This is a genomic window from Candidatus Mycalebacterium zealandia (genome assembly GCA_014075295.1).
Classification (GTDB): Bacteria; Desulfobacterota_D; UBA1144; order Nemesobacterales; family Mycalebacteriaceae; genus Mycalebacterium; species Mycalebacterium zealandia.
Map to the genome: position 1 here is coordinate 1 of CP046180.1, position 57,489 is coordinate 57,489.

Annotated in this window: 50 protein-coding genes, 2 tRNA genes and 8 pseudogenes (1 of these 60 only partly in view); 22 read left to right on the forward strand and 38 right to left on the reverse strand. The window is 50.9% G+C overall.

Annotated elements, in window-relative coordinates; genetic code table 11:
* The 7 genes and pseudogenes from GKS04_00005 to GKS04_00035 all read right to left on the reverse strand — a co-directional run.
* Nucleotides 1-230 (reverse strand): hypothetical protein (locus tag GKS04_00005; protein ID QMU56722.1); only part of this gene is annotated, 230 nt, incomplete at its 3' end.
* A 78-nt stretch (nucleotides 231-308) separates the two neighbouring features.
* Nucleotides 309-488, reverse strand: a pseudogene (locus GKS04_00010) (hypothetical protein).
* A gap of 69 nt (nucleotides 489-557) precedes the next feature.
* Nucleotides 558-734: pseudogene (locus GKS04_00015) on the reverse strand (hemagglutinin).
* A 78-nt stretch (nucleotides 735-812) separates the two neighbouring features.
* Nucleotides 813-1,490, reverse strand: a pseudogene (locus GKS04_00020) (hypothetical protein).
* A gap of 78 nt (nucleotides 1,491-1,568) precedes the next feature.
* A pseudogene (locus GKS04_00025) lies at nucleotides 1,569-2,003 on the reverse strand (hypothetical protein).
* 24 nt (nucleotides 2,004-2,027) lie between these two features.
* A pseudogene (locus GKS04_00030) lies at nucleotides 2,028-2,087 on the reverse strand (hypothetical protein).
* A gap of 24 nt (nucleotides 2,088-2,111) precedes the next feature.
* A pseudogene (locus GKS04_00035) lies at nucleotides 2,112-2,297 on the reverse strand (hemagglutinin).
* 332 nt (nucleotides 2,298-2,629) lie between these two features.
* On the opposite strand from GKS04_00035, the gene GKS04_00040 reads away from it, so the two are divergent.
* The 3 genes from GKS04_00040 to GKS04_00050 all read left to right on the forward strand — a co-directional run bounded on the left by GKS04_00040 (nucleotide 2,630) and on the right by GKS04_00050 (nucleotide 7,036).
* Nucleotides 2,630-4,333, forward strand: coding sequence for an AMP-binding protein (locus GKS04_00040; GenBank protein QMU55593.1), 1,704 nt, complete (start codon nucleotides 2,630-2,632; stop codon nucleotides 4,331-4,333).
* A 115-nt stretch (nucleotides 4,334-4,448) separates the two neighbouring features.
* Nucleotides 4,449-5,594, forward strand: a complete 1,146-nt coding sequence (locus GKS04_00045; protein ID QMU55594.1) for a hypothetical protein — start codon at nucleotides 4,449-4,451, stop codon at nucleotides 5,592-5,594.
* On the forward strand, nucleotides 5,591-7,036 hold the full coding sequence (locus GKS04_00050) for a hypothetical protein (protein ID QMU55595.1): 1,446 nt from the start codon (nucleotides 5,591-5,593) through the stop codon (nucleotides 7,034-7,036). Before GKS04_00045 ends, GKS04_00050 begins: the two co-directional genes overlap by 4 nt.
* A gap of 22 nt (nucleotides 7,037-7,058) precedes the next feature.
* On the opposite strand, the gene GKS04_00055 is transcribed toward GKS04_00050, so the two are convergent.
* A complete protein-coding gene (locus tag GKS04_00055) occupies nucleotides 7,059-7,823 on the reverse strand; it encodes a hypothetical protein (GenBank protein ID QMU55596.1) in 765 nt (254 codons plus the stop codon).
* Between GKS04_00055 and GKS04_00060 the strand changes: the two genes are divergently transcribed.
* Nucleotides 7,822-8,229, forward strand: coding sequence for a DUF971 domain-containing protein (locus GKS04_00060; GenBank protein QMU55597.1), 408 nt, complete (start codon nucleotides 7,822-7,824; stop codon nucleotides 8,227-8,229). The two genes, GKS04_00055 and GKS04_00060, sit on opposite strands and share 2 nt — an antisense overlap.
* Nucleotides 8,230-8,249: 20 nt before the next feature.
* Here the strand turns inward: GKS04_00060 and xseA are convergent, their stop codons facing one another.
* The 4 genes from xseA to GKS04_00080 all read right to left on the reverse strand — a co-directional run bounded on the left by xseA (nucleotide 8,250) and on the right by GKS04_00080 (nucleotide 11,329).
* Nucleotides 8,250-9,410 (reverse strand): exodeoxyribonuclease VII large subunit, encoded by a 1,161-nt coding sequence (gene xseA / locus GKS04_00065; protein QMU55598.1) that lies wholly within the window; start codon nucleotides 9,408-9,410, stop codon nucleotides 8,250-8,252.
* Nucleotides 9,407-9,832, reverse strand: coding sequence for a hypothetical protein (locus GKS04_00070; GenBank protein ID QMU55599.1), 426 nt, complete (start codon nucleotides 9,830-9,832; stop codon nucleotides 9,407-9,409). Before GKS04_00070 ends, xseA begins: the two co-directional genes overlap by 4 nt.
* Nucleotides 9,780-10,232, reverse strand: a complete 453-nt coding sequence (locus tag GKS04_00075) for a peptidylprolyl isomerase (GenBank protein ID QMU56657.1) — start codon at nucleotides 10,230-10,232, stop codon at nucleotides 9,780-9,782. Before GKS04_00075 ends, GKS04_00070 begins: the two co-directional genes overlap by 53 nt.
* A gap of 167 nt (nucleotides 10,233-10,399) precedes the next feature.
* Entirely contained in the window at nucleotides 10,400-11,329 is a 930-nt protein-coding gene (locus tag GKS04_00080; GenBank protein ID QMU55600.1) for a hypothetical protein, read from the reverse strand.
* 91 nt (nucleotides 11,330-11,420) lie between these two features.
* Between GKS04_00080 and GKS04_00085 the strand changes: the two genes are divergently transcribed.
* Entirely contained in the window at nucleotides 11,421-12,785 is a 1,365-nt protein-coding gene (locus GKS04_00085) for an HD domain-containing protein (protein QMU55601.1), read from the forward strand.
* 85 nt (nucleotides 12,786-12,870) lie between these two features.
* Here the strand turns inward: GKS04_00085 and GKS04_00090 are convergent, their stop codons facing one another.
* The 5 genes from GKS04_00090 to hemL are packed head-to-tail and all read right to left on the reverse strand — an operon-like array spanning nucleotide 12,871 to nucleotide 15,794.
* Entirely contained in the window at nucleotides 12,871-13,194 is a 324-nt protein-coding gene (locus tag GKS04_00090; GenBank protein QMU55602.1) for a F0F1 ATP synthase subunit C, read from the reverse strand.
* Between the two features lie 39 nt (nucleotides 13,195-13,233).
* Nucleotides 13,234-13,920 (reverse strand): F0F1 ATP synthase subunit A, encoded by a 687-nt coding sequence (atpB, locus tag GKS04_00095; GenBank protein QMU55603.1) that lies wholly within the window; start codon nucleotides 13,918-13,920, stop codon nucleotides 13,234-13,236.
* Entirely contained in the window at nucleotides 13,907-14,281 is a 375-nt protein-coding gene (locus tag GKS04_00100) for a hypothetical protein (protein QMU55604.1), read from the reverse strand. The genes atpB and GKS04_00100 overlap by 14 nt, the downstream gene beginning before the upstream one ends.
* The gene (locus tag GKS04_00105; protein QMU55605.1) at nucleotides 14,278-14,472 is read right to left on the reverse strand and encodes a hypothetical protein; all 195 of its coding nucleotides are present in this window, start codon (nucleotides 14,470-14,472) and stop codon (nucleotides 14,278-14,280) included. The genes GKS04_00100 and GKS04_00105 overlap by 4 nt, the downstream gene beginning before the upstream one ends.
* Nucleotides 14,469-15,794, reverse strand: a complete 1,326-nt coding sequence (hemL, locus tag GKS04_00110) for a glutamate-1-semialdehyde 2,1-aminomutase (GenBank protein QMU55606.1) — start codon at nucleotides 15,792-15,794, stop codon at nucleotides 14,469-14,471. Before hemL ends, GKS04_00105 begins: the two co-directional genes overlap by 4 nt.
* 105 nt (nucleotides 15,795-15,899) lie before the next feature.
* On the opposite strand from hemL, the gene cbiE reads away from it, so the two are divergent.
* From cbiE to GKS04_00140, 6 genes and pseudogenes are all read left to right on the forward strand, one after another.
* Nucleotides 15,900-17,102, forward strand: a complete 1,203-nt coding sequence (gene cbiE, locus GKS04_00115; GenBank protein ID QMU55607.1) for a precorrin-6y C5,15-methyltransferase (decarboxylating) subunit CbiE — start codon at nucleotides 15,900-15,902, stop codon at nucleotides 17,100-17,102.
* Nucleotides 17,099-18,631 (forward strand): annotated as a pseudogene (gene cobM / locus GKS04_00120) (precorrin-4 C(11)-methyltransferase). Before cbiE ends, cobM begins: the two are co-directional and overlap by 4 nt.
* A 784-nt stretch (nucleotides 18,632-19,415) precedes the next feature.
* Nucleotides 19,416-20,522, forward strand: a complete 1,107-nt coding sequence (locus GKS04_00125; protein QMU55608.1) for a cobalt-precorrin-5B (C(1))-methyltransferase — start codon at nucleotides 19,416-19,418, stop codon at nucleotides 20,520-20,522.
* Entirely contained in the window at nucleotides 20,515-21,438 is a 924-nt protein-coding gene (locus GKS04_00130; protein QMU55609.1) for an AAA domain-containing protein, read from the forward strand. The genes GKS04_00125 and GKS04_00130 overlap by 8 nt, the downstream gene beginning before the upstream one ends.
* A gap of 8 nt (nucleotides 21,439-21,446) precedes the next feature.
* Complete coding sequence (locus GKS04_00135; protein QMU55610.1) at nucleotides 21,447-22,271, forward strand: VWA domain-containing protein; 825 nt, start codon at nucleotides 21,447-21,449, stop codon at nucleotides 22,269-22,271.
* Complete coding sequence (locus GKS04_00140; protein ID QMU55611.1) at nucleotides 22,268-22,840, forward strand: cob(I)yrinic acid a,c-diamide adenosyltransferase; 573 nt, start codon at nucleotides 22,268-22,270, stop codon at nucleotides 22,838-22,840. The genes GKS04_00135 and GKS04_00140 overlap by 4 nt, the downstream gene beginning before the upstream one ends.
* A gap of 2 nt (nucleotides 22,841-22,842) precedes the next feature.
* Here GKS04_00140 and GKS04_00145 read toward each other — a convergent pair whose 3' ends face one another.
* From GKS04_00145 to pyrE, 4 genes are all read right to left on the reverse strand, one after another.
* On the reverse strand, nucleotides 22,843-25,089 hold the full coding sequence (locus GKS04_00145) for an AAA family ATPase (protein ID QMU55612.1): 2,247 nt from the start codon (nucleotides 25,087-25,089) through the stop codon (nucleotides 22,843-22,845).
* Entirely contained in the window at nucleotides 25,055-25,801 is a 747-nt protein-coding gene (locus tag GKS04_00150; protein ID QMU55613.1) for a phosphoadenylyl-sulfate reductase, read from the reverse strand. Before GKS04_00150 ends, GKS04_00145 begins: the two co-directional genes overlap by 35 nt.
* Nucleotides 25,802-25,811: 10 nt before the next feature.
* Complete coding sequence (locus GKS04_00155) at nucleotides 25,812-26,789, reverse strand: hypothetical protein (GenBank protein QMU55614.1); 978 nt, start codon at nucleotides 26,787-26,789, stop codon at nucleotides 25,812-25,814.
* Nucleotides 26,790-27,096: 307 nt separating this feature from the next.
* Nucleotides 27,097-27,663 carry an orotate phosphoribosyltransferase gene (gene pyrE / locus GKS04_00160; GenBank protein ID QMU55615.1) on the reverse strand — a complete coding sequence of 189 codons (567 nt, stop codon included), beginning with the start codon at nucleotides 27,661-27,663 and terminating at the stop codon, nucleotides 27,097-27,099.
* 54 nt (nucleotides 27,664-27,717) lie between these two features.
* On the opposite strand from pyrE, the gene GKS04_00165 reads away from it, so the two are divergent.
* From GKS04_00165 to GKS04_00190, 6 genes and pseudogenes are all read left to right on the forward strand, one after another.
* Nucleotides 27,718-29,094: a hypothetical protein gene (locus GKS04_00165; GenBank protein ID QMU55616.1), complete on the forward strand. Its 1,377-nt coding sequence runs from the start codon at nucleotides 27,718-27,720 to the stop codon at nucleotides 29,092-29,094.
* On the forward strand, nucleotides 29,057-30,013 hold the full coding sequence (locus GKS04_00170; GenBank protein QMU55617.1) for a hypothetical protein: 957 nt from the start codon (nucleotides 29,057-29,059) through the stop codon (nucleotides 30,011-30,013). The genes GKS04_00165 and GKS04_00170 overlap by 38 nt, the downstream gene beginning before the upstream one ends.
* A 78-nt stretch (nucleotides 30,014-30,091) precedes the next feature.
* Nucleotides 30,092-31,435, forward strand: a complete 1,344-nt coding sequence (locus GKS04_00175) for a hypothetical protein (GenBank protein QMU55618.1) — start codon at nucleotides 30,092-30,094, stop codon at nucleotides 31,433-31,435.
* Entirely contained in the window at nucleotides 31,432-32,700 is a 1,269-nt protein-coding gene (locus GKS04_00180) for an NAD(P)/FAD-dependent oxidoreductase (GenBank protein ID QMU55619.1), read from the forward strand. Before GKS04_00175 ends, GKS04_00180 begins: the two co-directional genes overlap by 4 nt.
* Nucleotides 32,701-32,846: 146 nt before the next feature.
* Nucleotides 32,847-34,187: a 4Fe-4S binding protein gene (locus GKS04_00185; GenBank protein ID QMU56658.1), complete on the forward strand. Its 1,341-nt coding sequence runs from the start codon at nucleotides 32,847-32,849 to the stop codon at nucleotides 34,185-34,187.
* A 73-nt stretch (nucleotides 34,188-34,260) separates the two neighbouring features.
* A pseudogene (locus GKS04_00190) lies at nucleotides 34,261-34,676 on the forward strand (hypothetical protein).
* 82 nt (nucleotides 34,677-34,758) lie between these two features.
* Here the strand turns inward: GKS04_00190 and GKS04_00195 are convergent.
* The 5 genes from GKS04_00195 to GKS04_00215 are packed head-to-tail and all read right to left on the reverse strand — an operon-like array spanning nucleotide 34,759 to nucleotide 38,656.
* The gene (locus GKS04_00195) at nucleotides 34,759-36,141 is read right to left on the reverse strand and encodes a hypothetical protein (GenBank protein QMU55620.1); all 1,383 of its coding nucleotides are present in this window, start codon (nucleotides 36,139-36,141) and stop codon (nucleotides 34,759-34,761) included.
* On the reverse strand, nucleotides 36,138-37,115 hold the full coding sequence (locus GKS04_00200) for a hypothetical protein (GenBank protein ID QMU55621.1): 978 nt from the start codon (nucleotides 37,113-37,115) through the stop codon (nucleotides 36,138-36,140). Before GKS04_00200 ends, GKS04_00195 begins: the two co-directional genes overlap by 4 nt.
* Before the next feature lie 11 nt (nucleotides 37,116-37,126).
* Nucleotides 37,127-38,110 (reverse strand): hypothetical protein, encoded by a 984-nt coding sequence (locus GKS04_00205; GenBank protein ID QMU55622.1) that lies wholly within the window; start codon nucleotides 38,108-38,110, stop codon nucleotides 37,127-37,129.
* Nucleotides 38,107-38,445, reverse strand: coding sequence for a hypothetical protein (locus GKS04_00210; GenBank protein ID QMU55623.1), 339 nt, complete (start codon nucleotides 38,443-38,445; stop codon nucleotides 38,107-38,109). The genes GKS04_00205 and GKS04_00210 overlap by 4 nt, the downstream gene beginning before the upstream one ends.
* Nucleotides 38,402-38,656: a hypothetical protein gene (locus GKS04_00215; GenBank protein ID QMU55624.1), complete on the reverse strand. Its 255-nt coding sequence runs from the start codon at nucleotides 38,654-38,656 to the stop codon at nucleotides 38,402-38,404. Before GKS04_00215 ends, GKS04_00210 begins: the two co-directional genes overlap by 44 nt.
* 89 nt (nucleotides 38,657-38,745) lie before the next feature.
* Between GKS04_00215 and priA the strand changes: the two genes are divergently transcribed.
* From priA to GKS04_00230, 3 genes are read left to right on the forward strand one after another with little or no spacing between them, the layout of a single operon-like run.
* Nucleotides 38,746-41,160 (forward strand): primosomal protein N', encoded by a 2,415-nt coding sequence (priA, locus tag GKS04_00220; GenBank protein QMU55625.1) that lies wholly within the window; start codon nucleotides 38,746-38,748, stop codon nucleotides 41,158-41,160.
* Between the two features lie 10 nt (nucleotides 41,161-41,170).
* On the forward strand, nucleotides 41,171-43,954 hold the full coding sequence (locus GKS04_00225; protein QMU55626.1) for a hypothetical protein: 2,784 nt from the start codon (nucleotides 41,171-41,173) through the stop codon (nucleotides 43,952-43,954).
* Complete coding sequence (locus GKS04_00230; protein QMU55627.1) at nucleotides 43,951-45,363, forward strand: sulfatase-like hydrolase/transferase; 1,413 nt, start codon at nucleotides 43,951-43,953, stop codon at nucleotides 45,361-45,363. Before GKS04_00225 ends, GKS04_00230 begins: the two co-directional genes overlap by 4 nt.
* A gap of 5 nt (nucleotides 45,364-45,368) precedes the next feature.
* On the opposite strand, the gene GKS04_00235 is transcribed toward GKS04_00230, so the two are convergent.
* Nucleotides 45,369-45,869, reverse strand: a complete 501-nt coding sequence (locus tag GKS04_00235) for a CarD family transcriptional regulator (protein QMU55628.1) — start codon at nucleotides 45,867-45,869, stop codon at nucleotides 45,369-45,371.
* 124 nt (nucleotides 45,870-45,993) lie between these two features.
* Between GKS04_00235 and nuoF the strand changes: the two genes are divergently transcribed.
* Entirely contained in the window at nucleotides 45,994-47,280 is a 1,287-nt protein-coding gene (gene nuoF / locus GKS04_00240; GenBank protein QMU55629.1) for an NADH-quinone oxidoreductase subunit NuoF, read from the forward strand.
* Between the two features lie 3 nt (nucleotides 47,281-47,283).
* Here nuoF and GKS04_00245 read toward each other — a convergent pair.
* Nucleotides 47,284-47,357 (reverse strand) — tRNA-Gln (locus GKS04_00245).
* A gap of 51 nt (nucleotides 47,358-47,408) precedes the next feature.
* Nucleotides 47,409-48,263 (reverse strand): 4-(cytidine 5'-diphospho)-2-C-methyl-D-erythritol kinase, encoded by an 855-nt coding sequence (gene ispE / locus GKS04_00250; protein QMU55630.1) that lies wholly within the window; start codon nucleotides 48,261-48,263, stop codon nucleotides 47,409-47,411.
* A 39-nt stretch (nucleotides 48,264-48,302) separates the two neighbouring features.
* Between ispE and GKS04_00255 the strand changes: the two genes are divergently transcribed.
* Nucleotides 48,303-48,692 (forward strand): membrane protein FxsA, encoded by a 390-nt coding sequence (locus GKS04_00255; protein ID QMU55631.1) that lies wholly within the window; start codon nucleotides 48,303-48,305, stop codon nucleotides 48,690-48,692.
* 6 nt (nucleotides 48,693-48,698) lie between these two features.
* Here the strand turns inward: GKS04_00255 and cobJ are convergent, their stop codons facing one another.
* The 9 genes from cobJ to GKS04_00300 all read right to left on the reverse strand — a co-directional run.
* Nucleotides 48,699-50,090, reverse strand: a complete 1,392-nt coding sequence (cobJ, locus tag GKS04_00260; protein ID QMU55632.1) for a precorrin-3B C(17)-methyltransferase — start codon at nucleotides 50,088-50,090, stop codon at nucleotides 48,699-48,701.
* Nucleotides 50,075-51,724 carry a hypothetical protein gene (locus tag GKS04_00265; protein ID QMU55633.1) on the reverse strand — a complete coding sequence of 550 codons (1,650 nt, stop codon included), beginning with the start codon at nucleotides 51,722-51,724 and terminating at the stop codon, nucleotides 50,075-50,077. The genes cobJ and GKS04_00265 overlap by 16 nt, the downstream gene beginning before the upstream one ends.
* A gap of 128 nt (nucleotides 51,725-51,852) precedes the next feature.
* On the reverse strand, nucleotides 51,853-52,794 hold the full coding sequence (cobD, locus tag GKS04_00270; GenBank protein ID QMU55634.1) for a cobalamin biosynthesis protein CobD: 942 nt from the start codon (nucleotides 52,792-52,794) through the stop codon (nucleotides 51,853-51,855).
* A 10-nt stretch (nucleotides 52,795-52,804) separates the two neighbouring features.
* A tRNA-Glu gene (locus GKS04_00275) sits at nucleotides 52,805-52,882 on the reverse strand.
* Between the two features lie 53 nt (nucleotides 52,883-52,935).
* Complete coding sequence (locus tag GKS04_00280; protein ID QMU55635.1) at nucleotides 52,936-54,252, reverse strand: cell division protein FtsZ; 1,317 nt, start codon at nucleotides 54,250-54,252, stop codon at nucleotides 52,936-52,938.
* A gap of 3 nt (nucleotides 54,253-54,255) precedes the next feature.
* Entirely contained in the window at nucleotides 54,256-55,491 is a 1,236-nt protein-coding gene (gene ftsA / locus GKS04_00285) for a cell division protein FtsA (protein QMU55636.1), read from the reverse strand.
* Nucleotides 55,488-56,210 (reverse strand): FtsQ-type POTRA domain-containing protein, encoded by a 723-nt coding sequence (locus GKS04_00290; GenBank protein QMU55637.1) that lies wholly within the window; start codon nucleotides 56,208-56,210, stop codon nucleotides 55,488-55,490. The genes ftsA and GKS04_00290 overlap by 4 nt, the downstream gene beginning before the upstream one ends.
* The gene (gene murB, locus GKS04_00295; GenBank protein ID QMU55638.1) at nucleotides 56,198-57,085 is read right to left on the reverse strand and encodes a UDP-N-acetylmuramate dehydrogenase; all 888 of its coding nucleotides are present in this window, start codon (nucleotides 57,083-57,085) and stop codon (nucleotides 56,198-56,200) included. The genes GKS04_00290 and murB overlap by 13 nt, the downstream gene beginning before the upstream one ends.
* Nucleotides 57,082-57,489: the 3' portion of a UDP-N-acetylmuramate--L-alanine ligase gene (locus GKS04_00300; protein QMU55639.1), read on the reverse strand. 960 nt of this gene lie beyond the right edge of the window; only the last 408 of its 1,368 coding nucleotides appear in the window; its start codon lies off the right edge, out of view — the gene reads right to left on this strand; the stop codon is at nucleotides 57,082-57,084. Before GKS04_00300 ends, murB begins: the two co-directional genes overlap by 4 nt.

The window sequence follows — 57,489 nt, forward strand, 5'->3', positions numbered from 1 at the left end:
CCGGTCGCTTGCGCACCCTGACCGAGAACCGTTGACCTTTCACCTGTCGCACGCGCATCCTGACCAACAGCCGTTGACTCTGTTTTGGTCGCAGACGCATTATGACCAAGCGCCGTTGCGTTAATCGCGGACGCAAGAGAAAAAGCGCCAATCGCTACTGTGTTATCACCCTCGGCTTCGGCGTAATAACCCAGAGCCGTTGAGTAGTTTCCTGTCGCGGACGTGTTCACACCCGAAGAGTGCGAGCCGTTGCCCGTTGATTTCGCGTCAATACCCGCCACGAATGAACCGACGCCCTCGGCGCGTATGTTTCTACCAATCGCCACACTTCTCACGGCAACCGCTTCGGCGTTTCTACCTATCGCTATTGAGGCTTCCGCTGTCGCTTGCGCGTTAACACCAATCGCTATGGAGTCCCTTCCCGTAGCATTTGCTCTCTGACCAACCGCCAAACTGTCCAAGCCGGTTGCTCTGGAGTCCTGACCCAGAGCCGTTGCATTAGCCCCGGTCGCTTGCGCACCCTGACCGAGAACCGTTGACCTTTCACCTGTCGCACGCGCATCCTGACCAACAGCCGTTGACTCTGTTTTGGTCGCAGACGCATTATGACCAAGCGCCGTTGCGTTAATCGCGGACGCAAGAGAAAAAGCGCCAATCGCTACTGTGTTATCACCCTCGGCTTCGGCGTAATAACCCAGAGCCGTTGAGTAGTTTCCTGTCGCGGACGTGTTCACACCCGAAGAGTGCGAGCCGTTGCCCGTTGATTTCGCGTCAATACCCGCCACGAATGAACCGACGCCCTCGGCGCGTATGTTTCTACCAATCGCCACACTTCTCACGGCAACCGCTTCGGCGTTTCTACCTATCGCTATTGAGGCTTCCGCTGTCGCTTGCGCGTTAACACCAATCGCTATGGAGTCCCTTCCCGTAGCATTTGCTCTCTGACCAACCGCCAAACTGTCCAAGCCGGTTGCTCTGGAGTCCTGACCCAGAGCCGTTGCATTAGCCCCGGTCGCTTGCGCACCCTGACCGAGAACCGTTGACCTTTCACCTGTCGCACGCGCATCCTGACCAACAGCCGTTGACTCTAGTCCGGTCGCATTCGCACCCTGACCGAGAACCGTTGACCTTTCACCTGTCGCACGCGCATCCTGACCAACCACCGTTGACTCTGTTCCGGTCGCATTCGCACCCTGACCGAGAACCGTTGACCTTTCACCTGTCGCACGCGCATCCTGACCAACCACCGTTGACTCTGTTCCGGTCGCTTGCGCACCCTGACCGAGAACCGTTGACCTTTCACCTGTCGCACGCGCATCCTGACCAACAGCCGTTGACTCTGTTTTGGTCGCAGACGCATTATGACCAAGCGCCGTTGCGTTAATCGCGGACGCAAGAGAAAAAGCGCCAATCGCTACTGTGTTATCACCCTCGGCTTCGGCGTAATAACCCAGAGCCGTTGAGTAGTTTCCTGTCGCGGACGTGTTCACACCCGAAGAGTGCGAGCCGTTGCCCGTTGATTTCGCGTCAATACCCGCCACGAATGAACCGACGCCCTCGGCGCGTATGTTTCTACCAATCGCCACACTTCTCACGGCAACCGCTTCGGCGTTTCTACCTATCGCTATTGAGGCTTCCGCTGTCGCTTGCGCGTTAACACCAATCGCTATGGAGTCCCTTCCCGTAGCATTTGCTCTCTGACCAACCGCCAAACTGTCCAAGCCGGTTGCTCTGGAGTCCTGACCCAGAGCCGTTGCATTAGCCCCGGTCGCTTGCGCACCCTGACCGAGAACCGTTGACCTTTCACCTGTCGCACGCGCATCCTGACCAACAGCCGTTGACTCTAGTCCGGTCGCTTGCGCACCCTGACCGAGAACCGTTGACCTTTCACCTGTCGCACGCGCATCCTGACCAACAGCCGTTGACTCTAGTCCGGTCGCATTCGCACCCTGACCGAGAACCGTTGACCTTTCACCTGTCGCACGCGCATCCTGACCAACCACCGTTGACTCTGTTCCGGTCGCATTCGCACCCTGACCGAGAACCGTTGACCTTTCACCTGTCGCACGCGCATCCTGACCAACCACCGTTGACTCTGTTCCGGTCGCATTCGCACCCTGACCGAGAACCGTTGACCTTTCACCTGTCGCACGCGCATCCTGACCAACAGCCGTTGACTCTGTTTTGGTCGCAGACGCATTATGACCAAGCGCCGTTGCGTTAGCTCCGGTTGCCGAAGCACCGTCCCCATCTTGGTGCGACCCCTGTTGCGCGCTTGCAACGCCCGCAAAAGCCATTAGTGAAAAAAATGATACAAATGCAAGGATTCTAATCACAACTAACTGTGTTAACTCCCTCAAAAACCCGCTATGCAACAATATGAGCGCAAAGCAAGTTTAGAATCTAAAAACCTTTCTTCTGACCAAGGTTCATAATACAAAACCGGACGAAACTTGTCAAACTAAAAACTTTCAGTCGTTGAAAACAAAATTTGTTTCCATCACCCCCCCCCATTTTTTTCGGAAACGGAAACAAAACAGGCGTGTTCCGGAGCCGGGGGTTGACATACGCCCGCCTTTTTTTCAAACTTCATTCTCCGCCGCAAGCGGAACGGAGGAAACAACAGACAATGCCGCCCGTAAAAAAACGCACGAAGATACGCAATTTGAACCACACAGTCACCATGAAACGCAAGCGCAAGTTTGATGTTGAATGGTATCTCAAAGAGGACAGAAGAAACTGGGTTCTGCCCGAAGTGCTGAAAAAGCAGGCGAAAAAACTCGGAGACAAACCGTTTTTGCAGTTCGGCTCGCGAGCACCTTTGAGTTTCCGCGACACAAACAGGGCGGCGAACAAGGTTGCGAACGCGCTTATAAAAGCGGGCGTGAAAAAGGGCGAAAAGGTTGCCGTGCTGATGCCCAATTCGGACGACTATGTGATTGTCTGGTTCGGAATCCTCAAAGCCGGAGCCGTGATGGTTCCCATAAACACGGCGTATAAGGGCGATTTTCTGGAATACATAATTAACTCTTCGGACTCAAAACTGTTTTTCATCGCCGAGGAATATCTTGACAGAATGCCGCCCATTGCCCGGCGGATAACTTCAAAACGGGAGAACGGGCTTGAAAGGGTTGTTGTGTGGACGCGTTCGGGCTCGGCGAAGTTTGACCGGCACGGGTTCAAGTTCTCAAAGATGAAGTCATACGCGGATTTTCTGCGCGGCGCGGGCGCGGGCGAGCCGAAGGTTGAAGTTCTGTTCACGGACTACGCGCGGCTGATGTTCACCTCCGGAACGACCGGACGCTCAAAAGGGGTTATGCGCCCCTGCGCGGCGGATTACAGCAGCGCGAGAAACTGCGCCGAAATTATGGATGTGGAACCGAAAGACGTTTACTTCACCTGCCTGCCGCTTTTTCACTCAAACGCGATGGTTATGAGCGTTTATCCGGCTCTTATCAAAGGCGCGAAAGCCGTTGTTGAGGAAAAATACAGCGCGAGCCGCTTCTGGCGATGGATGAACGAATACAAGGTTACGAGGTTCAACACGGTGGGAACGGTTTCATATTTTATGTGGAACACGCCGCCCGTGCCGGAGGAGAAAACGCACAAAGTCGGGCTTGTGCTCGGCTCGCCCGCGCCTCACGACATAATTGAGAAGTTTATGAAGCGGTTCAGCATAAAATTTATGGAGGGCTACGGACTGACCGAAACCGGACAATGCACCTGGATGCGTCCGGGCGAACCGTTCAGGGTCGGGTCTTGCGGAAAAGAGGCGCCCGGCTATGAAATCAAAATCGCCGACCCGGAATCGGACGAGGAGCTCGCGCGCGGCGAAGTGGGGCAGATTGTGGTGCGCCCGCGCGTGCCGAACATAATGCTTCATTACTACAACAAAATGCCCGAAAAAACGGTTGAAGACTTCCGCAATCTGTGGTTTCACACCGGAGACGCGGGATGGATGGACAAAGACGGCTACATATATTTCATGGACAGGGTGAAGGACTACATCCGCAGAAGAGGCGAAAACATCAGTTCGTTTGAGGTGGAGAACGTTGTGTCGTCTCATCCGGCGGTGAAGGAGTGCGCGGCGGTGGGAATAAAATCGGCGGCGGGCAAACACGCCGAGGACGAGGTTATGATTGTGATTGTTCCCGAAAAAGGCGCAAGACCCGACCCCGCGAAAATAGTGAAGTTTCTTGAACCGAAGATGCCCGCGTTTATGATTCCGGGTTTTATCCGGTTTGTGAAATCACTGCCGAAAACCGGCACGGAAAGGGTTCAGAAGAACAAACTGCGGGAACAGGGAGTTACAAAAGACACTTGGAAAAGATGAAGTCAGGGTTGCCGCAAAATGGAAACTCCGCGCTTGTTACGGGTTTTGAAAAATGCGGATATAGTCTCTTCGTTTCGGAAAGCGCAATTACGGTTTTATTCTCTAAGGTTTTACAATGACAAAAATTCCTCCGTCTGAAAGATATATCGGCGATTTTCACGAAGGCGAGATTTACCATCACGGCGCGGTGCTGATAACGCCGGTGAGAAACCGCCAGTATGTTAAAAAATTCGGCGGCGAAACGCCGGCCGCGAACACGGGCGTTTCCGCCCCGCTTGGCTACGCGGACCCGGACGCGAGCCGCAAGGAAAAGGAATTCGGCATAAAAAACCCCGCGCTTGTGAGCAGAGGTTTTTTGTTTAACACCGGATTCGGACTCAGCGTTCACGATGTTTCGTTCAACGCCATAGCGAACCTTTCATACTCAAATCTTGTGTTCGGCGAGCCGGTTTTTGAGGGCGATACGGTTTCGGCGCGGTCAACGGTTCTGGGAGTTGAATTCAGGAAAGACGGCGCGACAAACGGCTCGGTTCAGGTGGAAACGGTTGTTTCAAATCAGCGCGGCGCGGCGGTTTTGAGTTACACGCGGCAGGTTCTTGTGCGCGCGGAAAAAGGCGCGACATACGACAAATCAAGCACCGTAAAACCTCAGCCCGAAAAAATTGACATCGCAAAAGCGGTTTTGCCGCCCGTGTTCAACGCGGATTCCGCGTCCGGCGACATCGGCAAAACTTTTGAAGAATTGAACGAAGGAGACGAACTCGCGGGCGCGTTTGAGCGGGGAATCGCGCTCGCGGATTTCAGTTGGCTTCAAATCGCCACGCTTAATGACGCGGCGGTTCATCACACGCCGTCATCGGTTTTTATCGGCTACGGCGGCGCGGTGAAGGCGCGGTGCGAAGGCGCGGTGAGCGAACATTTTCCGTTCGCGGTTCAGTTGGGAATGAATTCGGGAGCGCACAACGCGCCGACATATCCGTCTGACATTGTGCGGGAGATTTACTCGGGAGGCGCGGACGGAGAGCATGAAAGCATAAGGGCGCGAGCGGAAGTGGCGGAGAAATCCGACATTGCCGGCAGAGACGATATCGGCGCGGTTACAATCCGCCTGATTGGAGAAAAGACCGTTACGGACGGCGGAATGAAAGCGCTTGAAGCCGCGAAATTCGGCGGAATGGACGCCATTTTTGAAGACGGCGGAAAACAGCGGCTGAGGGTTCTGACGCTTGAGTTGGTTCTTGCGGTGCCAAAACAGAAATGAGCAAGACAAAAAAGTCCGCTCCGGCGGAGTATATTTCAAACCCCGAAGGCGACATCTACGCCGTTTCGGGCTTGCCCGAAGAGGTTATCGCGGTGATCTTCGCCTATGTGAGCCGCAGTCCCAAAAGTTTCAAGGACAACATCGCGACCGTTCTGAAAGAGGAAGGGCGCGGAAAACAGCGTGCGGAAAAATTTCACGAAAAATGGGTTTTGAATTACGGGCACGCCTCGGTTGCCGAACACGCTTCGGTTCATCTTGGCATTGAAAAAGTTTCGCGCCTTTTCTCATCGCTTCTTGAACTGTGCGGAGAACACCTTTCTTTCACCGAATACTCGCAAAGATACCAGAAGCCGCGCCGTGGCGATTTTGTTGTGCCGCCGGAAATCGCGAAGAAAAAAACGCTCGCCCGCGAGTTTTTGAGCGTTTGCGAACAACAGTATGACATCTACGAAAAACTGAACGCGAAAATCCTCTCTTATCTGATAAAAACAAATCCGGAAACAAGTGAAACCGTCCTTGAAAAAATCGCGTTTGAGGACGCGCGTTACGCGCTGAACCTTTCGGCGATGACCAACCTCGGAATGACGGCTAACGCACGCGCGGTTGAGGAATGTTTGATGAAACTGCTGTCGTCCGAATACGCCGAAGCACAAATGAGAGCGGAGGAGATTAAACGCGAGGTGCGTTTCGGCGTGCCAACTCTTGTGAAATACGCGTCTCCGAATCCGCGCCTGAAAAAAACACGCGAAAAACTGGAGCGTTTCTGCTCCGCGATGGCGCCGAAAAAACACAGAAAAACAAAAGACGCGCCGTTTGTCCGCCTTGTTGACTGGACGGGCAAGGGAGCGCGCGACCCGCAGGCGCAAGCGCTTGCCGCTATTTCGGCGGGGCTGGCGTATGGAAGCGGACTGCCGCAAAGTTCGGGAATTAACCGCCTGACTTTGAAACAGTCCGGCGCGCTTTTCAAAGCGGCGATTTCCGAACTCGGCAAGCACGACAACCCGCACGACGCCCTCAAACTTGTAAATTATTCCGCCGAGTTTGTCATCAGCGAGGCGTGCTGGCATCAACTTTTGCGCCACAGAAAAGCGCAATGGTTCGCCGCCGAGCCGTCAGTGGGGTTCGGTCTCACAATTCCGCCGAATGTGAAAAAAGCGCGCGCCGGGGAGCTTTTGATTGAAGCGGCGGCTTTGAGCGAAGACCTTTATGCAAAACTTACGGACGCGGGCAAGCCGCAAGCCGCCGCCTACGCGGTTACAAACGCGCACAACAGAAAAGTTTTAGGGGTTTTCTCTCTGTGGGAATTATACCATTTGATAAATCTGCGAATGTCCGAAGGGGCTCAGTGGGATATAAAGAAAATGACAAAACTCCTTGCCGATGAGGTTGGAAAGGTTCATCCGCTTCTGGTTAAACCGGCGTTAAAACGAATTCGGAAATAAGTGTCGTAAAGCGGGGGCGAGTTCAAACACTGCTTACCCGTTTAACTTCTTCAACCAGCGCAGGCAGAACAACGGCCGGACCTCCGTAGAGAACGGCGTCAACATAATCATCGGCGGAACCCTTTGCCGCGCTTATCACAACAGTTTTCGCTCCGCCGCCGCGAGCCTGAACGGGAAAAGACGCGACCGGCTCATTTTCCAGAGACGCGCCCGCGCAAATAAGAAAGTCGCAATTTTGAATCTTTATCCACGCCTCGCGCACTTCCCAATGCGGAAGCGGCTGCCCCGGAAACGAAAGCGGCGGTTTGAGAATGCCGGTTCGGCAAACGGCGCATGAAGGGATTTTCCGCCCGTAGCGCGACATCTCGGTGAGCGTCTCCATCATTCTGTAATCCTTTCCGCAGTTGAGGCATTGCGCCCAATGGATTGAGGAATAAATCTGAAGCACGTTTTCGCAACCCGCCTTAATCAGCAAAGCATCAACCGCTTGAGTGATAACGCAGTCCAGCTCTCCCAGAATTGACAGTTCGTAAATCGCCTTGTGCGCGGCGGTGGGTTCGGCGGCGGATATTTTCGGATAAATTTCGGCGATTTTCTCCCAATACTTCTCCTTTACGGAGTCATCTTCCCTGAAACTGTTGATGTCGGGATTGAAATGAAGTTCGCCCGCATCCGGAATACCCGCCTCAAAGGTGAGTTCGGGTCCCGTGAGAATTACCGCCCGCTTCGCCTCGGAGAACCAGTGGGCAACAGCTTCAAGAGCGGTTATTTCCACTTCACGGCTCATGAAAGAAAATTGTAAGTTCGCGGTGCGCGCGTGTCAAACCGCGCGCGGTTGTTGTAGAATGAAAAGCGCTATGAAGGCGGTACCCGAAGAAATAAGCGAGTTCAGCGACTCCGCGCTTCAAATAGAGTGGAGCGACGGACACAACAGCGTTTACGCATACGAGGATTTGCGGCTTATCTGCCCGTGCGCGACGTGCCGCCGCCTCAGAAGCACGAGCAGAACGGGAAAACTGCCGTTCAAAACGCGGATTGTGCCGGGTTCGGAAGACACGCAGTTAAAACCCGAAAAGATTGACAAGGTGGGTCTTTACGCGTTGCAGTTCAAATGGAATGACGGACACGATACGGGGATTTACACTTTTGAATTCCTGCGCCAGAACTGCCCGTGCGAACGGTGCGAGAAGTAAAAACCGGACGAGGTTTTTACTCACTTCAAAAGTTTTTTCACTTCGGCGAGAGCCGTTCCTCTGGCAAATCTGATTTTAAGTTCATCGCCTTCGCGGAGCGAAGACGCGTCCGTAACGGGTTTGTCCGATTTTGCGTAGGCGACCGAATACCCGCGCTCCAGAGTCGCGAGCGGACTCAAACCGTCAAGACGCAGGGCGAGCGCGGAAAGTTCATATTGCGTTTCCGCCAGACGCGACCGTGCGGCGCGGACGAGGGAATCTGAAACCGCGTCTATCTCCATCGCCGCGTAGGAAAGCGCGTTTACCAGAGAAGAGCCGAGGCGCCGCCGGGTTTCTTCAAGACCCTCAACCAAATCCGCCTTGACCGCGACCACCATTTCCGCCGCCGCGGAAGGTGTTGCCGCGCGCAAGTCCGCCGCAAGGTCCGAAGCCGTAATGTCAGTCTCATGACCAACCGCCGAGACAACCGGCTTTGAGCAATCCGCTACGGCGCGGGCGACAATCTCGGTGTTGAAAGCGGAAAGATCTTCACCCCCGCCCCCGCCGCGCGCAACTATGATGACGTCAACACCGGTTTTTTCCAGACGGCCGAGCGCGAGCGCGATTTCCGCGGGCGCGGAGCCGCCCTGAACGGACGCGGGCGAAACGGTTATTTCAAGATTCGGAAACCTGCCCCGCGCGACCTTTACGATGTCCGCCAGAGCCGCGCTTGAGGGAGCGGTTACAACCCCGATTTTGCGGCAGAGAAACGGCGTGGGCTGTTTCCTTTCGGGCGCGAAAAGCCCCTCTTTTTCAAGTTTGGCGAGAAGCTGTTTGAGCGCGAGCGCTTCCGCTCCCGCGCCGCGCGGCTCCAATGTGAGAATTGAAAGATTGACCGTGCCGCGCTGTTCGTAAAAATCGGTTTGGCAACGGCACAGAACCTTCATCCCGTTTTCGGGAACAAAGCCGATTTTGAAAGTGTTCTGTTTCCAGCACGCGGCGCGGATTTCGCTTTTTTCATCACGCAGGGAGAAATACCAATGCCCGCTCCGGTGCGCGATGAAGTCAGTTATTTCGCCCTCAACCCAGACAAAACCGCCGCCCGCGTCTCTGACCGCCGAGCCGATGACTGCGTTCAACTCGCTGACGCCATAGATTTTGTCGTCCGTGAAGTCGTCAAACGAGGAAAGTTTTTCGCTCAATACTGATGCCCTTCGGTTTTGGAAAAACGCATATTCGCGCCTTCGGTGTCCGCCTCGTTGATGTTTGCGCCAATGAGGTGCGCGCCTTCAAGGTCGGCGTTTTTCATTTTCGCGCCCGCAAGATTCGCGCCCTCAAAGTTGGCTCCGTAAAGGTTGGCTCCGGTGAAATCGGCTCCCGTGAAATCACAACCTTTGCAGAACGCCAGTTTCATGTTCGCGCCCGCAAAATTCGCGCCCGCAAGGTCCGCCGCCGAAATGTCCGCCCAGGAAAGGTCGGGCACAGTGTCCGGATTTTCACCGCGCCAGCGGTTCCATTTGTCCGCGCCTTTTTTTATCTCTTCAATGTGTTCGGGATTTGCCATCGGTGCGCTACCGCTCGCTTGCGGTAACTTTTTCCATTTTGTCGCCCTCTTCCATGGCATCCACAACGTCCATTCCGTCAATCACTTTTCCGAAAACCGTGTGGCGTCCGTTCAGGTGCGGCTGGGGCGAATGGGTTATGAAAAATTGGCTTCCGTTTGTGTCGGGACCGGAGTTAGCCATTGAAATCATGCCACGGGAATGCACAAGCGGGTTGCCCGCCGTTTCATCCTCAAACCTGTATCCGGGACCGCCGCTGCCGGTTGCGGAGGGGTCGCCGCCTTGAATCACAAAATCCCGTATGACACGGTGAAAAACAACGCCGTCGTAAAATCCCTCACCGGCGAGAAACACGAAGTTGTTGACCGTTTTCGGCGCGTGTTCGGGATACATCTCAAGCGTGATTTTGCCCTTGTTTGTCTCAATCTCCACGACATAGATTTTTGAAGTGTCTATGCTCATTTCGGGCGGGGAGTCCCACTGTTTTGTTTCAGCCATTTTCTTTCCTCCATATGTTTTCGCGACCGAACCTTGCGCAAGAAAAAGCGCGGACGCGAGAAAAATTGCGGCAAAAATTTGTTTTCTCATTGTTTTTATTTTCACTTGCGAAAAAACTATTTTAACTGAATTCAAACGGCGCGGAAAAAGATTTTCGACACTTCCAACCCGTTTCGTGAATAGAACTCAGCGGTTTCGCCATTTGGCGCGGAGTCGGTAAAAATGCGCCGGAGCCGTCCGCCGAAAGCGGATTTTCCCTCCGCGCTCCGCGCCGCGTTTTTGATGCCGTCCGAATCAAGAAACACCTCGGTCGGCATAACTTCAAGAATGTCTGCGAAGAAGTCCGCCTTGCTTTCCGCCACCGCCTGACGCGCGGACACGCAGAGAGGGAGAAACCTTGCCGCACGCGAAAACATATCGGCTCGCGGAAGGTGGCAGAACACTTGAGAATCTCCGCTCAAAGCCACATCCGCAAGCGCGGAATCAAGCGAGCGCATAAAACCGCTCTGGGAAAATGCCTGCGTCCCGCTTTCCGCTCCCCGAACTTCAACGGCGGGCGCGTCCGCGCGGACGGACGAGAACATCTCGTTCAGTTCATCGGTCAATTTTTTGCTTTTGAGAAACCCAAATTTGAGCGCGGCTCTGAAATCAACGACCGGGTCTTCAGGTTTGGAACCCCCTGAACCGGAAAGAAAAATCGCTTTTCCGTCTCCGCCCGGAGCAAACTCCGGCGCGGATTCACGAGTCGCGGCAAACACCGCCTTTGCGCCGGCCGTGTCGCGCGAGCCCGGCGCAAACCCGCTTACCGCGACCCCGCCAATCATGAGAACGGCGGTTTCAGACACAAGTCCTTCATACGCGCCGCCGCCTTCAAAAAACGCGCGGTCTCCGGATTTGAAACCGCCGCCCACGAGAAAGGCGGCGATGCTGCGCACGTCCGTCTCAAAATCTTTCCAGGTTATCTGTTTCCAACTCCAGCCGTCCCGCTTCTGAAAAAGAAGAGACGAACCGTTTTCGGACATTCCGGCTTTTATCATTTCGGGCAATGTGTCAGGAAGCATTGAAACTCCGGCGCGGATGAACAAAACAGTTTTCCGCTTTTGGGCGGTATAATATACGAGCGCGTCCGCTCTTGAAACAAGGAAACCCCGAATGCCTAAAAACCATGCCGAAATAGACACCGCGTATTTCTCCGACCCGCTTTTCAAAAAAGCGCGCGGCGTTGTGCGCTCTCTTAAAGACGCGGGGCATTCCGCGTTTATGGTGGGCGGGTGCGTGAGGAATATGCTGTGCGGGTTGAAGGCGGGTGATTTTGACCTTACCACGAGCGCGACACCGCAAGAGGTGCGGAAAATTTTTCCGCGAACGGTCGCGGTGGGCGAAAGCTTTGGTGTGATTATAGTCTTAAAGGGACCGGACAGTTTTGAGGTGGCGACTTTCCGCAAGGATTTTGATTACAAAGACGGCAGACATCCCGAAACCGTGTCTTACGGAACGACCGAAAAAGAGGACGTGGAGAGAAGGGATTTTACGATAAACGGGCTTCTGCTTGACCCCGAAAGCGGGGAAATTTTTGACTATGTAGGCGGGCGCGAGGATCTGGAGGCGAAGGTTGTGAGAACCATCGGCGAGCCGGAACGGCGGTTTGCCGAAGACCGCCTGAGAATGTTGCGGGCGGCGCGTTTCACGGCGGATATGGGGTTTGAGGTTGAGTCGCGCACTTTCAGGGCGATTGTGAAAAATTCGCGTTTTATAGAGGACGTGAGCGCGGAAAGGACGCGCGACGAGATTGTGAAAATCCTGACGCGCGGAAACAGCGGACGCGGGCTGGGGCTTTTGCGCAAAATGGGGCTTCTCGCCCACGTTCTGCCCGAAGCGAACGCGATGGCGGGCGTTGAACAGCCGCCCGAATTCCACCCCGAAGGAGATGTGTTTGTTCACACACAGCTTGTTCTGGACAAGCTGGAGGAAAACACGCCGGACAGGTCGGCGGAGCTTGCGGTCGCGGCGCTTCTTCACGACGTTGGCAAGCCGCCGACTTTTGAATTGAGTGACAGAATACGTTTCAACGGGCACGACAGGGTCGGCGCGGCAATGTCTAAAAAAATCTGCCGCCGCCTGCGGTTTTCAAACAAGCAGATTGAGAGAATTTCAGAACTTGTGCGCCACCATTTGAAGTTCAAGGACATTCAAAAAATGAGGGAAAGCACGCTCAAACGGTTTCTTGGAATGCCGTATTTTGAGGAGCATCTCGCGCTTCATCTGGCGGACTGCCTCGCAAGCCACGGAATGACGGACGCATATGAGTTCGCCAAAGCGAAATTGAAAGAAATGGGTGAGGAGGAGATAAAACCCAAACCGATTTTAACGGGAAAGGATTTAATCAAAATGGGCTTTGAACCCGGTCCCGAGTTTTCAAAAATCCTCGCCGAAATTGAAGAAGCGCAACTTGAAAACCGCCTCAAAACCAAAAAGCAGGCGAAAGAGTTTGTGAAAGAGAAATGGCAAAACGGTTAAAACCGTAAAGCCGCGCAAACGGCGGGCGTGAACATATTCACTCCCGCCGCGCGGAACAAAACAGTTTATGCGTCTGTCAGGAAAGTTAGATTTTGCCCTGAAGCAGAAACGCGATGAGAAGCGCGTAGATAACGAGCGACTCAATAAGAGCAAGACCGATAATCATCGGAGTCTGGATCTTTGCCGCCGCGCCGGGGTTTCTCGCTATTCCCTCAAGAGCCGCCGCGGTGGCGCGCCCCTGACCAAGCCCGGCAATCCCAGCCGCGATGCCAATTCCGAGACCCGCTCCGAGCCCTATGCCGAGTTTGGCAAGACCACCCGTTTCTCCCGATGCCGCGGCCGCTTCCGGCGCGAAAGAGAAAATGCCGGCAACCAAAACACCGGTAACCATAAAAATAAACCTTTTCATCTTACTTCCTCCTTTGTAGGTTTCATCTCCAAAATAAAATCAGTGGTGCGACTCCGCAAGCCCGATATAGATTGCGGAAAGCACGGTAAATATAAACGCCTGAAGAAAACTGACAAATATGCCGAGCGCAATAAAAAGCGCGGGGATTATGAAATGCGTCAAATTCATAAAAACTCCCATGACCATGTGGTCTCCCGTGATGTTCATAAACAGACGCAGAGAAAGTGAAACGGGACGCACAATGTGGCTCACGAGTTCAATCAGAAACATAAGCGGCGCGAGAAACGCGACCGGACCGAGAAACTGTTTTACGTAGCCCGTGCCGTGAGCGCGAAAGCCGTAGAAGTTATACATTATGAAAATCAAAATCCCGAACGCAAGCGTTGTGTTGAGCGTGCCGGTGGGCGGCAGAAAACCCGGCACAATTCCGAGCAGATTGCAGAAAAGTATGAAGAAAAACGAGCCCGCAAGCAGGGGGAAATAGTGTTTTGCCTTTTCGCGCGAGCCGAGAATGTTTGTGAGCATTCCAAGCAGAAAATCTATGCCGATTAACTCAACAAAGTTTCTGAAAGACAATTTGTCCGAAGGCAAATTTGAGGTGTCGGCGGACACGCTTTTTCTGAAAACCAGACCTGAAACAACAAGGAAAGAAACCACCACTCCGAGCCCTATTATGTGGTCAAAACGCCCCAGCCCCAGCAAATAAAACCAACTAAAATGTTCCACTGTTTTTAATAAGCCCCGCCGTTATGACTCCCGCGACTCCGGCGGTCAGTCCGGTAGTAAAACCTATAATGTCCAAACTTGCAACCGAAATTAGAAAAACCGCAATTCCGGCAAAAACCGCAATTTTCATAACGAATAAAACGCCCGCGCGCACGGCGGAGATTTTGCCCCTTCCACCCCGTCCGGTGAACGCCGAAACTATGAGCCGCAAAATCAGAACATCGGCGGCGAACAACCCGCCCGAACACACGGCGGCAAACGCGAAACCGCCTCCGAAAAGCGCCCACCCCGCGAGCGCGGAAAACGCGGAAAACGCGAAAGCAAACCCTTCAATAGCGCGCCCGGAATTCGCGCCGCTCATCCGAATCTCCCAAGCGTTCTAAAAAGCAAAACCATTCCGCAAACCGTGCCGAGAACAAGCCCGGCGACCGTCATATAAGGCGTCTGGTTCGCCATTCTATCATCAAGCCAGCCGCCCGCTATGAGCCCGGCGGTAACCGAGATTGCCAACTCAATCCCCACAACCGCAAAAACCATCCACCTGTTTTTCATCGCCCGCCTCCGGAGTAAACCCGCCCAAGCGCGTATTCAATCGCTTTAATTGTTTTCTGAATATCCCTTTCGGTGTGCGCCGTTGAAATAAAAGCCGCTTCAAACTGAGAGGGCGGGAAAAGAACGCCTTTTGAGCGCAGCGCGGAGTGAAAAACGCCGAATTTTTCAGTATCGCAACGCAGGGCGGAGGCATAGTCCGAAACGGGTTCGGGCGAGAAGAAAACCGTAAGCATTGAACCGACCCGGTTGACCGTAACGGGCGCGCCGGTTTTTCGCGCCGCGTCCGTCGTGCCTTGCTCAAGCACGGACGCGAGGCGGTCAATCTTTTCATATCCGCGCGCGCCTACGCCCGTGATTGTCGCGATTCCCGCCGCTACGGCGAGCGGATTGCCCGAAAGCGTTCCCGCCTGATAAACGGGACCCAGAGGCGACACCATATCCATAATCTCTTTTCGAGCCCCGTAAGCGCCAACCGGAAGACCGCCCCCGATGATTTTGCCGAGGCACGTTATGTCCGGCGTTACGCCGTAAAGCCCCTGCGCGCCCGCCCCCCTTGCGCCGCGCAAACGGAAACCCGTTATGACTTCGTCAAAAATCAAAAGCGCGCCGCGCTCACGCGAGATTTTTCGCAAAAACCTCAGAAACCCCCGCGCGGGAGGAACAACTCCCATGTTTCCCGCGACCGGCTCAATTACAATCGCGGCTATCTTTTGGCCGTGACGCTTGAAAAGTTTTTCAACCGAATCCGTGTCGTTGTATTTTGCCGTGAGCGTTTGCGCGGCAAACGCCTTGGGCACGCCGGACGAGCCCGGACGGGCGAAGGTTGCCGCTCCCGAACCGGCTTTCACGAGCAGATGGTCGGCATGGCCGTGATAGCAACCGTCAAATTTCACAATCAGGTCGCGCCGTGTAAACGCTCTGGCAAGACGCACGGCGCTCATAAGCGCTTCGGTTCCGGAATTGGTCATTCTGACTTTTTCCACGGATTTGAAAGATTTTGTAACGATTTTCGCGAGCTCAATCTCCGGCTCGCACGAAACACCGTAACTTGTTCCCGCGCGAGCGGCGGACGTTACGGCGCGAACAACCGAAGGGTGAGCATGCCCGATTATGAGAGGGCCCCATGACGCTATGTAGTCCGTGTAGCGATTGCCGTCCGGATCGTAAACGAACGCGCCTTTTGCTTTTGAAACGAAAAGCGGAGAGCCGCCGACCGCGCTGAAAGAGCGCACGGGGCTGTTCACTCCGCCGACAAGAACATTTTTGGCGCGGGTGAAAAGCGCGGAAGATTTGGCGTTTTTAAGTTTGGTTTTTTTCACCATCAGGCACTCCCGCCTCAAAGGTGCGGGTGAGGAATAGCGGGAGTGAGATAGTATAGGGAGCAGGCGCGTTTTTTCAATCGCGGGCGCGTATGTATATTTTGAGTCATGAGTAAAACTCCGCCAGCATCCGCAGAGCCGGAATTGACCGCCATAGGAATAACGTGCGAGGGCGGAAGGTTCGCTTTGCCCGAAAAAGCCGCCGAAGTGGTGCGGAGAGCGAGCGTTTTTTCCGGCGGAAAAAGACATTTTGAAAAAGTCCGTGATTTGCTTCCCGAAGGCGCGCGGTGGATAGACATAGGCGGCGACATTGAAAAAACCCTGCGCGCCTACGATCGCCATCTGGACACCGGAGGCGGAACAATTGTTATTTTCGCGTCCGGCGACCCTCTTTTTTATGGAATCGGCTCCACGATAAAAAAACTGCGTCCGGAGCGCAAGTTAAAGGTTTTTCGCGCTCCGAACAGCATAGAAACTCTTTTGAGCAAGGCGGAAACCGTTTGTGAAAACATCGCTTTTGCTTCGGTTCACGGGCGGGACTGGCATGAACTTGACGCGGCTTTAATAGCGGGAGGAAAATTCACGGGACTTCTTACGGACGCCGTGAACTCGCCTGATTCCGCGGCGCAGCGAATGATTGAATACGGATTTGAAAACTACGGGTCCGTAACCGGGGAAAACCTCGGGGAAAAAGACGAAAAAATCCGCTCTCTCACGCTCAAAGAAACCGCACAAAGCGATTTCCGCCAGCCGTGCGCGGTGATAATTGAAAAAATCGCGGAGCCGGAGCGGAAGGAAAAACAGTTTGAAACGCTTCCGGACAGACCGGGAATGATAACAAAACAGCCGGCGCGGACGCGGGCTGTTGAGCGCCTTGAAGTTGAAAACCTTGAGCATTTATGGGACATCGGATTTTGCACGGGGTCGGTTTCAATTGAGGCGCGCCGCCGTAACCCGCGCGTGCGGGTTACGGCTTTTGAAAAAAATCCGCTTTGTGAAAAACTTATTGAAAAAAACTCCAAAAACTTTTCCGCGCCCGGAATAAAAGTCGTGATGGGCGATTTTTTTAAATCTTCGCCGGAAAAACTTCCCGCGCCGGATTCGGTTTTTATAGGCGGGCACGGCGGGCGGCTCGGAGAGATGATGGAGATTCTCGGAAAAATCACACGACCGGGCGGAAAAATTGTTCTCAACAGCGTTACGGAAGAAAGCGGAAAAACATTCCGCGCGCGCGCGGTGGAATCGGGGTTTAAATTTGAAGCGCGCGAAACCGCCGGAAATATTGAGATTTTAAGCGCGGTGAAAAAATGAAAAGAGTCGCAATAATCGCGGTTTCCGTGGCGGGGATAAAAATTGCCCGCGAAATTGCAAAAGAAATCGCGGAGGGAAAAACCGTTGCCGACATTGTTTCAACCCGAAAAGGCGCCGGGGTTAAAACCGTAAAATCAATTGGCGTTTTCACCGGGGAGAACTTCGAAAAATACGACGGGTTTATTTTTATAGGCGCGCTTGGAATTTGCGTCCGTTGTATCGCGCCGAACATAAAAAATAAAAAAACCGACCCGGCGGTCGTAAATGTTTCCGAAGATAAACTTTTCGCACAATCGGTTCTGTCGGGACATGAGGGGGGAGCCAACAAACTCGCGGAAAAAACGGCAAAAATTATCGGAGCCGAACCCGTTATTACAACGGCGACCGAAACACGGCCGAAATCCCTTTTTGTGGGGCTTGGAAGCCAGAAAGGCGTGGAGCCGGACGATTTTATAAAATCATTTGAAAAAGAGATGAAGGTGCGGGGCTTTTCGCTTTTTGAGGTTGCCGCGATTGCTTCGGCGAAAATAAAAAAGTCCGAACCCGCTTTCACCGCACTCTCGGAAAAACTTAAAATTCCCTTTCACGTTTACGACGAAAAATATCTGAAAAAAACCCCCAAGCCGAACCCGTCCGCGGTTGTGAAGAAAAAAACCGGAACGGACGGCGTTTGCGAGCCCGCCGCCATCGCGGTTTCGGGAACGAAAAAACTCATTGTTGAAAAAACAAAAATAACCCTGCCGTCCGGCAAAAAATACACGTTCGCGGTCGCGGAAAATCCGCGCCCGTCTCTTGTTGCGATAGTCGGCGCGGGACCCGGAGACCCGCGCCTTATAACAGTTGAGGGACGGGATTTGATACGGCGGGCGGATTTGATTCTTTACGCAGGAAGCCTCGTGCCGGAAAATCTGACAAAAGAGGCGAAACCCTCCGCCACAGTAAAGAACTCCGCCGTAATGACTCTGGAAACGCAAACAAAACTTATGGAAAAATTTTACAAAAAAGGCGCGTTGATTGTCCGCCTTCATTCAGGCGACCCGTCAATTTACGGAGCAATCCGCGAGCAGATGGAAGTTCTGGACAGAAAAAAGATGGAATATGTGATTGTGCCGGGAGTTTCATCTTTTCAGGCGGCCGCCGCGCGGCTTAAAGCGGAATTTACCGCGCCTGAAATTTCGCAGTCAATAATTCTCACCAGAGGTGAAGGAAAAACCCCCATGCCGAAAGGCGAAAAACTTTCCGAAATGGCAAAGCACGGCGCGACTATGTGCGTTTTCCTGAGCGCGAAAATGGGACGGAAAGTGCAAAATCAACTGCTTGAATATTACAGCCCCGAAACTCCGGTTGCCGTTCTTTACCGCGCAACATGGGAAGACGAAAGGATTTGGCGCGGAGAATTAAAGGATTTGGCGGACATAATCCGCGAAAATAAACTCACCCGAACCGTTTTGATTGTTGTCGGAGACGCACTTGCGAAAAGCGGCACGCGCTCGCGGTTATATCACCCGCAGTGGCGGCATCTGTTCCGGGCGGGGGGGGGAAAGGAGTCGCGAACGCCGGACATTATCATCTTTGGCGGAACAACGGAGGGGAAAAAAGCGGCTGCGGCGCTGGACAAACAAAAAACGCGCTATTTTTATTCCACTAAAACAAAAACGGATTTTGAGCCGTCTGAGTTCTGCGAATACATACACGGTGATTTGAACGACAAATCTCTGCCGCGATTTGTCAAAAAAAATAAAATAAAATTCATTGTAAACGCCGCGCATCCGTTTGCCCGCCATCTGCACGCGACCGTTTCGGAAATGTCGCGAAAAATGGAAATTCCCGTAATAAGATTTGAGAGAAAATATCCGCAAAGAATAAATCACCGGCTTGTCTGCTATTGCGAATGCTATGCGGACGCGGTTGAAAAATTGAAAGACCGCAAAGGCGCGCGCCTGATTCTGAGCGGGGTTCAGACGCTTGAAGAATTAAAACCGCTCTGGGAAAACGGACACATTTGCTACGCCCGCATTCTGCCCCGTGAAAATTCGGTGAAACTCGCGGAAAAAGCGGGTTTTCCGAAAAATCGTCTTGTAACTGAATTGCCGCACCGCGATGTTAAAAAAGAAAAAATGTTCTTTGAAAAACTGAAAATAAAATCAATCGTAACAAAAGAAAGCGGGAACAGCGGGGGACAAAACGCCAAAATAAAAGCCGCCATTGAAACGGGCGCGAAAATCGCCGTTATACAACGCCCTGAAAAACCGCTTTTCAACCGCGTGGTTTCTTCGGAAAAAGATTTAATTCGCGCCGTGAGGGAAATTGAAAATGTGTCTTAGTCCGCCGCCTGAGAACCTGAAAGAAATGAAAACGGGACTGACCACGGGAGCGTGTGCGACCGCGTGCGCGAAAGCGGCGGTTATGAGCATATTTGAGAGAAAAAAAATAAAAGAAGTGAAAATTGAACTGCCCGGCGGAAAAAGGGCTAATTTCAAAATTAACGATTGCGAATACGGAAAAAACAGCGCGTCCGCCACAACCGTTAAAAATTCGGGAGACGACCCTGATGTTACGCACGGCGCGTTAATTGGCGGCAAGGTTTCCCTCAACAGCACGGGAGAAATCCGTTTTCTCAGGGGCAAGGGAGTGGGAACCGTAACTCTTCCGGGACTTGGAATAAAAGTGGGCGAACCGGCCATAAACAAAGTTCCGAGAAAAATGATTACCGAAGCGGTCGGCGGACTGCTTAAAAAAAACGGACGCGAAAATGCGGGAGCGGAAATAACGATTTTTGTGCCGGAAGGCGAAAAACTTGCCAAGAAAACCCTTAATTCACGGCTCGGCATTAAAGGCGGAATATCCATAATCGGCACAACGGGAATAGTGAGGCCGTTTTCAAGCGCGTCATACGTGGCAAGCATAATTCAGGCGGTCAAAATAGCGTCTAAAAACCAATGCGCCCATCTGGTCGCCTCATCGGGCGGAAGAAGTGAAAAGATTCTCCGCAAACAGTTCCCCGCTTTGCCTGACTACGCTTTCGTCCAATACGGCAACTGGATTGGCAGACTGCTTGACGCGGCGGAGAAGAACGGAATACAAGACCTGACCCTCGCCACAATGATTGGAAAGGCGGTGAAACTCGCAAGCGGGGATATGGATACTCACAGCGGAAAAGGTGAATGGAACAGGGAGTTGATGGCTGAAACGGCGAAAAAAGCGGGCTCGGATAAAAACGCGGCGGAAAAGATTAAAAAACTGAATATGGCGCGGCGTCTTGAAGAGATTTTCCCCGTCCGGGCGGGTGAGCCGTTCTATTCCGAACTGCTTAAACAGTGCCGTAAACACTGCCGCAAACGGTTCGGCGGCGCTCTCACACTCGCCCTTGTGTCGGCGGACGGGAAAATTGTGTGGTATCCTGAAAAACCAGATGTCTGAAAAAACGGCAAAAATCTTCCCTTTTTCGGCTATATGCGGGCAGAACGACCTTAAACTCGCGCTTATGCTCTGCGCTGTTGACGCGCAAATAGGCGGCGTTCTCGCGCGCGGCGAAAAGGGAACGGGAAAAACAACGACTGTCCGCGCCATCGGGGACATGCTTTCGGACTCTGATTTGAATTTCCCCGTAATCAATTTGCCCATAGGCGCGACTGAAGACAGGGTTCTTGGAGCGGTTGATCTGGAAAAACTGATAAATGAAAAGCGGCAAATCGTCCGTTCAGGGCTTCTTGAACAGGCGGACGGCGGAATACTTTACATAGATGAAGTCAACCTGCTTGACGACTATCTGACGGACATTCTGCTTGACGCCGCGGCGGCGGGCGAATACATGCTTGAACGGGACGGAATTTCCCAAAAAGTGAAGTCGCGCTTTCGCTTGGTCGGAACAATGAACGGCGAGGAAGGCGAACTCAGACCCCAGCTTCTGGACAGATTCGGGCTTTGCGTTGAAATAAAATCCCCGGACGACCCGCAAACACGGCGGACGGTGGCGCGCAGAAGAATGGAGTTTGACTCCGACCCGAAGGGTTTTTGCGCGGATTTTGAAAAAGAACAGAAAAAACTGCGGAAAAAAATAATTAAAGCGGCGGAAAATCTGGACAATGTGGCAGTCGGAGAGGAAATTTTCGACAAAGCGTCCGAAATTGCCCTTTCAAGCGGCGCAGAGGGAATGAGAGCTGACATACTGATTGTAAAAGCGGCGCGCGCGCTTGCGGCTCTTGAAGGCAAAAATGAGACAAACGCGGACGATGTGGAAAAGGTCGCGCCTTTTGTTTTGCGACACCGTGCTAAAACTCCGGCGGATGAGGAAAAAAAAACTCCGAAAACTCCCAACCTGAAAACCGTGACTTAGACCACGACTTGGAAAGCGGCGCGGGCGCGGAAAAACACGAAAGAAAAGACGTTTCCGAATCCCTCTCCGATTACGGATGGTTTCCGAGAAATGAAAAACTGTTCACCGCGGACGGTGATTTTCACGCGGTGGAAATAGAAACCGACCCTCCGGCCGCGCAGCGCGGACGGGTTGATTCCGAAGAAATAAACGCCGCGGCGCGAAACGGAAAACAGAACGCGGACAAAACAGATGTTTATGAAACCGCGCGAAATTATGTAATACACGGAGAGTTTTCCAGAAAAAATAAAACGGAGCGGGGACGCGGAAATACCAAGGTTGTTTTCATTGTTGATTCAAGCGGTTCAATGGCGCTTGGAAAACAAATTTCACACGCGAAAAAAATCATTGGTGAAACCGTCCGGAAAAACAAGGGGAATGTTATGGAGTTTTCGGGAGTGGCTCTTTATGAGGACGGCGCGCAGATTTTTTCGCCGCCCGCCGCAGACGCGGAAAAATTAATTTCCAACCTCACCGAACTTAAAACCGGAGGCAGAACAAACATGAGCGCGGGTATTGTGCTTGCGGGGAAAATACTGAAAAAATCACGGAGTGCGAAAAAGAATAATTCCGCGCTGTTCATATTCACGGACGGAAGAATTAATTCCTGTGAAACCGGAAAAGAGCCCTTTGAAGACAGTGTTAAAAAATTCAAAACAATTATCGGCGCGCGCGCGAAAACAACCGTGGTTGACACCGAAGCGAGTTTCGTAAAAATAGGCGCGGCGTTAAAATTCTCCGAAGCCATAGGCGCGAAATACACGCGAACGGGGAAAATGGAGGCTGTAAAATGAAGATTTACACAAAAAAAGGAGACGCAGGAAAAACGGCGCTTTTCGGCGGAAGACGTGTTGACAAGGATGACACGCGGGTGGAGTGCTACGGAACACTTGACGAGGCAAATTCAACAATCGGGCTTTTGCGCTCCAAAATCGGAGAAAACCACCGGTGGCAGCCCGGACTGCATAAAATACAGAAAGACATGATGGATATGATGTCTCATCTGGCGCGCCCGTCGGATTCGCACAAAAAAAACACAAATCCCCTGCCGGTTGACGGCGCGGAATTTTGCGAAAAATGGGTGGATGAACTTGAAGAAAATATGTCGTCCCCTTCGGACTATTTTCTGCTTCCCGGCGGAAATGAAATATCGGCTTTGTGCCACGTAGTAAGAACGCAGATAAGAAGAGGCGAGCGCAAACTTGCTTCTCTTATGAAACAGGACGAAGTAAACCCCGCCATTGCCGCTTACATAAACCGCCTTTCAGATCTTTTTTTCACTATGGCGCGCGCCGAGATGGATGCCGCCGGAATGGCCGAGGAAAAATGGCAGCTTTTTCTCTACAAAAAGAAAAAGAGATAAAATCACAGTTTCTTGAGAAAAGAGGCGAGAATTCTTTTCCTGCCCGCAGACGGAAATAAAACCGTTATGTCGGCGTTGTCGCCCGTGCCTTCAACCTTCACAACCTTTCCGCGCCCGAACTTGTCATGGCGAACAAAACCGCCCGCGGCAAATCCGCGTGCGATTTTGAGCGAACTTTTTGGAACGGGAGTAAAGAGCGGTTGCGTATCTTCATCAGGTTCCGTTTCCGCGCGATAACGAAACGCCGGCTTGAAATCCTCGTATTTTTTCAATTCTTCGGGAATTTCGTCAAAAAACTGCGAGGAAATCATTGTCTCCTCTCTCCCGTAAAACTTCCTTTGAATTGGGTAGCACAAAAAAAGACGCTCTTTAGCGCGCGTCATCCCCACATAAAAAAGCCGCCTTTCCTCCTCAATCTCATCGTAGTTATTATCGCGAACCAGCGGAATTACTTTTTCGTTTACGCCGACTATAAAAACAACCGGAAACTCAAGCCCCTTGGACGCGTGAAGCGTCATAAGTTTTACCGTGTCGTCTCCGGTTTCCGTGTCTGAATCGCTCGTGAGCGCTATCTGCTCGACAAAATTCCGGGAATCCGCCTCACCCTCCCCTCGCTCGTCAAACTCATGCGCGGAATTTATAAACTCATCAATGTTTTCTTTTTTATTTTCATCCTTTTCAAGAAATCCGCGGTAACCGGTTTTTTCAACAATCGCTTTGAGAGTCTCAGCCGCTCCGACGCCCTTGGCGGATTGCGAAAGGTTTTCAATCATAAGCGCGAATTTCCCGACTGCTTCAACAGCCCTTTTTTTCAAAAAATCCTCTTGCGGAACGCGGTGAATTGCTTCCATTATTGAAATTCCGTTTAAAGACGCGAATTCCGAGAGTTTCTCAACGGTTGCGTCCCCTATTCCTCTGGAAGGAGTGTTTATTATTCTCAAAACCGCCGCGTCATCGGCGGAATTGAAAAGAAGACGCATGTAGGAAATTAAATCCTTTATTTCCGCGCGGTTGTAAAAACTCAAAGCTCCTACAACAACGCAGGAAATTCCGTCTTCCCTTAAAAAGCTGTCTTCAAGAAGACGGGATTTGCTGTTTGTGCGGTAAAGAATGGCAAAATCGCCCGGCGAAAAATTGCCCGTTTCCACAAGCGATTTAATTTTTGAAACCACGAAATCCGCCTCGTCAAATTCGTTTCGCGCCTCATAAATCCCTATTGGCTCGCCGCTATCGCGGTCTGTGCGCATATTTTTCTTAACGCCGTGAACATTGTTATCTATAACGGCATTGGACGCATCAAGTATGGTCGCGGTTGAACGGTAATTTTTTTCAAGACGGACTATTTTTGAACCGGGAAAATCATCGGCAAAACCCAGAATGTTTTTAATTTCCGCTCCGCGCCATCCGTAAATTGACTGACTGTCATCACCGACCGCGCAGATTTCAGCGTTGTTCCGCCCGAGCATTTTTATAAATTGATACTGGACACGGTTTGTGTCCTGATATTCGTCAACAAGAATATGTTTGAAACGGGCTCTGTATTTTTCCAGAACGTCCTTATTTTTCTCAAAAAGCCTATCGACTAAACAGAGCAAATCATTAAAATCAAGCGCGTTGGCACTTTTCAGGGCGGCGGAGTATTTTTCCATCGCTTGCATTTTTTCAAAGACATATTTTTCGCCCGGGGAAAATGAGCTCTGAGAGGGCGGGAATTTGTTGTCTCTTTTGAATCTCTCAATACGGCTTCTCACAACCCCGGGAGGCAAAATTTTTTCGTTCACATTCATTTCCGCAAGGATTTTTTTAAGAACGTTTGTCTGGTCTCCCGTGTCGTAAATCACAAAGTCGTTTGTATATCCAAGATCCAGTTTTTCAATGTCGTTGCGCAGTATGCGTGAGCAAATTGAATGAAAAGTTCCGAGCCATATGCCCGAAATTTTATCGGGAACAAACTCCCCCACCCTGTTTTTCATCTCACGCGCCGCTTTGTTCGTGAAGGTAACGGCGAGAATTTCCGAGGGAGGCACGCCTTTTTCATTTATGAGAAACGCTATGCGGCTTGTAAGAACACGGGTTTTCCCCGAACCCGCCCCCGCGAAAACAAGAATATGCCCGCCCGTGTGGCAAACCGCCTCAAACTGTTCGGGATTGAGGTTTTCCACGAAAAAAGACGGAGCGGCGGAGAGGGTTTTGTTTTCACTCATCTGCGGATTTTCAGTTTTTGTTCCCGTCCGGAACAGATTCTTCATGGGCAAAATGTATGCCGCATTCTTTGTCGGAATCCGATTCCCACCACCATCTGCCGGCCCTTGAGTCTTCTCCGGGGGAAATCGCGCGCGTGCATGGCGCGCAACCTATGGATGTGTAACCCATGTCATAAAGTTTGTTGTAGGGAATATCGTTTGATTTCACATAGTCCCAGACGCGCTCCTCGGTCCAGTCCACAATGGGGTTGATTTTCAAAATCCCGCCGTGGATGTGGTCTATTTCAAATTTTTGCGCTTCCGCCCGGAGTCCGGTCTGGTCTCTGCGCAGAGAGGTTATCCAGCCGTCAACGCCGGCGAGGTATTTGCGCAAGGGGTTCACCTTTCTTATGCCGCAACACAAATGCCTGTTTTCCACCCCTTTGTAGAAAAGATCCATTCCGTGCGCGGAAACCATCTCCTCAACCTCGGCGGTGTCGGGCAAGAGAACTTCCACTTCAATGTCGTATCTCCGCCTGATTTTTTCCATTGTTTCGTGAGTTTCGGGATTGAGCCGCAATGTGTCAATTGTAAAAACGCGCGCGTCCGGCTTGACGCGCAGAAGTATGTCAATCACAACCGAGCCCTGAGACTGAAAACTTGTCGCGAACGCGACTTTGGGATGAAGATTGGCGATTGCCCATGAAAGAACCTCTTCGGGACCTTCATCCTCAAACCGCCTGTTCAGCTCCTCTACCTGCTTACGGGTGAATTTCATCTCGCCGCGCCTATTTTACCACAAGAAGCATACTCGCCGCATAGCCGATTCCGACAGTGATAAACGGCACCGCAATCCAGAAAAATGCTATTTTTAGCACGTGGCGGTTTTTCGCGGTTGCTCCGAAACCGTGCTGAGCGCAGGAAAAACCCACAATTCCCGCCGTTACTATCTCAGTTATTGAAACCGGTATTCCCGACAGGGACGCCGCCACGATTATCGCCGCCGCGGTCGCTTCAACCGTTATTGCCCTTATCAAACATATTTCGGTTATTTGCTTCCCCACGGTTTCAAGAACCCTCCCGCCGAGAAGAAGCGCGCCCACGGCCATAGCCACTCCCGCCAGCAGAGAGCCCCAGAAGGAGTCAATAATTCCAAGCCCCACAATGGGACCCACGGCATTGGCGGAATTGTTCGCCCCCGCTGAAAAAGCGAGGAAAGTTCCCGAAACGGTTATGCACCATTTCAACACTCTGCCGACTGAATCCTCTGAAAAGTTCTCAACCAGATAGTTGAGGATTTTGTAATAAAGAAACTTGCCGACAAAAAAACCGACCGCCCATGAAAGCACGGGCGCGGCTATCCACCAGCCGATTATTTCGTAGAAACGGCTCTCGTTGAGAGTGCCGAAGAAAAGCCCTATTCCCGCAATTGAGCAGACAATCGCGTGCGTTGTGGCGACCGGAATCCTTGAAACATTCGCCCACGAAACGAAAACAAGCGCAATAACAAGAACGGCAACCGTGAGTATGACGTCAGACTCAAAAACCGAGGACGGAACAATGCCCTTCCCCATGGTCTCTATAACGGGGGCTCCAGCGATTACCGCTCCCAGAACCGCAAAAATCGCTATGAGCCAGACAGCCTGTTTTTTTGTCCTCGCTCCCGCGCCGTAGGACGAAGCCATCGCCGCGGCGGAGTTGTTGGCTCCGATATTAGCGGCGAGCAAAACCGACAAAAGCAAGGGCGCTGTCAAAAGAAGTGTCATTTCAAAACTCTCTCAAAACAAGCGCAAACAAAATCCGACAACCGCGTTTCCGCCCCATGCAAGGGGGAACGCAAAATAAAAACGCATATTCTCCGTCGCCCTTAAACATAAAAGGCGTGAAAAACCGCGTTCAAATCACATACAACAGGAACAGCGCACACAGCCGCAGACCGGCGCGCAAAAGGAAACAAAACAGTTGTTAAAAGTGTCGGACATCATTTGTCACTCGTCTGTTTTCAGGGGCGGAGAATACGCAAGCGCAAGGGCAAAGTCAACTCCGGCGGGCGGATTTGGCGCTTTCGCCGCCTCACTCCACGAGTTCTCCCACGTTAAAAATGCTGAAGAAATCAATCCCCTCGTTTTCAAACAGTTTGTCCGTACCCGAGCGGTTAACTACAACCATAATCTTCGACACTTCCGCGCCCAAAGCCCTGATTGCCTCAACCGCGCGCAAAACCGAGCCGCCCGTGGTAAGAACATCTTCAACAATTACGGCACGGTCGCCTTTTTGAAGGTTTCCCTCAACCATGCGTTGAGAGCCGTGTTTTTTCTCTTCTTTGCGAACTATGAAGCCGTGAACGTCGGGTTTTTCGCAAAACGCGAGAACCGCGCCCACAATCGGGTCGGCCCCGAGAGTGGGTCCGCCTATGGCGTTCGCGTTTTCGTCTTTCATAAACTCTTTAAGAAAAATTGCGGCGGTAAGGCGTGCGCCTTCGGGATGAAGAGTGGTTTTTCTGGCGTCTATATAGAGACTGCTTTTCACTCCGGAAGCGAGCGTGAAATCCCCGTACTGCACGGACTGCTCAAGCAGTATGCGGCGCAGTTCGTCTTTTTCCCTTTTTAAAGTCATCTGTGTGAAAAGGAGAAAATACATTGCTTCGCGCCGTTGTTCAATCTGTTATGTTGCTCGGAGAAACCGATGGGCGGAATGAAAAACTTAAGCGCAATCCTTGCCGTGGCAACTGTGGCGGCTCTGTGGGCAATCACGGGATTTTCGGAAAGTTTTTCCGCCTATCCGCAAGAAACCGCCCGAATGCCGATTGCGCCGCTCGTCGCCCTGCTCAGCGTGGCGGCGGTTTTTTATTTCGCGGCAATCCGTGCGGGTGAAAGCGCCGGAAAATCTCCGCGTCTCGCGGTGGTTTTTATAATCGGGCTCGTAATGCGCCTCGCGGGACTGTTCTCGCATCCCGTTCTTGAAGATGACTATTTTCGCTATCTGTGGGACGGAGCGGTTACGGCGGCGGGCGAAAATCCTTACCTTTTCGCGCCCGCGCAAGTGCTCACGGGCGGAGCGGGAGACGCGCTCAAAACACTCGCGCAACAGTCGGGCGGAATCGCGGAGAAAATAAACCATCCGCATTTAACAACCATTTATCCGGCGGCGGCGCAGATGTTTTTCGCGCTTTCGCACATGGCGGCGGAATGGAGCGTGAGCGCGTGGCGGCTTGTTCTGCTCGCGGCGGACTGTGCAACGTTTTTCCTGCTTGTGCGGTTGCGCGCCGGTAAAGCAACGCCCGCAATTTACTGGTGGAATCCGCTTGTGGTTTTCACGATTTTTTTCTCATGCCATTTGGAGGCGCTCATCTTTCCGTTTGTTCTGGGAGCCCTTCTGGCCGTAAGGGGAACCGCACGGGCGCGGCGCGGGATTTTGGCGCTTGCGCTTCTTTGCGTTTCAGTCGCGGTCAAGATGTGGATGGTGGTTCTTGCCGCTCCGGTTCTGCGTGCTTTAAGAGGCGGCGCGAAACAAACCGCGACGCTTTTCGCGCTTTTTTGCGTCGGCTCGCTCGCGGTTCTGTCACCGTTGCTTGCTTCGCTGAGCGCGGAGAATTCAGGGCTCGGTTCTTACGTTCTGAACTGGGAAAACAACAGTTCGTTTTTCAGGATAGTCGCGTTCGTCTGTGAAAAATTGGCTTTTGTGCTCGGATTGGACGCGGGGCACGGATCTTTCTCCGCGAGAATTGTCACTGCGGCTATAATCGCGCTTGGCGCGGCATGGGCGTTTTTTTCAAAAAGATGGGAACCGTCCGACCTCGCGAGAAGATGCCTTTTTGTGTCTGCGCTTGTGTTCCTTGTGATACCGGCTCAATTTCCGTGGTATTACTGTTGGGTCGTGCCATTTCTGGCTCTCAGAACCGGAGGCGCGAAGTGGTCTTTGATGGCTCCAACCGCTTTGATGCCCCTCTATTACATTAAATACGGGATTAACGGACAAAACGCGTTCGGCGCGTTGATTGTCTGGATCCAGTTCGCGCCGGTGTGGATAATGCTTGCGTGGGAACATCTCAGGAGAAAAATTGAGTTTTGAAAAGGAAACGGCGGTTGCCATAAGGGCTGTGGCGCAGGCGTGCGCCGTGTGCGAGGCGGCGCGGAAAACCGGTTTTGATAAAAACAAAAAGTCAGACGGAACGCCCGTAACAACGGCGGATTACGCGGCGCAATTTGTTCTTATAAAGGAGATAGCAAAACATTTTCCGGCGGACGAAATAGTAGCTGAGGAAACCCCGCCGCACTCGCTCGCAGGCTCCGGAGCGGACGGCTTGCTTGAGGAGATTTTAAAACTCATTCCGGAAACCGGAGCGGGTGAATTTATGGAAACGGTCGGACGGGGAAACGCGGACGCGAAATCGGAAAGGTTCTGGACGCTCGACCCGATTGACGGAACGGCGGGATTTATCAACTCGGCACAGTTTGCCGTTGCCGCCGCTCTGGTTGAAAACGGCCGTCCCGCGTTGGGTGTGCTCGGCTGCCCCGGTCTCGGGTTCATAATGTTCTCCGCGCCGGGAGGAGTGCGTAAAGCGCGGATTGACGGCTCGGGAGAGCAGCCCGTGAGGGCGCCTGAGAGAAACGCGGAGAAAATAGTTTTTTGTGAAACGGCGCGCGGAACGCCCGAAGCCTACGCGCTTACGGAAAAAATCATGAGCGGAACGAACGCGCGGACGCAGTCCGTCAAAATGGACGCCCAGTGTAAATACGCTCTTGTGGCGGGCGGAGACGCGGACGCGTATCTGCGTGTTCCCAATTCGGACGGCAGGCTGGAAAGCGTTTGGGACCACGCGGCCGGCGCGGCGATTGTAGAGTGCGCGGGCGGGCGGGTTTGTGATTTTGACGGACGCGAATTCTGTTTCTCGCAAGGACGGACCTTTGAGCGCAACAGAGGCGTGGCAGCCGCAACGAAAGAGGTTTATGACAAAGTGATGGAGGCAATACAAAAAGCGGGAGTATAAAAAATTTCCTTTTGAGCCTCAAAGAATGATATTATTTTCCCCGTTCGCAAACTTCAAATTTAAGGTGGATATTAAGAAATGGCTACCCGGAAAACAAAGATGAAAAAACTGAGCAAACGTTATGAAGACGCGCTCAAATACCCACTTTTTGACTCCATCTTCAATCGCCGCTCGCGCAGATTCGGACTTGGAATGGAGTTGCCCGAAACCAGCACTCTGGGATTTAAATCCGCATACAAACCGGTGCCGCTTGAAGAGCTTGAAGAGGCGCTTCTTGTTTGGTCGGGAACGGGGCTGACCGGGCTGTGCCTGGCAGACCTGCCGCCTGAAAACGGAATTGATCTTCTGTGCCAGTGGACGGGAAGAACATGGCCGTCCGCTTGCAACAACCACGGAACCGAACTTTTCTTCACAAATGACAAAGGGCTTTATCACGTTGACGTAAAGCACATGCTTCCCGAACCGGGCGAGTTGGACATGTTTTTCAAAATGGGAAAGCAGAAGCGCATGGAGCGTATGCTTGAACTTTACAGAAAAAGCCTTGTCCGGCTTGAAAACAAAAGAGCCGACCTGCCGGACAAAATGCCCGGTCTGTTTGACTTCAATCAGTGGAACACGAACAAACCCGGAACATCGGTTTTCATACCGGTAACCGACGTTACCGAAGAATACTTAAACCTGTTACTTCTGTATTGCAGCAGCAGTTACGGCTTTTCAATTACGGACGATTTGACGGGCAAGCCCGCAGGACTGGGCAAATGGATTAAAAAAGGACGAATCAAGGGCGAAGTGAAACTGTCGCTGTTTGATCTTGAGGTAAGAATCCTTACGGGACTTAATGTTGAGCAGGCGTTTGTGTGCCAGAATATGAGCCTTGCTTTGCAGGCACTCGGGCTCGCGGGATGGACTTTCACGGGGCTTGTGCCGCGTTTTGCGCTTGGCGCCGCGCCCGACCTGTTCAAGGGGCTGGGCTTCAGGTTTGTTCAGCCGAAAAGAGGCTCCATCAACCCACCTAACACAATCCCCGTGGGTAGAGACGGGGTTTTTGAGGGATACTGCCCGCCATACTACAAAAACATGGACGCAGCGATTGACGCTTTTCTTGAACACAAGGCATCGGCGTGGGAAAGCAACAAGCCGTTCCCCTACACCGAGCCGGACAAGCACCTTATGAAGGCGCCGCAACCCACCGACACCACAATACAGATTGTGCGCGATGTGGCGAACTACATCTACGACAGATACGGGCGGTTTCCGGCGTTTGTTGACCCGATGTATATGCGGCTCGTGTTTCAGGCTATGCACATTGACCCTGAATTTTACGACAAATACTATCCAAAAGGGTCTTACACCGATGTGCATATGAAAACTTTTCTGGCAAACAAGCCAAAAGCGGAGAAAAAGAAGAAAGGTAAAAAATGAAAATCGCGATTATCGGGAACGGCATAACGGGCGTTTCAGCGGCATTGAGAATAAGGGAACTCAAACCCGACTGGGACATTGTTATGATTTCCGGCGAATCGGATTTTCACTACTCGCGCCCCGCCCTGATGTATATCTACATGGGGCATATGAGTTACCGGGACACAAAGCCGTATGAAAACGGTTTCTGGCGCGACAAACGCATTGAGATTTTGCGCGGTTGGGTAACGGAAATTGACACAAAAAACAGCCGCCTGCTTCTTCACAAAAAAGACCCCGTAAATTTTGACAAACTGTTGCTCGCGGTCGGGAGCAAACCCAACAAATTCGGTTGGCCCGGACAGGACCTGAAAGGCGTTCAAGGACTTTACGACCTCATGGATTTGCGTGAGTTGTATGAAAATTCAAAAGGGCTCAAACACGCCGTAATCACGGGCGGCGGGCTCATAGGCATTGAGCTTGCCGAAATGCTTCACTCGCGCGGTGTGCATGTGACTTTTCTCGTGCGCGAAAAATCGTATTGGAACCGCATATTGCCGAATGAAGAGTCCTCTATGGTGAACAGAATTATAGAAAAAGAGGGAATTGACCTGCGCCTGAACACCGAACTGGAAGAAATCACGGACAACGGAAAAGGCCGGGTCGGCGGCGTTATTACAAAAGACGGGCAGAAAATAGAATGCGGACTTGTGGGGCTGACCGCGGGCGTGAGTCCGCAAACGGTTCTTGCCGACGGCGCGGCAATAAAAACCGGACGCGGCATACTGGTTGACCGCGGCTTCAAAACCGATGCGGAAAACATTTACTGCGCCGGAGACTGCGCCGAAATCATAACGGGCGAAGAACGCAACCTTCTGCAACAGGTGTGGTATACCGGCAAAGCGCAGGGCAAAGCGGCGGGCGAAGCAATGTGCGGAATTCCAACAAACTACGAGCCCGCGACGTGGTTCAACTCCGCAAAGTTTCTTGACCTTGAATACCAGACATACGGACAGGTGAATCTCTCGGTTGAAGGAGAGAAAAACCTCTACTGGGAAAAGCCGGACGGACTCGCGGCGTTGCGGATTGTCCATACCGATGACGCCGTAATCGGCGTGAATGTGATGGGACTGCGCTACCGCCACAAGGTTTGTGAAAAATGGATTGAGGAAAAACGCCCGCTTGATTACGTGCTGGACAACTTGAGCGAGGCAAATTTTGATCCGGAATTTTATTCGCTTTATGAAAAAGAGATTGCGGGAGTTTTCAGGGAGCAGGTGCGCTGATGGACTCTCAAACTCTTTCCTACAACTACGACGAAGAAACTCTCGGCTTTGAAGAGCCGGTGATTTCAGAGGAAGAGCAACTTTCCCTTGGCGAAAAAATCTGCCTCGCACTTGTGGGAGGGGGTTTGCTCGCGCTTGTGTTGCAGATGGTGGGCTGGGTTCCCGCCGGTTCGTGGACGGGGTTTATTCTCGCTTTCGGGTTTCCGGCAATTGGAGGCACGGGCTACTTCTACCTTGCTTATAAGGACGGCGCGCCCGGAATCAAAAACAACGCGAATTACTTCAAAAGTATAACGGCGCGCGGAAGCCTCGGATGGATAGCGGGCATTTTTATGACCGGCTTCTACATTCTGGTCTATATCAGCCCCGCGCCGCTTGCGGGCGCGGTGGAAATTGTGGCTCCGCTTTACGCTCTGCTTACGGGCGGCGCGGCGGCGGACACAAGCCACTGGTTTCTCTACGGATTTATCTACACAATCGCGATTCTTGTTTTCGGCGTGCGGATGATTATGCGTTACCGGCACAACCGCTATCAGCAAATACGCACCGTTTCGGTGATGTTTTTTCAACTCGGTTTCGCGTTCATCATTCCCAACATTCTGAAACTGTTTCAGCAACCGGAGTTTTATTTCAGTTATTTCTGGCCTCTTAAATACGACTACCTTTTCCCCGGCACGGTCTCAGATATGGTTGCCAACCCCGGCGGACTTGGAATGTTTTTCATTCTCTGGGGCGCGATTATGACCTTTGTGGCAACCCCGATTCTGACATACAAATTCGGCAAAAGGTGGTATTGCTCGTGGGTTTGCGGTTGCGGCGGGCTTGCCGAAACACTGGGCGACCCGTTTCGTCAACTGTCCGACAAATCAATGAAGGCGTGGAAGATTGAAAGATGGATGGTTCACGGCGTGCTTGTTTTTATAACCTTCACAACGCTTGTGCTGTGGGCAAATTCCGCGACCGGCGGACAGATTTTCGGCGGATTTTCAGGCGGGCTTTCATACGCTTACGGATTTTTCATCGGCGCGATTTTTTCAGGCGTCGTCGGTGTGGGTTTTTATCCCATTATGGGAACAAGGGTGTGGTGCAGATTCGGTTGCCCGATGGCGGCAATACTCGGAATTTTCCAGAGATTTTTCTCAAAATTCAGAATCACTACAAACGGCGGGCAGTGCATGTCTTGCGGAAACTGCTCAACCTACTGCGAGATGGGAATAGATGTGCGCGCCTACGCGCAGAAAGGCGAAAACATCATACGCGCCTCATGCGTCGGTTGCGGAATATGCGCGGCGGTTTGCCCGCGAGGAGTCCTCAAACTTGAAAACGGCGCGACATTTGCCGACAGATACAGAGGTTCGGAAAACCCGTTCGGCGCGCTCATTGAAGCGGTCAAAAGAGACAACACAAGCGGCATTGTTGAAATGCCTACAAGAGCGAGCGCGGTTAAGTTTGTACGGGGAATGAAGGATATGAGGGTACGCTCATAAAATGTCTGCCAAAGCTGCCAAAAAAAGAGAAAGAGACAACATCTTGCCCTTTTACATTAAGGGAAGATGATGCTTGTTACAGAAAAAACTTCCCATTAGTTTTCAACGCACCTGTGATTGCAAAGAAAATAATTTGAACTGTTTGGAAGCCAAAGAATGGCTTAAATCGGTTGAAAAAAGATTGGACTCGGAGATTTATCCACTCGTCCATACTGGGGTTTCTCAGATTTGTTCCATAAAACAGGAACAAAAATAGGAAACTGTTTTTATGTGCTTGCCGAACGAAAAAGAATTAATGGGTTAGAACACTTCCACTACCAAGATATTAAAATGCTTAGCGAATTCTCAATTGATGAATTTATCTCAGCTTTTGAGGATGGGACAATGTATGTTGAGTTCGACGCAAGAACCGGCCACAATCACGGAACGGATTTTCGTATAAACAGGCACAATTTCCCCAAACTTTACGAAAGCGTTATAGATGTATAGCAGTTCTCTACATGCTTTGCGTTTAAATTAATTTAGCAATTTCATGCAAGTTCTTATGGTGTTTCTGGATAGTGTCAAAATATCATGGAGTAATGTCTAATTTTAGAGGAGACAGCAAAACAGGACACCTTCCTACTGCTTTTTTCTGACAACTAGCCACCACAGTTGTGTAAATATCTTCAGATTGTATGGACTGTACTAAACTATTAAAAACTCCATTCTTGTAGACATATAGCAACTTCTTGGAATGTTGATTTCTGTCTTTGTATGACGAGGTGTGCAAACATTCCACTTTTGCCTTTACCCCAAAAAAAGAAAGCGGCGCCCTGGAAACTGCCTCATCAACCCTTTTTGTTAATTTTTTAATGAGTCTTTTGTTAGACACCAAAACTTTTAATTCAAATTCAACTAAAATATGGGTGTTGCGCTGATTGAAAGTCTTGACTGCATCAATCACAAAACCGTCAATTAAATTCACCAGTTCTCCTGCTGTATCATCAATTTTCAATTCCCTAAATAGTAAAGCGGGGAACTTGTTGGTCCGAAGATGGGTTATTACTTTTCGAAACTCATTAGAAGTTGAGCTTTCTTTGGCAAACCTTGAAGATTCTTCTCGAAGAATTGTCTTGCCTTGTTTTACGTAGTTTTTGAAATATCTCTTGTTTATATCAATACCTACACCTATTCTTCCTAATGACTGCGCCGCCACCATTGTGGTTCCTGTCCCGCAAAAAGGATCCAACACAAGTCCTTTTTTTGGCGTTGTCAATACAGTCATCCTTGCAACCAATTCTGGAGGAAAGGGACAAAAATGTTCCGGCTTTCCCTTTAATGACCAGCTACCTTGCGTTGGTATAGGAATATGCCAAATATCCGAAGGGGCTTTTCCCTCAGGATGAAAACGCTCGGGATACTTAACCCAGTACGGTGAAAGTCCGTTAGTATTTCGCAATGCGTCCACATCAAAATGCTTTAGGTTATTCCCCTTTGAAAAAAGCAGAATATGCTCACAAACGTCTCGAAATCTTCCTTTGTGCGACCAAGGGAGGTTTCTTCCTTTGTCCCAAATCACCGTATCCTGAAAGACCCAATTGGCTTTCTTTGCCATATCCATCAATTCAAAAGGTAAAGCAACTGTCTTACCCTCAAAACGAAAAGTGTCTAAAATCAGCCAAAAGGCACCGCCTTTTTTCGTAATTCTATAGAGATCGCAAAATATTTCCTTTAGTTGAGGGAAGTACTCTCCGTTAAGTTTCTGTTTAAAACCAATCTCTCCAGAAGTCCCATAGTTTTTTAGGTTTCCGTAGGGCGGTGATGTTATTACAGTATCTATCAAATTATGAGGAAAAGCTTTCAAGGCATGTCTTGCATCTGTACAAAAATATGCTAACAATGCTTCACAATCGTATTCATACTTGCTACAAGACACCGCCAACGCATTCTTGATTGTAGATAGTTTATTCATACTATCGCTTTCACTCTTCCATTAGAATCTATTTCGGCAAGATTGTTGAGGATGTTATTTACATTATCCTCATAACAACTATTTCCTGTTGCTCCATCACTATTATTCTTTCTGAAAGACATTATCCAAGTTGTCATGGGCGCAGAATCTGGCAGCGATCCGTAGATATATGCATGATTTATTATGATGTTCCATTTGTGGTTTTTTAGTCTGTCTGCAACAAGCTTGGGAAGAAACAACATAATAAATTTTTGTTGTAATTTTCCATTTTTCAATATGATATTCAGTATATTAGAATCAATTCTTTTTTCGTCCATTTGATTTATGAGTTTTTCTGCTTTCTCTGCAAATTCAGGATGTCCAGAAAGATTTTCGTTAATAAATGTAACGACCTCACTTTTCATCTTCTCTTCTAGTTGGATTTCTCCGTGAAGAGTCAAAAAAAGAAACCACTCTTCAGAAGGTGACTGGTTGTTGTGAATCTCTGCGATTTTCTTTATTAATTGAACAATTGGATATATTGATACTGAGTTAACAAATTTTCCTTTTAGCGGAAAATTTAAATCGAGATTGATAATCTTTGCTAGACAATGTTTTAGGACACGTCCTTCGGGAAATCTAAGTTCACCATCTCCTTTTAACAGATCAGCAATACTTGTTTGATGGATTATTAGACCCGGAAATTTTCTTTGAAGTTTAGACACCTCTCTTGGGCAATTCTCAACAGCAACAACCTTCCATTTATCAGAATCCCTGATAGAAGTGGCTTCTGTCCGTCCTAAAATTCCTCTGTCTATTAATTCTTGAATTTCTTTTCCTTCCCCTCCAGGAAGGGTGAGATATATAGGTGTTTGATGATCCGAATCAAGTTTGCCTTCTTCTTCTTCAACCTTGTCTATCCATAGATTCCTCACATGTTTTTTTGGAAGTCGGTCGCTTGTTATCGCTTTATCAACAGGTCTTTTGCTAGGCATTGCTTTTATTCCTATTTTAGGAGCAACTTGTTAATTTCAGCAATTAATTCCTCAAACAGAGGTTTTGGCAAAATTGGCTTGGCTACTTCAGATACCATTTTTAAAACTTGAGCAGGGGAATATGACCGTGAAACACTTTTCCTTGACTCTTTTTTATCGTAGCTCCAAGACTTCTTAACTTCCAATGCAACCTTCTTTGATACAGTTGAAATATTAGTGTTGGTTACATTTGTTATTTCACTTATTAATTCCTTTTCTCTTTCAGATTTTCTTTCGTCTCTTCTTTGTTTGTATAACTCATTGAGAACCCTTTTAAAGAAATCGCGCAATTGACGATGAAATTCATTACGGAGTTCAAGAAATGCGGGGTGAGTCTCACGAAACTTTACCCTGTCTATATTCATTGCTTCTTCAAGTTCGTCAGAGGCGTAAATTTCACAAGATGTCCAGTTTTGAAACAACGCAGCTTCGGTTGAAGGAAATCCTAAAAAATCTTTTATGTAAATACCAACAGAGCTTCCCCTAATTCTTACTAAAACACCCTGAATATCGGCAGGTTTCATTTTTCCGTGGGTTGCATAAAAATATCCTTCCGCCGATACTCGATCTCCTTCAAAAGAAAATTCTCCTGAAATACATTTCTCGTTGCCAGAAAATAGGATTGGCTTCCTTAACTCTGCTCCATCATACTTAACACAAAAGTTCTCCTCTGCTAATTTTGACACTTTCTGAATATATTTTTCTTTGACAATACCTGCGTGCCAATTATCCAAATATGGAATCGGTATATTAAGTGCTATTTCCAACATAGTTTTTGAATAAAAATCAAACATAGACCAATCTTTCAAATTTTTATCGGTCAATTCTCGTGCAATAGATTCAGGATTAAGTCCATAAAGAGATTTTGTTGCAAGAGCGGGACTGTCTTTCGAAGAGGTTTGAACTTGTATTGCTGAGGCTAAGACTTCCTTCGCTGCCCCCTTAATTTTATTCAAATATATCTCTGTAAATTGCTCATTTTTTCAGCATCATCAGTTTCTTCCCCTTCATAATCAGCCTTTTTATACTCTTTTTTCCCCGCTCTTCTTTCTTTGGTCGGCTTGGACATTTCCGCAAAATTGAGTGTTACATGAATAAGTTTTTCAGAGCCCTTGCAAGTTGAATAAATTTCCACTTCCTCACAGATTTCGTTTGCAGCAATAAAACCTATGCCTATCTTCCCTATTTTTTTTCTTCCGAGATCAGTTGTGTCAGACTCTTCTCTTTTTAAAGACTCACTTACACTTTCAAAGTGTTCCTGAAATTCTTTTTTTTGAAAACCCAGTACCATTATCCAATATCATGATCCTATCCGCATCTGGTTTGACAAATACCTCAACAAGGGTCGCATCAGCATCGTACGAGTTGTTGATTAGTTCTTTTAGACAAGCTGCGGGGGTAGAATAGAGCCCCGAACTTAGCAAATCAATAATCCGAGCGGCAACCCTGACGTCACCCTTAAATTCAGAACTTTGTGCACCTGTATTTAATACTTTTGTCATAAGTCATTTATTCCTTCTTAAAGTATAAGAAGTTTAGCAAGTCCTTGCAAAGTGCCACCCTTCCCTCTTGCGTATATACTCCCCCTTATATGCCGCCCGCCATTGAAGTAATCCTCCCCGGAAACATATCGGACAGTTTTTACTATTCGGTTCCAAAACAGTTTCAGAGCGCGGCGACTCTGGGCAAGCGGGTTTTGGTTCCGCTTGGCAATCGGCGGACAATCGGGTTCGTGGTTGAATCCCCTTCCAAGCCGCCCGAAGGCATAAAACTGCGGGACATTATTGATGTAATTGACGACGATCCGCTTTTTGACAAAACGCGGCTGGAGTTTTTCAAATGGATAGCCGATTACTACATCTGCCCGCTCGGCGCGGTTGTAAAAGCCGCGCACCCGTCGGGCCTCGGCAGTATGAGCGTGAGAAGAAAAATCTCCATCACGGAAGCCGGGAAAACCGCGCTTGAAAAAGGCAAACTGTCAAAAAGCGACCAAGCAATTCTCCACGCTCTTGAATCGGGCGAAATGACGCTTGAAAAACTTTTTGAGATCGTTGAAGACAGCGGTTTTGGAAAAATTCACCGCATTGAAAACAAGGGACTCGCCGAAATTGAATACGAAGTAAAGCGCGGCGCGAACATACGCTATGAAAAAATTTATTCCGCCGCCGCAGGCGCAAGCGCACGAAGCGAAATATCAAAAATGCCCGCGAAACGCTCCGTGGTGGAACTCGTGGAGGAGCACGGAAAAATCTCCCGCCCGGACATAAAAGACATTCTCGGAAACGCTTGCGCCCCGCATCTGAAATGGCTTGAAGAAAAAGGAATTATCACGGCGGAAAAAATAGAAATCGTGCGGGACCCGTTTTCCGAAATAAAACCGGACGACAAACCCGTTCCGAAAATGACCGCCGAGCAGCAAAAAGCGCTTTCCAAAATAAAAAAAGCCGTTAATGCCGGAAAATTCAAAACATTTCTTCTCCACGGGGTTACCGGAAGCGGAAAAACAGAGGTCTATTTGAGAACAATTGAGCAAGTCGCGGCGCGCGGCGCGCAGGCGCTTGTTATGGTGCCGGAAATATCGCTCACGCCGCAACTTGTGCAAAGGTTCAAAAGCCGTTTCGGCGACGGGGCTTGCGTGATGCACAGCGGACTCAGCGAGGGCGAAAGGTTTGATTCGTGGCGCAGAATAAAAAGCGGCGCGGCGCAAATCGTTATCGGCGCAAGGTCGGCAATTTTCGCGCCGTTTCCAAATCTGGGGCTTATTGTGGTGGATGAAGAGCACGAGAAAAGTTACAAACAGGAAGACAAAAACCCCTGTTACAACGCACGCGACTGCGCCGTTGTGCTGGGACAAATGACCGGTAGCCCCGTGATTCTCGGCTCGGCAACACCTTCGGTTGAAACCTACCGCAACGCGGTCGCGGGCAGGTTTGAATATCTCTCAATGCCGTTGCGGGTTGAAGGAAGTTTGCTTCCGCGCGTTGAGATTGTGAAACAGGAAAAAACCGTTCTTTCCGCGCCGCTCAAAAAAGCGCTTGTTGAAAATCTGAAAAACGGCGGCAAGGCAATTTTATTTTTGAACAGAAGGGGGTTTTCCACCGCTCTTATCTGCAACGGATGCGGCGAGACTTTTTGTTGTCCCAACTGCAGCATCTCGCTGACCTACCACAAAAAAGGAAACACCGTGAAGTGCCACTACTGCGGAATTGACGAAAAATTTGAAAACGCCTGCCCCGGATGCGGCGGAGAGTTTATACGTATGGGAATGGGAACACAGGCCATTGAAGATGAGGTGAAAAAAATAATGCCGTCCGCAACCGTGGCGAGAATGGACAGCGACGAAACGGGCGGAAAAACAAAACTGTTGGATCTTTACGGAAAACTTGAAAAAGGAAGCATAGATGTGCTTGTGGGAACGCAGATGGTAGCCAAAGGGCATGACCTTCCGGAGGTTACGCTTGTGGGAGTGATTTCCGCCGACATGTCTTTGTCAATACCGGATTTCCGCAGCGGCGAGGTTACTTTTCAAACGCTCACTCAGGTCGCCGGAAGAGCCGGAAGGGGAAAATCACCCGGCAGGGCTTTGATACAAACGGCAAAGCAGAACCATCCGAGCATAAAATATGCGGTCGAACAGGACGCGGTCGCGTTTCTTGAAAGTGAGTTGGAGGTGAGAAAAATCACCGGATGGCCTCCTTTTTCACGGGTCGCCGCGCTAAAATTTTCAGGAACTGTGGAGAAGAACGTTGAACTCATCGCGGAACGCGTCCACGCCCTTGCCGTTGAGGCGTCCGGAAATCTCAAATCCGGCGAAGTGGAAATTGTCGGTTATTCGGAATGTCCGATATACAGAATAAAAAACCGCTTCAGATGGCATATAATTATGCGGTCTGAGAGCCCTTCCCTTTTGGGGAATTTTTCAAGGGCTCTCAAGGAAGAAGCGGAAAGAACCATGCCTCCGAAAACCCGCGTTATTGCCGATATTGACCCGGTAAGCTTTCTTTAATCGCGCAAAAATGGCAAAAAGCAAAAAGCCCGTTCCGCCCGAACCTGAATTCGCCGCTCTCACGGTTGAAAGGTTTGAAAAAAACAACCGTAAACTCAAAGCCGGAGAGAAACGGCTTTTGCTTCAAATCGCGTCTCACAGCAGATTTCTCGCCCGCGCCGCGATACGCGACCCCGAAACCGTCTCGTTTCCGTTCTCAAACAAGGCGAGAACAAAAAACGCCATTGACAAAAAACTTGCCGCAATAAGTCGCAAAATTGGAAACACGGACGATTTTTTTGAAGAACTTCGGCGTTTCAAATACAGGCGTCTTGCGCAAATCATATATGAGGACATAAACGGCGCGGATTTCACAAAAACAATGGAAGAGTTGTCAGACCTTGCCGAAGCGGTTGTGGAAGCGTCGGTTTTACGGCTCGCGCCCGAAACCGGAGCGGACAAAGCGGGGAAATTCTGCGTTCTGGGAATGGGAAAACTCGCGGGAAGGCAGCTTAACCTGAGTTCCGACATAGACCTTGTTTACGTGTATGAAGACAACGGAAATGCCCGGCCTTTTATAGACCTCTCCCACAGACTGACAGCGGAAATAGGAGCAAACACCGAAAACGGTTTTCTCTACAGAGTGGACTTGGGACTGCGCCCGGGCGGCATGAAAGGCTCCGTGACAACGCACATCGAAGGAGTGCTGGAACACTATTTCTACCGGGGTGAAACATGGGAAAAACTCGCTCTGATGAAGGCGCGGGAAATAGCGGGCGACAAGGCGCTCGGCGCGGAACTGCTCGGAAAACTTGAGCCGTTCATCTACGACAATACAAGCTACGACCTGATTGAAGATATGTCCGAAATGAAAAGACGGCTGGAGGGAATCACAAAAAAACGCGATGTGAAACTCGCGGACGGAGGCATAAGGGGAATTGAGTTTTTCGCGCAGACGCTTCAAATATTGAACGGCGCTAACAAGAACCTGCGCGATTCCAATACACTTTCGGCGCTGAAAAAACTGCTGAAAAGAAAAACCATACCGCAGGAAGTCGCGGACGCGCTCAGGGAAAACTACCTTTTCCTCAGAAAAGTTGAGCACAACATTCAACTTGACGAGGAAACGCAAACCCATTCCGTTCCCGAATCGCCCGAAAAACTCTCCAGACTTGCCGTAATGATGGGATTTAAGAGCACGGCGAAGTTTGAAGAAACCCTTGATGATGTGATGAACGAAACCCGCAAAATCTGCGGCGAACTGTTCAAACGGCCGTCCGGAGAGGAAAAGCCGATGGAGGATTGGGAAAAAGAGGCGGTGAGAATTACCGAATTCCTCACAAGCGGCGACGTGGAAAGACCCGAAGCGCTGCGAAGCCTCGCTTCACTTGGTTTCAAAAACCCCGAAGAGGCGCTTGACATAATCACCGACCTTGAGACTCACGAAATGGCGGGAGGCGATTTCCGTGCGCGCGGACTCTCCAAAAAAATGCTGCGGATGCTGTTCAAACAGTCGTTCGCGTGTGGAGACCTGAATCTGGCGCTCACGAACCTGAAACGGCTCATGGCAAATCAGGAATGGAAAATGTCCATCTATCCGCTCATCTCGGCCGCGCCGCAAACACTTGAAATTTTCATGAAAATTATGGGATGCGAAAACCCCATAAGCTCATTTTTAATCCACAACCCCTACTATATGGGCTCGGTGGCGCTGAAAGGCAAAAGCGCGCTTGGAGAAAAAAGCGGCATATTGCGCTCTCTTGAGGAATTAACGGCGAAACTGGACTCTGACGAGGAAAAACTGGACACCCTGTGCCACTTCAAATACATGGAAACACTAAAACTGTGCGTGTCGGAGTTTGAGGAAAACATAGATTTTCAACGTACGGGAAAATATCTTTCGCTACTTGCCGAAGTCATGATTGAGGCGGTACTGAAAATCGCGAAACGCCACACGGGAAACACTGGCACGCGCGGTGTTTCAACGGCAAAAACCTGCGTGCTTGGAATGGGAAAACTCGGTGGCGGGGAACTGAGTTATTCATCGGATTTGGACATCATAGTCATACACGACGGCCCCCAAACAGAACGGTATGTCAAACTGGCGCAGAAACTCATCGGATTTTTGTCGCTGACCGACCGCCACGGACAGATTTATGAAATAGACACATCTCTGCGCCCGTCCGGAAACGCCGGCACGCTTGTAACTTCGTTTGAGGAGTTCAAGCAATACAACCGCTCTCAGACCGGGGCGCGTCTGTGGGAAAGGCAGGCGTTGATTAAGGCGTCTCACTGCGCGGGCGGGAAAAGTTTTGGAAACAAGGTTATAAACGAAATTGAAAAATGTGTTTACGAAGCTCCTCTTGAAAAGGATTATCACAAAAAAATTGCGCATTTGCGCGGGAGAATGGAGAAAGAACTCGCGCACGAAAGCGGTAATTATTTCAATTTCAAAACTGGGCGCGGCGGAATGGTGGATGTGGAATTCCTGGTTCAGTCCATGCAGTTAAAGCACGGAGGAAAACATCTTGAACTTAGAACCCCCAACACGCTTGAAGCGCTTGACCGTCTCATAAGTCTGGAAATTGTGGGTGAGAAGGAAGGCAAATCTTTGAGGGACAGTTATATTTTCCTCGGAACGATTTCAATCCTGCAGGGGATTTTCAGAAAAAAACACGGTAACAGGATTGGACCGGACGATTTTGAGCGGCTCGCACGCGAATTTGAACAGTTCCCAACCGTGGACAAATTGCGCAAGGAATATATTTCAAAAACGCGCACGACAAGAAAAATATACAAAAGGTTTTTTAATTGAACACCCCGCGCCCGGATGAAATAAAAAGATGCGTCATCATGCTCACGGACGGCGCGCGCAAGGATGTTTTTGAGCAGTTGTTGTCAAGCGGGCGGCTGCCGAACATATCGCGGCACATAGTTGAACCGGGCGGTTTCATAACCGCTTCGTCCGTTTTTCCGTCAACCACCGGACCCGCCTACACTCCATATCTGCTCGGCTCATTTCCGGGAAAGTGCAACATGCCGGGAATCCGCTGGCTTGATAAAAAACTGTGGGACAAAACTCTGACTTTCAGACGTTTGAGAAGTTATGTGAGCTATGAAGCGACTTTCCTCAATTCAGACCTGAACCCTTATCCGCCAACTCTGTTTGAACTGATTCCCTCAAGCGTGAGCATCTTCAATGAAATGACCAGAGGGTTGCCGTTCAGTCGAGACCTGACCTCTATGTCCACCGCTTTTCACAAAATCAAAAGCCATTTTTTTGAAGATGGCTACTCAATTGACAGAATCGCGGCGGACAAATTTCTGAGCTGTTTCGACGGAGACGCGCGGGATTTTCCGCTTTTCTGCTTTGCAGTCTTTATGGAGATAGATTCGCTTTCCCACAAGCTTCATCCTTTTCACAAAAAAGTCATAGACGCATATTTGAAAATGGACGGCATAGTCGGCGAGATTGTGGAAAAACTCAAACAAAAAGGCGTTTTTAAAAATACACTCCTCGCTATTGTGAGCGACCACGGACTCACGGCGACTCACACTCATTTTGACCTGTCAAAAAAGCTTGAACGCGAAGGATTCAGCATCCTTGAATACCCGAATATTTTCCGCAATTTCTTCGGCGCGGACTGCTCGGTAATGGTGTCGGGCAACTCAATGGCGCATATTTACTTGAAGAACGCGAGCAACGAAACACGCAAAAACATCGCGCGGCGGTGCGCGTCCGAAAAACAGATTGATCTGGTCATGAGCCTCCGTGAAGACGGGTGGATTGAGATTCTTTCAGAGCGCGGAAGTGCGGTTGTGAAAGCTGATAACGACACAATACTTTATGAAACAAACGGTGGCGACCCGTTCGGTTTTCAGCGCATGAGCGGGGAAATGACAAAGGACGCGCAATTGGAACTGACTTTTCAAACTGATTATCCGGACGCGCTCGTGCAGGCGTGCCAAATTTTTGAATCTTCACGCACGGGAGACATAGTGGTAAGTGCAAAACAGGGTTTTGATTTAAGGGCGCGTTTTGAAATTCCCGAACACAAAGCGTCTCACGGCTCAATGATTAAAGACCATATCTCGGTTCCCATAGCGCTCAACGCAAAAATCGCCGCGCGCCCCGCGCGAACCGTGGACATTTATCCCACCATTCTCGAACACATGGGAATCGCCGTTCCTGAAAATATTGACGGCAAAAGTCTTCTTGTTTAACGGAACTATTTGAGAACGGCGGTCTCTATTTCTTTGCCGACCGTTTCTTCGGACTTTGAAGTGGCAACCGAAATTTCGCTTAAAATAAGCGAGAATGCGTTTTCCATTATTTGCTTTTCACCGAAAGAAAGATCTTTTTTCTTGCTGGTTCTTAAGATGTCTCTGAAAACTTCGGCAACTTCAAAAATATCACCGTTTTTGATTTTTTCCGAATACTCTTTGTGGCGTTTATTCCATGCCTGCTTTTTGCCTGCGGAAGACGGTTTCGTCTTCTGCTTGAGCACCTCAAAGACCTTTATAACTCGCCCTCTGGAAATAACCTTCCTCATACCGACACTGTCGGTTTTTTTCACCGGAACCATAACGGTTATGTCGTTTTTAAGGGTTTTGAGAATATAAAAAGTGGCTTTGCTGCCCGCTATCTCTCTTCTCTCAACGGACTCTATTTTTGCCACTCCGTAAACCGGATAAACAACATTATTGCCTGCTTTGAACTGGACTGCCATTGCGGAAGGGAAAAGCGTTCGTGACTATAACAGCTAAAGGAGCGACGGTCAAACACGGGGCGGACACGGTTTTTTTCACGCGGGCGTTGTGATAAAATCCCGCCTGAAACCGTCTTTAAAGCAAATGCCTGAAACAAAAATCATAAGGAACTACACGGAAAGAGGGGCGGACTCGCGCCTGCTCCGCTCGTATCTTGAATCCGGCGGCTACGAAGCGTTGAAAAAAGCCCTGTCAATGGAGCCGGAAGAAATTACGGAAATCGTCAAAAAGTCCGGCCTTCGCGGGCGCGGCGGCGCGGGATTCCCGACCGGGCTGAAATGGAGTTTTATCCCGCGCGAAACCAGCAAGCCCGTCTACCTGTGTTGCAACGCAGACGAAAGCGAGCCCGGTAGTTTCAAGGACAGGGAAATCATCGAGCGCGACCCGCATCAGATAATTGAGGGAATGCTTATCGCGGCGCGCGCGGTGGGCGCGGAGAAGATGTATATCTACATCAGGGGCGAAATGCCGCTCGGCGCGGAAATACTTGAAAACGCCGTGAAAGAAGCGCATGAAGGCGGCTATCTGGGACGGAACATAATGGGTTTCGGGTTTGATGCGGAAATATCGGTTTTCAAGGGCGCGGGCGCGTATATATGCGGAGAGGAAACCGGAATGCTTGAGTCAATAGAGGGGAAAAACGGCGAACCGCGGCCCAAACCTCCCTTCCCCGCACAGTCAGGACTGTTTCAGTCGCCGACCGTTATAAACAACGTGGAAACGCTCGCGTGCGTTCCGCACATAATCAATAGAGGCGCGGAATGGTTTTCGTCCATTGGAACTCCTAAAAACACGGGCACAAAAATTTTCGGTCTGAGCGGTTGCGTGAACCGTCCGGGACTGTATGAGTTGCCGCTCGGTGTGCCGCTCAGGGAGTTGATATACGAATACGGCGGCGGAGTTCCCGAAGGCGGGCAAATCAAAGCAGTTTCACCCGGAGGGTCTTCATCGGGTGTGCTCACTGCGGATGAACTGGACATCACGATGGATTTTGACACTCTAAACGGGCTCGGCTCAATGCTCGGAACCGCCGGCGTTACGGTTATGGATGAAACGGTTTCAATGGTCAGCGCGGCGCGCAATCTCGCGCATTTTTACAGGGACGAATCTTGCGGGCAGTGCGTTCAGTGCCGCGAGGGAACATGGTGGCTTGAAAAAATGCTCGGGAAAATTGAAGACGGGAGCGGAGAGCCGGAATATATCGACATAATTCTTGACGCGTGTTTACAAATGACCGGAAAAACTATCTGCGCACTCGCCGATGGCTGCGCTATGCCCGTCTCATCAATGGTGAAAAAATTCAGAAGCGAGTTTGAACAAGCCATCAAGGACGGCGGGGTGAAATCCTCGCATATGGGAAAATGGAAATAGTTTTGGCTGGGGCGGGAGGATTCGAACCTCCACTGCCGGAGTCAAAGTCCGGTGTCCTGCCATTAGACGACGCCCCAAGTTGCGAAAATAAAACTACACAATAGCGCAAAACGCTCAAAGGCGCTCACTCACTCCGCCCCGTCCCACCCTTCAATTCCACGCGCGAGAAAACAGTCAAAATCCGCATCTTTTCTCATCCGCTCAAACACCTCGCGCGCGGTTTCCCAGTCTTCAAAAACCGAAAAGAAAGCAGACCCCGAACCGGTCATTAAAAACGGAATGTCATAGTCCGCACTTATGAGAGCACAAAAACGCGCGAGTTCGGGATATAGCGAAAACGCCGCTTCCTCAAGACCGTTTGTCATTTCAACCGGATGGCTGACGCCCCACATTTTTTTTGGATCTTCGCACGGTTGTCCCGAAGGGTTTAATTCATCCCATTTGCGGTAAACATCCGCCGTGAGCGACTCAAAACCGGGAAAGCAAACCACGTAGCTTAAAAGCGGAAACCCCTTGATTGGCTCAACCTTTTCACCTCTGCCCGAAATCACGCACGCCTCGCAGTCAATAAAAAGCGGCACGTCCGAACCGACCATGCCTGCGATTTCGCGAAGGGTTTTGCCGTTAAATGCGCAAAATACACGGTTAAGCCCCACAAGAACCGCCGCCGCGTTGCCGCTGCCGCCGCCGAGCCCTGCGCCCTGCGGTATGTTTTTCTTCAAACTTATCTCCACTCCGCGCTTAATTTCCGCCTTTTGTAAAAAAAGGTTTGCCGCCGCAAAAGCGGTGTTTTTTTCGGGCGCGCCCTCACAACCCGTCAAAACAATTCCGCCCGGCTCCTCGGACACTCTTATTCCAACCTCATCAAAAATACCGATTGGCTGAACAGTCGATTTTATGTTGTGAAAACCGTCAGCGCGAGCGCCGGTAACGTAAAGGTTGAGGTTGATTTTTGCCGGAGACAGAAGCGTGAACTCTTTCATACGCCGTGTTATTATGTTTCGCACGCGCGGGCAAGTCCAATGTTTTCAAAAATTATTCCCATCTTTGTAGTTGTTCCATTGATTGAATTGGCAATCCTAATAAAACTTGGAAGCGTCATAGGAACATGGGAAACAGTCTGGATAGTGGTGGCAACCGCCGTGGTGGGCGCTTCTCTGGCACGGCGGCAGGGAATATCTGTTCTGATGTCAATTATGAATGATTTGAGTGGCGGCAGAAAACCGTCTGAGACCCTTCTGGATGGGGTTATGGTGCTTGTAGGAGGCGCGCTGCTGCTTACCCCGGGATTGCTGACGGACCTTGCGGGGTTCGCTCTTTTGATTCCCCAAACCCGCGCGATAATAAAAAAATCCGTTCAAAAACGGATTGAAAGAAAATTGAACATAATAGACATAAGCCCGGACGGCTGAAAACTCTCAAGCGGCATCTTCATCAAAACCCAGAGCTGTGTTCACTATCGCCGCGGCAACCGCGCTACCGCCCTTTTTGCCCCGTATCACGGCATAAGGGACGCCCTCCGCGGCGGCTTCAAGGCGCGCTTTGGACTGCTCAACATTGACAAAACCCACCGGAGCGCCGATGACTCCGAGCGGGGAAAAACCGGATTGCCCACCGCTTGCTTTTGCGAGGGTGTCGGCAATTTCAATCAAAGCGGTTGGAGCGTTGCCGACCGCGAAAAGAGCTTCGGGGTGCCTGCTTATGGCGACCCTCATCGCCGCCTGGCTTCTGGTAATTCCCTCCTGTTCGGAAATCCGCAGGGACTCCGGCTCATCAAGATAGCAAAAAACCTTCGCACCGGTTTTTTCCAGAAGACGTTTTGAAACACCGGCGAGAACCATTCTCACATCGGTAACAATTTCCCCTCCCCGCAACGCGCCGCTCCACTTTTCAATCGCGCGGGGCGAGCAGTAAAAAATGTCTTTATACTCAAAATCGGCGGTAGTGTGAATGCAACGTCTTATCGCCTCGCGCTCCCCCACGGAAAGCAGGTCGGACATTTTAAGAGACCTGTCTATTGAGTCAAAACTGTCATCGTAGATAAGACGCGCCGCTTCGGAAGCGGACTGCGGGGGCACGGGCTTTGAGCCGCGCGGAGTTACCATTTTGCCGCCCTCGGCAATTGTTTCCGAGTTGCCGATTATCAGAAGCGAAAACATATCCACTTCATCCGGATTGAGTTTCTCCAGAGTTGTAAGGCGTGTCCGCTCATCCTCTCTTGAAATGTTGCGGACAATTCCCACGGGAGTATCGGGAGATTTTGAGGAAAGAAAAATTTCTTTGAGGCGCGAAAGCTGCCAGTATCGTTTTGCGCTTTTGGGATTGTGCACAACCGTAACAAAGTCGCCTTCGGCGGCGGCGGCGATGCGCTTTTCTATGGTCTGCCACGGGGTAAGAAGATCTGAAAGGGAAACCGAGCAGAAATCATGCCCGAGCGGCGCGCCCAGTTTTGCCGCCGCCGCGATAAAAGCGCTTACACCTGGAACAACGGACACCTCGGCGCCGCCAAAACCCGCCGCGACAAGATGAACCACGGACGCCATTCCGTAAATCCCGCTGTCTCCCGAACTGATGACGGCGACATTTTTTCCCTCACGCGCGAGCCCAACCGCGATTTGCGCTCTTTCGTCCTCTTCGGAAATCTCCTTCTCAACGCGCTCGCAGTCCCGCGGAATCAGCTCATCAACAAAACGGAAATAACTGCGGTAACCGATAACGACTTCGGCTTTTGAGAGCGCTTCACGGGCAAGCGGGGTAATATGCTCATCCGCCCCGGGACCGACGCCGACAACCGTTATGCTACCCGGCATCCGTCAAACCTCTTTGAGATGATAAACAGGGAAAAATAAGGCAAATCGCCGTCTTCAAGATCGGCGGGTTTTGAGGTGATGAACTGATTTTCCCCGCCGACGTCACGGCAATAGACAAAACCGAGCCCCTTTTCCCTGATGAGTTTTACAAGCGCGCGCGCGCGCGGAGGCTTCATAATTACAACAGTTTCAAATCCTCCTATGGCGTCTTCCATTTCGCGCTCGGAACAACCGCCGGGAAGCACCGCGATTCTATCGCTGCCGAGCCCCAGGCAAACATCGGCGGAAGCCGCCGCCGCGGACGGAGACGAAACGCCCGGAATTAATTCAAAATTGCCGCTAAAAACATCATCGCACAGAATGCGAAACACCGTACTGTAAAGCGAAAGGCACCCTTCGCACACAACCGCCACATCAAGCCCCTGTTTCAAATCTTCAAGCAGAACTTCCCTCGCAAGCCGGTATGAACCGTCCGCCGAACCGCGGGTTTTCATGTCCACCGCGAGGGGTTTGGAATGCTCCTGTAAGCCGTAGTGGCGCAGAATGGAGACACAGCGGCTTTCACTCGCGCCCTTTGCGGACGGATAGTAAATCCTGTCTGAACCGCGCAACGCTTCAAGTGCGCGCACGGTTACCAGATCCGGCGCGCCGGGGCCCAGCGAAATTCCGCGCAGGCTGCCGGTTTTTGGGCTCTTCAGATTCTTCAAACCGCCTTTGGCCGAATCTCCCCCCCTCACATGAAAATGATGCCCCACCTGCTCCCGGCCCACTTCGTTCTCAAAACCCACTATTTGCGTTCTGTATTTGCACAGTTGGCAGTTCATGTTGGCGTTCCCTTCCTTAACTTCCTCAACCCTTTCGTCCAGAATGTCCAGAATGAGGTCGTGCGCGCCGAACGGCTCAGTGTAGAGAATCTCTTTGCGCGAAACCGTTTTGTGTTTTTCAAGCGTGGCGTAAATCCTTTTAAGCAAAACTCCCGTGAAAAGAAAAACCGGAACGGCGACTATTCTTGAATAAGGAAGGTTTTCAAGAATTTTCAATGTTTCTTCAAGACCGGGTTTCGTAACCCCGATATACGCGGCGCGTGAAAAGCCAAACCCCATTCCCTCTTCAAGCATCCTCGCCATTTTCGCGACATCGGAGTTTCCATCCGGATCGGATGTCCCCCTTCCCACAAGTAATAGGCATGTTTCTTCCCTTGCGTGCGGCGGCATGGATTTTTCGCTTTTTTCTATCAGCAGACGGCACAGTTCAAGCAGTTGCGGCGAAACACCGAGAAAACTGCCGAAGCGTATTCTGAGTCCTTTGTGAGCGGCCTGTATGGAATTCATCTCAAACGGCATATCGTTCTTCGCGTGCCCGCCGGCAAACAGAATGGCGGGAAGAGAGATGATGTCTTCCACGCCCCTTTCCGCCATCGCTTTAACGGCGACATCAAATGTCGGTTGCGCGAACTCAAGAAACCCGTAATCCACATCGGCGTCCGGACGGCGACTCCTCATGCGCCGGACCAAACTTTCAAAGCCCTCAACCCCTTCGGAGTCACGGCTTCCGTGCCCGCATATCAGTATGCCTTTGCCGTCCGCACTCGGTGTTATTTTTTCACTCTCACAATCCGGTTGACTTTTGTTCATAACGGAGACCGCGAGACAGAATACTTGACCAAAGGGCTTAACTCCAACAAAAGACAGCTCTTACGAATATGACAACGGAAATGCGGGAATAACATCCGGCGCGGAGCCGTAAAACGGTTTTTCCCGGGCTAAAAAACTGTTTTCAGAACGGAGACGGCCAAAACGGCAACCACCATAACCGCATTGTTTACTTTCCGCGCCGTTTTGAAGTCTTGCGCGGTTATCTCACGCGTGCGCTCACCGATGAACGGTTTCTCCACCATCTCGCCTCCGTAAGACGCGGAACCGCCGAAACGGCAGTCAAGGATTCCCGCAAGAGCGGCCTGAGGAAACCCCGCGTTGGGGCTGGAATGGTTGCGTCCAAACTTGGTGATAAAGACAAAAGAACGAAAACTGAAGGCGCAAACCGCCATAAGAAAGGCGGTCAGACGTGCGGGGATGAAGTTCGCCGCATCATCCATTTTCGCCGCCACCATGCCAAACCGCCGGTAGCGTTTGTTTTTATAACCTATCATTGAGTCCAAAGTGTTCACTGCTTTGTACGCCATCATCGCCGGAACCCCTCCCAGAAAATAGAAAAATATCGGAGCCACAACGCCGTCTGACAGATTTTCGGACATTGTTTCAAGCGCCGCGGTTTTTATGCGCGTAGCGCAAAGCTCTTCCGTGTCGCGCCCGACAATGTTTGAAAGCCGTTTTCGCGCCAACCGGACATCGCCTTTTTCAACCGCCGAGAAAACCGCACCACATTCTCTTATGAGCGATGTTCCCGCGAGACCGAAAAAAACAAACAGAGATGTAAAAGAGACATATGCGAAAATTCCCGCCGACTCCGCCGCGTTTTCAAACTGCGTAAAAATCAGAAAAACCCCCGCCACAAGAAAAAGGGCAAGAAACGCGCCCTTGACCGTTTTGGCGATGCCCCGGTTTAGAAACAACTCGGCACGGGAAATAACTGCGCCGAAAAGACGAACAGGGTTGGGAATTCGGCGCGGATCTGAAAAAAGAAAATCCGCGACACAACCGATTATCAGGCAAAGCGCCGCCGTATCGGATGAAAAAAAACTCATTTTTCAGGTTTGGCAGCCCCTACGGGATTTGAACCCGTGTTTCTACCTTGAGAGGGTAGCGTCCTGGGCCGGGCTAGACGAAGGGGCCTCAAAAACGGAAAGCGTATTGTATACGGAGACAAGACGATATAAAACCGGAAATCAGTCTTTTTTCTTCCCGAATCTGGCTCCGAATATGCCCAGCCCCCCCGGGGAATCATTAGATTTGGATTCGTCCTGTTTGTCTTTTTCAGCATTATTCTGTTCTTTTTTGTCCCTCAAATAGGCGGGAATATCCCTGTCCGGGACGTTGTTGACAGCAGGCGCGTCCGGAAACAAGTCTCCGTCTGTGGGGTCCGACGCGGAGCTGTTTGATTTCTCGTGCTTGCGTTTCGGTGAAGCCGGAACACGGGAAGAGGAATCCTCAATTCCCGTGGCGATTATCGTAATCTTTACTTCGTCCTTGATATCTGCGTCTATCGTCCACCCGAAGATGAATTGCAAATCTTTGCTGGCTTTCTGAGTCACGTAGTCACAAGCTTTTTTCAGTTCATCGGGGCCGAAGTTAGGCGGCGCGACTATGTGAAGCAAAACCCCTTTCGCGCCCTCTATTGACAGCGCGCCAAGAAGCGGGCTTTCAACCGCGGACTCAACGGCTTTGACCGCTCTGTCCGAACCCTCGGCGATTCCGGTTCCCATTATCGCCTTGGAACCCTCCTGACTCATAACGGTTCTAACATCGGCGAAATCGGTATTGATTAAACCGGGTGTGTTTATAATATCAGTTATTCCGCTGACGGCGCGAAAAAGAACGTCATTCGCTCTGTCAAACGCTTCCAGCAACGAAGGCGGCGGGGTATTGTCTTCATCCGGTTGGTCATCGGGAACCACCTGTTCAACGGCGGAGTGCTGGTTCTGATTGGTGTTCTCTTCACACAGTTTGTCATTGGGAACCACTATCAGCGTATCCGCTTCTTTTTCAAGACGACTCAAACCGTCTTCGGCGGTTGCGGTTTTGGATTCCCCCTCAAATGAAAACGGCATGGTAACAATGGCAACCGTTAAAGCCCCGTTCTCTTTGGCAACTTTGGCGACAACCGGAGACGCGCCGGTTCCCGTGCCGCCCCCCATGCCGGCGGTGATAAAAACCATGTCCGCGCCGTCCAGCGCTTCGGCAATTCTCGCTTTGTCTTCAATCGCGGCGTCTTCGCCGGCGGAGGGATTACCCCCCACTCCAAGTCCGTGCGCGGAACGGCTTCCGACTTGCAGTTTGACATAAGCCTTTGATGTTTTTAGGTCTTGCGAATCGGTGTTTACGGCTACAAAATCAACTCCTTGCAGCCCTTGACCAACCATGGAGTTCAGGGTGTTGCAGCCGCCGCCGCCCACTCCGACAATCTTGATTTTGGCCTTTAAGCGGTCGTCATCGGGAACAATGGTAAAGGTTGACATCCCATCTCTCCGAACCGGAAAAATCATCCGTTAAAAAAATTCGTTGAACCACTGCTCCATCCACCCGAGTATTTTGTTAAACGGCGTTTTTCCGCCTCTAACACGGATTTTATCCGATTTTTCCGAATATTTCACTCCGTAGTGTATGAGCCCTATCCCCGTGGAATAAGCAGGGCTTAAAATCGCTTCGGTGTTGCTGACAACCCCGCACGGAACCCCCAGACGCGCGGGCATGTCAAAAATTTCAGATGCCATTTCAACCGCGCCTTCCATCACAAAAGTTCCGCCCGTCAGAATAACCTTTGAGGACGGACCGTAGATTTCCACCGAATCGGGAATTTCCTCTTTCGCGAAAGACAGTATCTCTCTCATTCTCGGCTCTATAATCTTAGCGATTTCGCGGCGCGAAACCTTTTGTTCAGTGTTGTCCGAGCAACGGACTGTGACGTTTTTGCACTCCGAGGCAAGCCGCTCGAACGCGACCCCGTGGGACTCCTTTATTCTGCGTGACTCCAAATCGCTTACGGTGTTGAAGCGGTGAGATATGTCTCTGTCAATATGGTCGCCGCCGAGGGTTATGTTCTGCGTGTATTTCAGCCCGCCTCTGTTGAAAACCGCTATGTCGGTTGTGCCGCCGCCGCAATCAACAAGCACAACCCCCAAATCCTTGTCCGCATCATTCAGAACCGCCGCGGCCGAAGCGATTTGCTCCAAAACTATGCCGTTCACATCCATGCTCGCCTCACGCACGCACCGGACAAGCGTGTTTGTGTCCGTAACCTGCCCGGTAACAATGTGAACTTCGGTCTCAATCTTGCTTCCGTGCATTCCCAGCGGATTGATGACCGAATCCTTCCCGTCTATTGAGTATTTCCCCGGAACCGCATGAATAATCTCCCTGTCCGCCGTCACATTTTTGGCGGTCGCCGACTCTATCAAACGCCTCATGTCTCCATCGGTAACCCTTCCATCGGTAATGTTAACAACCCCGTGAGCGATGTGGCTTTTGATGTGCCCGCCCGCTATCCCGACAAAAGCGGAACGTATCTCCTGACCCGACATCTCTTCGGCTTTCTCAATCGCGGACGCTATGCAATCCGTGGTTTTCTCCACGTCAACAACTATCCCTCGGCGCAACCCCGTTGACGGATGCATTCCAAACCCGATTATGTTGATGTCCCGCCCGTTCACCTGAGCGACAATGGCGCATATCTTGGTCGTGCCGAGATCAAGTCCTATAAAAATTTCCGGTTTTTCCGAGCTCAATTGACCCCTTCCCTGAAACTGACTATCCCCACGCCTTTGCGGCGAAGGTTAATATACTTTGGACTCAAGCCCCGTGCTCGAAGGTTGCTCGTTATCCTCTCAAGTTTCTCCCAATGAGCCTTCAAATCGGCTCCAAGGTCTATTCGCTGCCCCGGTCGCGTGAATATCTCCACGCCGCTCTCGCCCAAAACCACAACCTCGGATATGTCATCCCAGCCCGGCGCCGAAACCGCCGATGAAGACAGATTGAGCGCGGCAAGCGCTTCGGAGACAAAAGCCGGTTGGGCTCTCACTACCGGAAAATCCATTCCGTGCAGGCCCGCAGGCGCGGAGCCAAGCGGAACGCCCGACTCGTCAATATAGAAAAATGTTCCGTTAGGCATCGCCAGAAGACAGAACGGTTTTTTCTCTTTTATTTTTATCACTGCTCCGCCCCTGAAATCCCTTGTCATTGAAACTGTTTCCACCCAAGGCTCGCTTTTAAGAGCCCTGTTCACGGCTCCGGGAAGCAACAAAACCTTCTCCCCCGAATACAGTCCCGCCGTCCTTAAAATGTTTTCTTCGGACACCGCGCGGGCTCCCTCAACGGAAGCGTTGCCGATAAGAAGCGCGCTGCGCGATACGAAAAACACCGCGACCACAATTACGACAGCCAGAAAAACTTTCGCCGCACCGCCTTTACGCAGATTTTTCTTTCCACGATTTTTCAGATTACGCATACCTCTGTTTCCAAATATAAGCCTTTTTTCTCAAGCGCTTTGACACGGGCGATTTTTATGAGTTTGAGAACATCGGAGGTTTTCGCGCCGCCTTTGTTAACTATAAAGTTGGCGTGAACACCTGAAAATTCGGCGGCGCCGACGGAAAAAAGTTTCATTCCGATCTCTTCAAGAAGCCGGCCGGCCGCCACGGATCGCGGATTTTTGAAGATTGAGCCCGTGTTTGCCTCGCTTACGGGCTGGGTTTGTTTCCTGTGCTCAAGACTCTTTTTGATTGCCGCGCGGCTTTTGAGCGCGTCTCCGACAACAAGACGCAGTCGCGCGCCAAGCAGCACGGAGTCCGGCGGAAGCCCGCCGTGCCTGTAAGCGGGGCTCAGTTCGCCCGCGCCGATCTCATGCTCTTTTCCATCCTGCCACACAACAACGCTTTCAACCACTTCGGCGGTCTCGCCGCCACACGCTCCGGCGTTCATAAAAACCGCGCCACCCACCGTTCCGGGAATTCCGGCGGCAAACTCCAGTCCGGAAAGGCCGGCGCGCGTGGTCGCGTTCATCACCGCCGAAAGCGGCGCGCCGCAGTCCGCCGTGACCGAGAAGCCGGGTTTGATTTCAAAACCTTTAAGACGGCTCGTGCTCACAATCGCGCCGTCAAATCCGCTGTCTTTAACTATCGTGTTCGTGCCACCGCCCAGAACCTCAAAAGGAACTGACTCCGTGCGCAAAAATGCGAGAGTTCCGCAAAGAGCGGCGCGAGTTTGAGGATACGCCACAATGCGCGCGCGCCCGCCGACCCTCATCGCCGTATATGAAGACATGCGAAAATCCGAAACGGTTTCGCACCCGAGTTTTTCAAGTTCTGCGGCAAGTCTTTTCATCTCAATTCATCGGCAAGCGCCTCGGCGCAACGCCACACATTGCCCGCGCCGAGCGTGAGAACAATATCTCCCGCGCTCAAATCCTCTTTCAGTTTATTGACCAAATCCTTTTCACACGGAGCGTAAACCGCGCCCAAACCGCCAGCGGCTTTCACTCTCTTCACCACTTCCTCGGAAGTCGCGCCCTTTATCGGCTCCTCTCCCGCGGAAAAAACATCAAGAACATACAGTTTTGATATCTTGCTGAGCACCTCCACAAAACCGTCAAAAAGAAGATGAGTCCGGGTGAACCTGTGCGGCTGAAACACCACCACGGGCTGTAACGCAAACGCCTCGCTGACCGAGTCAAATGTAACCCTTATCTCTTCGGGGTGGTGCCCGTAGTCATCAATAAACTTTATGCC

Excerpts from the sequence above, each read along its gene's own strand:
- GKS04_00040 (QMU55593.1), top strand. The coding sequence starts at position 2,630 with ATGCCGCCCGTAAAAAAACGCACGAAGATACGCAATTTGAACCACACA.
- GKS04_00045 (QMU55594.1), top strand. The coding sequence starts at position 4,449 with ATGACAAAAATTCCTCCGTCTGAAAGATATATCGGCGATTTTCACGAA.
- GKS04_00050 (QMU55595.1), top strand. The coding sequence starts at position 5,591 with ATGAGCAAGACAAAAAAGTCCGCTCCGGCGGAGTATATTTCAAACCCC.
- GKS04_00060 (QMU55597.1), top strand. The coding sequence starts at position 7,822 with ATGAAAGAAAATTGTAAGTTCGCGGTGCGCGCGTGTCAAACCGCGCGC.
- GKS04_00055 (QMU55596.1), bottom strand. The coding sequence starts at position 7,823 with ATGAGCCGTGAAGTGGAAATAACCGCTCTTGAAGCTGTTGCCCACTGG.
- GKS04_00070 (QMU55599.1), bottom strand. The coding sequence starts at position 9,832 with ATGCCATGGAAGAGGGCGACAAAATGGAAAAAGTTACCGCAAGCGAGC.
- GKS04_00075 (QMU56657.1), bottom strand. The coding sequence starts at position 10,232 with ATGAGCATAGACACTTCAAAAATCTATGTCGTGGAGATTGAGACAAAC.
- GKS04_00080 (QMU55600.1), bottom strand. The coding sequence starts at position 11,329 with ATGCTTCCTGACACATTGCCCGAAATGATAAAAGCCGGAATGTCCGAA.
- GKS04_00085 (QMU55601.1), top strand. The coding sequence starts at position 11,421 with ATGCCTAAAAACCATGCCGAAATAGACACCGCGTATTTCTCCGACCCG.
- GKS04_00090 (QMU55602.1), bottom strand. The coding sequence starts at position 13,194 with ATGAAAAGGTTTATTTTTATGGTTACCGGTGTTTTGGTTGCCGGCATT.
- GKS04_00100 (QMU55604.1), bottom strand. The coding sequence starts at position 14,281 with ATGAGCGGCGCGAATTCCGGGCGCGCTATTGAAGGGTTTGCTTTCGCG.
- GKS04_00105 (QMU55605.1), bottom strand. The coding sequence starts at position 14,472 with ATGAAAAACAGGTGGATGGTTTTTGCGGTTGTGGGGATTGAGTTGGCA.
- hemL (QMU55606.1), bottom strand. The coding sequence starts at position 15,794 with ATGGTGAAAAAAACCAAACTTAAAAACGCCAAATCTTCCGCGCTTTTC.
- cbiE (QMU55607.1), top strand. The coding sequence starts at position 15,900 with ATGAGTAAAACTCCGCCAGCATCCGCAGAGCCGGAATTGACCGCCATA.
- GKS04_00125 (QMU55608.1), top strand. The coding sequence starts at position 19,416 with ATGTGTCTTAGTCCGCCGCCTGAGAACCTGAAAGAAATGAAAACGGGA.
- GKS04_00130 (QMU55609.1), top strand. The coding sequence starts at position 20,515 with ATGTCTGAAAAAACGGCAAAAATCTTCCCTTTTTCGGCTATATGCGGG.
- GKS04_00140 (QMU55611.1), top strand. The coding sequence starts at position 22,268 with ATGAAGATTTACACAAAAAAAGGAGACGCAGGAAAAACGGCGCTTTTC.
- GKS04_00145 (QMU55612.1), bottom strand. The coding sequence starts at position 25,089 with ATGAAGAATCTGTTCCGGACGGGAACAAAAACTGAAAATCCGCAGATG.
- GKS04_00150 (QMU55613.1), bottom strand. The coding sequence starts at position 25,801 with ATGAAATTCACCCGTAAGCAGGTAGAGGAGCTGAACAGGCGGTTTGAG.
- GKS04_00155 (QMU55614.1), bottom strand. The coding sequence starts at position 26,789 with ATGACACTTCTTTTGACAGCGCCCTTGCTTTTGTCGGTTTTGCTCGCC.
- pyrE (QMU55615.1), bottom strand. The coding sequence starts at position 27,663 with ATGTATTTTCTCCTTTTCACACAGATGACTTTAAAAAGGGAAAAAGAC.
- GKS04_00165 (QMU55616.1), top strand. The coding sequence starts at position 27,718 with ATGAAAAACTTAAGCGCAATCCTTGCCGTGGCAACTGTGGCGGCTCTG.
- GKS04_00175 (QMU55618.1), top strand. The coding sequence starts at position 30,092 with ATGGCTACCCGGAAAACAAAGATGAAAAAACTGAGCAAACGTTATGAA.
- GKS04_00180 (QMU55619.1), top strand. The coding sequence starts at position 31,432 with ATGAAAATCGCGATTATCGGGAACGGCATAACGGGCGTTTCAGCGGCA.
- GKS04_00185 (QMU56658.1), top strand. The coding sequence starts at position 32,847 with ATGGTGGGCTGGGTTCCCGCCGGTTCGTGGACGGGGTTTATTCTCGCT.
- GKS04_00195 (QMU55620.1), bottom strand. The coding sequence starts at position 36,141 with ATGAATAAACTATCTACAATCAAGAATGCGTTGGCGGTGTCTTGTAGC.
- GKS04_00200 (QMU55621.1), bottom strand. The coding sequence starts at position 37,115 with ATGCCTAGCAAAAGACCTGTTGATAAAGCGATAACAAGCGACCGACTT.
- GKS04_00210 (QMU55623.1), bottom strand. The coding sequence starts at position 38,445 with ATGGTACTGGGTTTTCAAAAAAAAGAATTTCAGGAACACTTTGAAAGT.
- GKS04_00215 (QMU55624.1), bottom strand. The coding sequence starts at position 38,656 with ATGACAAAAGTATTAAATACAGGTGCACAAAGTTCTGAATTTAAGGGT.
- priA (QMU55625.1), top strand. The coding sequence starts at position 38,746 with ATGCCGCCCGCCATTGAAGTAATCCTCCCCGGAAACATATCGGACAGT.
- GKS04_00225 (QMU55626.1), top strand. The coding sequence starts at position 41,171 with ATGGCAAAAAGCAAAAAGCCCGTTCCGCCCGAACCTGAATTCGCCGCT.
- GKS04_00235 (QMU55628.1), bottom strand. The coding sequence starts at position 45,869 with ATGGCAGTCCAGTTCAAAGCAGGCAATAATGTTGTTTATCCGGTTTAC.
- nuoF (QMU55629.1), top strand. The coding sequence starts at position 45,994 with ATGCCTGAAACAAAAATCATAAGGAACTACACGGAAAGAGGGGCGGAC.
- ispE (QMU55630.1), bottom strand. The coding sequence starts at position 48,263 with ATGAAAGAGTTCACGCTTCTGTCTCCGGCAAAAATCAACCTCAACCTT.
- GKS04_00255 (QMU55631.1), top strand. The coding sequence starts at position 48,303 with ATGTTTTCAAAAATTATTCCCATCTTTGTAGTTGTTCCATTGATTGAA.
- cobJ (QMU55632.1), bottom strand. The coding sequence starts at position 50,090 with ATGCCGGGTAGCATAACGGTTGTCGGCGTCGGTCCCGGGGCGGATGAG.
- GKS04_00265 (QMU55633.1), bottom strand. The coding sequence starts at position 51,724 with ATGAACAAAAGTCAACCGGATTGTGAGAGTGAAAAAATAACACCGAGT.
- cobD (QMU55634.1), bottom strand. The coding sequence starts at position 52,794 with ATGAGTTTTTTTTCATCCGATACGGCGGCGCTTTGCCTGATAATCGGT.
- GKS04_00280 (QMU55635.1), bottom strand. The coding sequence starts at position 54,252 with ATGATTTTTCCGGTTCGGAGAGATGGGATGTCAACCTTTACCATTGTT.
- GKS04_00290 (QMU55637.1), bottom strand. The coding sequence starts at position 56,210 with ATGCGTAATCTGAAAAATCGTGGAAAGAAAAATCTGCGTAAAGGCGGT.
- murB (QMU55638.1), bottom strand. The coding sequence starts at position 57,085 with ATGAAAAGACTTGCCGCAGAACTTGAAAAACTCGGGTGCGAAACCGTT.